At 33.1% G+C, this 57,671-nt stretch carries 49 protein-coding genes, 1 pseudogene and 1 riboswitch; of the genes and pseudogenes, 44 read left to right on the top strand and 6 right to left on the bottom strand.

Going from position 1 to position 57,671, the window contains the following annotated elements:
- The first annotated feature begins 111 nt into the window (after nt 1-111).
- The 19 genes from Q2T46_RS03620 (at nt 112) to Q2T46_RS03530 (ending at nt 19,524) form a co-directional block, all read left to right on the top strand.
- A complete protein-coding gene (locus tag Q2T46_RS03620; protein ID WP_209452635.1) occupies nt 112-945 on the top strand; it encodes a deoxyribonuclease IV in 834 nt (277 codons plus the stop codon).
- Nucleotides 946-974: 29 nt separating this feature from the next.
- Nucleotides 975-1,886: a ribonuclease Z gene (locus Q2T46_RS03615; protein ID WP_303264220.1), complete on the top strand. Its 912-nt coding sequence runs from the start codon at nt 975-977 to the stop codon at nt 1,884-1,886.
- Between the two features lie 144 nt (nt 1,887-2,030).
- On the top strand, nt 2,031-3,329 hold the full coding sequence (gene tig, locus Q2T46_RS03610) for a trigger factor (protein ID WP_303264221.1): 1,299 nt from the start codon (nt 2,031-2,033) through the stop codon (nt 3,327-3,329).
- Nucleotides 3,330-3,333: 4 nt separating this feature from the next.
- A complete protein-coding gene (clpP, locus tag Q2T46_RS03605; RefSeq protein ID WP_013297389.1) occupies nt 3,334-3,918 on the top strand; it encodes an ATP-dependent Clp endopeptidase proteolytic subunit ClpP in 585 nt (194 codons plus the stop codon).
- A gap of 20 nt (nt 3,919-3,938) precedes the next feature.
- On the top strand, nt 3,939-5,213 hold the full coding sequence (clpX, locus tag Q2T46_RS03600) for an ATP-dependent Clp protease ATP-binding subunit ClpX (protein WP_303264222.1): 1,275 nt from the start codon (nt 3,939-3,941) through the stop codon (nt 5,211-5,213).
- A 78-nt stretch (nt 5,214-5,291) separates the two neighbouring features.
- Nucleotides 5,292-6,146: a sigma 54-interacting transcriptional regulator gene (locus Q2T46_RS03595; RefSeq protein ID WP_303264223.1), complete on the top strand. Its 855-nt coding sequence runs from the start codon at nt 5,292-5,294 to the stop codon at nt 6,144-6,146.
- Between the two features lie 75 nt (nt 6,147-6,221).
- Nucleotides 6,222-8,558: an endopeptidase La gene (gene lon, locus Q2T46_RS03590; RefSeq protein WP_303265817.1), complete on the top strand. Its 2,337-nt coding sequence runs from the start codon at nt 6,222-6,224 to the stop codon at nt 8,556-8,558.
- Nucleotides 8,548-9,150, top strand: coding sequence for a ribosome biogenesis GTP-binding protein YihA/YsxC (gene yihA, locus Q2T46_RS03585; RefSeq protein WP_303264224.1), 603 nt, complete (start codon nt 8,548-8,550; stop codon nt 9,148-9,150). The genes lon and yihA overlap by 11 nt, the downstream gene beginning before the upstream one ends.
- Nucleotides 9,151-9,281: 131 nt before the next feature.
- Nucleotides 9,282-9,411: riboswitch (cyclic di-AMP (ydaO/yuaA leader) on the top strand.
- 123 nt (nt 9,412-9,534) lie between these two features.
- Entirely contained in the window at nt 9,535-10,914 is a 1,380-nt protein-coding gene (locus Q2T46_RS03580) for a TrkH family potassium uptake protein (protein WP_303265818.1), read from the top strand.
- Nucleotides 10,915-10,934: 20 nt separating this feature from the next.
- Entirely contained in the window at nt 10,935-11,588 is a 654-nt protein-coding gene (locus tag Q2T46_RS03575) for a TrkA family potassium uptake protein (protein WP_303264225.1), read from the top strand.
- 118 nt (nt 11,589-11,706) lie between these two features.
- Entirely contained in the window at nt 11,707-12,363 is a 657-nt protein-coding gene (locus Q2T46_RS03570) for a F0F1 ATP synthase subunit A (protein ID WP_303264226.1), read from the top strand.
- Between the two features lie 84 nt (nt 12,364-12,447).
- A complete protein-coding gene (atpE, locus tag Q2T46_RS03565) occupies nt 12,448-12,672 on the top strand; it encodes an ATP synthase F0 subunit C (protein ID WP_209452644.1) in 225 nt (74 codons plus the stop codon).
- Nucleotides 12,673-12,694: 22 nt separating this feature from the next.
- The gene (gene atpF, locus Q2T46_RS03560) at nt 12,695-13,183 is read left to right on the top strand and encodes a F0F1 ATP synthase subunit B (RefSeq protein WP_303264227.1); all 489 of its coding nucleotides are present in this window, start codon (nt 12,695-12,697) and stop codon (nt 13,181-13,183) included.
- The gene (gene atpH, locus Q2T46_RS03555; RefSeq protein WP_303264228.1) at nt 13,171-13,704 is read left to right on the top strand and encodes an ATP synthase F1 subunit delta; all 534 of its coding nucleotides are present in this window, start codon (nt 13,171-13,173) and stop codon (nt 13,702-13,704) included. Before atpF ends, atpH begins: the two co-directional genes overlap by 13 nt.
- 33 nt (nt 13,705-13,737) lie before the next feature.
- Nucleotides 13,738-15,258 carry a F0F1 ATP synthase subunit alpha gene (gene atpA, locus Q2T46_RS03550; RefSeq protein WP_303264229.1) on the top strand — a complete coding sequence of 507 codons (1,521 nt, stop codon included), beginning with the start codon at nt 13,738-13,740 and terminating at the stop codon, nt 15,256-15,258.
- Entirely contained in the window at nt 15,258-16,115 is an 858-nt protein-coding gene (atpG, locus tag Q2T46_RS03545) for an ATP synthase F1 subunit gamma (protein ID WP_303264230.1), read from the top strand. Before atpA ends, atpG begins: the two co-directional genes overlap by 1 nt.
- Nucleotides 16,116-16,175: 60 nt before the next feature.
- Nucleotides 16,176-17,561 carry a F0F1 ATP synthase subunit beta gene (atpD, locus tag Q2T46_RS03540; protein WP_303264231.1) on the top strand — a complete coding sequence of 462 codons (1,386 nt, stop codon included), beginning with the start codon at nt 16,176-16,178 and terminating at the stop codon, nt 17,559-17,561.
- Between the two features lie 10 nt (nt 17,562-17,571).
- Nucleotides 17,572-17,982: a F0F1 ATP synthase subunit epsilon gene (locus Q2T46_RS03535; protein WP_303264232.1), complete on the top strand. Its 411-nt coding sequence runs from the start codon at nt 17,572-17,574 to the stop codon at nt 17,980-17,982.
- A gap of 81 nt (nt 17,983-18,063) precedes the next feature.
- On the top strand, nt 18,064-19,524 hold the full coding sequence (locus tag Q2T46_RS03530) for a YcdB/YcdC domain-containing protein (protein ID WP_303264233.1): 1,461 nt from the start codon (nt 18,064-18,066) through the stop codon (nt 19,522-19,524).
- 11 nt (nt 19,525-19,535) lie between these two features.
- On the opposite strand, the gene Q2T46_RS03525 is transcribed toward Q2T46_RS03530, so the two are convergent.
- The 5 genes from Q2T46_RS03525 to Q2T46_RS03505 form a co-directional block, all read right to left on the bottom strand.
- The gene (locus tag Q2T46_RS03525) at nt 19,536-20,402 is read right to left on the bottom strand and encodes a DMT family transporter (protein ID WP_303264234.1); all 867 of its coding nucleotides are present in this window, start codon (nt 20,400-20,402) and stop codon (nt 19,536-19,538) included.
- 23 nt (nt 20,403-20,425) lie between these two features.
- Nucleotides 20,426-22,063, bottom strand: coding sequence for an NAD+ synthase (locus Q2T46_RS03520; RefSeq protein ID WP_303264235.1), 1,638 nt, complete (start codon nt 22,061-22,063; stop codon nt 20,426-20,428).
- A 91-nt stretch (nt 22,064-22,154) separates the two neighbouring features.
- Nucleotides 22,155-22,964, bottom strand: a complete 810-nt coding sequence (locus Q2T46_RS03515) for an ABC transporter permease (RefSeq protein ID WP_303265819.1) — start codon at nt 22,962-22,964, stop codon at nt 22,155-22,157.
- Nucleotides 22,957-23,703 carry an ABC transporter ATP-binding protein gene (locus Q2T46_RS03510; protein ID WP_303264236.1) on the bottom strand — a complete coding sequence of 249 codons (747 nt, stop codon included), beginning with the start codon at nt 23,701-23,703 and terminating at the stop codon, nt 22,957-22,959. The genes Q2T46_RS03515 and Q2T46_RS03510 overlap by 8 nt, the downstream gene beginning before the upstream one ends.
- 68 nt (nt 23,704-23,771) lie before the next feature.
- Complete coding sequence (locus Q2T46_RS03505) at nt 23,772-24,791, bottom strand: ABC transporter substrate-binding protein (RefSeq protein ID WP_303264237.1); 1,020 nt, start codon at nt 24,789-24,791, stop codon at nt 23,772-23,774.
- Between the two features lie 187 nt (nt 24,792-24,978).
- On the opposite strand from Q2T46_RS03505, the gene Q2T46_RS03500 reads away from it, so the two are divergent.
- From Q2T46_RS03500 to Q2T46_RS03380, 25 genes and pseudogenes are all read left to right on the top strand, one after another.
- Complete coding sequence (locus Q2T46_RS03500) at nt 24,979-27,483, top strand: O-antigen ligase family protein (RefSeq protein ID WP_303264238.1); 2,505 nt, start codon at nt 24,979-24,981, stop codon at nt 27,481-27,483.
- A 112-nt stretch (nt 27,484-27,595) separates the two neighbouring features.
- Nucleotides 27,596-28,474: a pyridoxal 5'-phosphate synthase lyase subunit PdxS gene (pdxS, locus tag Q2T46_RS03495; protein WP_013297411.1), complete on the top strand. Its 879-nt coding sequence runs from the start codon at nt 27,596-27,598 to the stop codon at nt 28,472-28,474.
- Between the two features lies 1 nt (nt 28,475).
- Nucleotides 28,476-29,042 carry a pyridoxal 5'-phosphate synthase glutaminase subunit PdxT gene (gene pdxT / locus Q2T46_RS03490; RefSeq protein WP_303264239.1) on the top strand — a complete coding sequence of 189 codons (567 nt, stop codon included), beginning with the start codon at nt 28,476-28,478 and terminating at the stop codon, nt 29,040-29,042.
- Between the two features lie 144 nt (nt 29,043-29,186).
- The gene (locus Q2T46_RS03485) at nt 29,187-29,579 is read left to right on the top strand and encodes a DUF4351 domain-containing protein (protein WP_311062331.1); all 393 of its coding nucleotides are present in this window, start codon (nt 29,187-29,189) and stop codon (nt 29,577-29,579) included.
- A 58-nt stretch (nt 29,580-29,637) separates the two neighbouring features.
- Nucleotides 29,638-30,003: a DUF4351 domain-containing protein gene (locus Q2T46_RS03480; protein WP_303264241.1), complete on the top strand. Its 366-nt coding sequence runs from the start codon at nt 29,638-29,640 to the stop codon at nt 30,001-30,003.
- A gap of 39 nt (nt 30,004-30,042) precedes the next feature.
- On the top strand, nt 30,043-30,183 hold the full coding sequence (locus Q2T46_RS03475; protein ID WP_209452660.1) for a hypothetical protein: 141 nt from the start codon (nt 30,043-30,045) through the stop codon (nt 30,181-30,183).
- Nucleotides 30,184-30,352: 169 nt separating this feature from the next.
- The gene (locus tag Q2T46_RS03470; RefSeq protein ID WP_303264242.1) at nt 30,353-31,315 is read left to right on the top strand and encodes a DUF4351 domain-containing protein; all 963 of its coding nucleotides are present in this window, start codon (nt 30,353-30,355) and stop codon (nt 31,313-31,315) included.
- 25 nt (nt 31,316-31,340) lie between these two features.
- Nucleotides 31,341-32,255 carry a DUF4351 domain-containing protein gene (locus Q2T46_RS03465; RefSeq protein ID WP_303264243.1) on the top strand — a complete coding sequence of 305 codons (915 nt, stop codon included), beginning with the start codon at nt 31,341-31,343 and terminating at the stop codon, nt 32,253-32,255.
- Between the two features lie 125 nt (nt 32,256-32,380).
- Entirely contained in the window at nt 32,381-33,154 is a 774-nt protein-coding gene (locus Q2T46_RS03460) for an ABC transporter permease (protein WP_303264244.1), read from the top strand.
- 2 nt (nt 33,155-33,156) lie between these two features.
- Nucleotides 33,157-34,371, top strand: a complete 1,215-nt coding sequence (locus Q2T46_RS03455) for an ABC transporter ATP-binding protein (RefSeq protein ID WP_311062330.1) — start codon at nt 33,157-33,159, stop codon at nt 34,369-34,371.
- A 12-nt stretch (nt 34,372-34,383) separates the two neighbouring features.
- Nucleotides 34,384-34,857 carry a hypothetical protein gene (locus tag Q2T46_RS03450; RefSeq protein WP_303264246.1) on the top strand — a complete coding sequence of 158 codons (474 nt, stop codon included), beginning with the start codon at nt 34,384-34,386 and terminating at the stop codon, nt 34,855-34,857.
- 11 nt (nt 34,858-34,868) lie between these two features.
- Nucleotides 34,869-37,469 carry a bifunctional 2-polyprenyl-6-hydroxyphenol methylase/3-demethylubiquinol 3-O-methyltransferase UbiG gene (locus Q2T46_RS03445; RefSeq protein ID WP_311062329.1) on the top strand — a complete coding sequence of 867 codons (2,601 nt, stop codon included), beginning with the start codon at nt 34,869-34,871 and terminating at the stop codon, nt 37,467-37,469.
- Complete coding sequence (locus tag Q2T46_RS03440; RefSeq protein WP_303264249.1) at nt 37,466-38,632, top strand: glycosyltransferase; 1,167 nt, start codon at nt 37,466-37,468, stop codon at nt 38,630-38,632. Before Q2T46_RS03445 ends, Q2T46_RS03440 begins: the two co-directional genes overlap by 4 nt.
- A gap of 299 nt (nt 38,633-38,931) precedes the next feature.
- Nucleotides 38,932-41,199 (top strand): glycosyltransferase family 2 protein, encoded by a 2,268-nt coding sequence (locus tag Q2T46_RS03435; protein ID WP_303264250.1) that lies wholly within the window; start codon nt 38,932-38,934, stop codon nt 41,197-41,199.
- A 5-nt stretch (nt 41,200-41,204) separates the two neighbouring features.
- Nucleotides 41,205-42,158 (top strand): glycosyltransferase family 2 protein, encoded by a 954-nt coding sequence (locus Q2T46_RS03430; protein ID WP_303264251.1) that lies wholly within the window; start codon nt 41,205-41,207, stop codon nt 42,156-42,158.
- Nucleotides 42,155-43,075 carry a glycosyltransferase gene (locus Q2T46_RS03425; RefSeq protein WP_303264252.1) on the top strand — a complete coding sequence of 307 codons (921 nt, stop codon included), beginning with the start codon at nt 42,155-42,157 and terminating at the stop codon, nt 43,073-43,075. The genes Q2T46_RS03430 and Q2T46_RS03425 overlap by 4 nt, the downstream gene beginning before the upstream one ends.
- A 2-nt stretch (nt 43,076-43,077) precedes the next feature.
- The gene (locus Q2T46_RS03420) at nt 43,078-43,845 is read left to right on the top strand and encodes a sugar phosphate nucleotidyltransferase (RefSeq protein ID WP_303264253.1); all 768 of its coding nucleotides are present in this window, start codon (nt 43,078-43,080) and stop codon (nt 43,843-43,845) included.
- Between the two features lie 2 nt (nt 43,846-43,847).
- Nucleotides 43,848-44,312 (top strand): dTDP-4-dehydrorhamnose 3,5-epimerase family protein, encoded by a 465-nt coding sequence (locus Q2T46_RS03415; RefSeq protein ID WP_303264254.1) that lies wholly within the window; start codon nt 43,848-43,850, stop codon nt 44,310-44,312.
- Between the two features lie 9 nt (nt 44,313-44,321).
- Nucleotides 44,322-45,329, top strand: coding sequence for a dTDP-glucose 4,6-dehydratase (gene rfbB, locus Q2T46_RS03410; RefSeq protein WP_303264255.1), 1,008 nt, complete (start codon nt 44,322-44,324; stop codon nt 45,327-45,329).
- A gap of 9 nt (nt 45,330-45,338) precedes the next feature.
- Nucleotides 45,339-46,178 carry a dTDP-4-dehydrorhamnose reductase gene (gene rfbD / locus Q2T46_RS03405; protein ID WP_303264256.1) on the top strand — a complete coding sequence of 280 codons (840 nt, stop codon included), beginning with the start codon at nt 45,339-45,341 and terminating at the stop codon, nt 46,176-46,178.
- Nucleotides 46,179-46,197: 19 nt separating this feature from the next.
- Nucleotides 46,198-47,577 (top strand): sugar transferase, encoded by a 1,380-nt coding sequence (locus Q2T46_RS03400; protein WP_303264257.1) that lies wholly within the window; start codon nt 46,198-46,200, stop codon nt 47,575-47,577.
- A gap of 180 nt (nt 47,578-47,757) precedes the next feature.
- Nucleotides 47,758-48,075 (top strand): annotated as a pseudogene (locus Q2T46_RS03395) (mannose-1-phosphate guanylyltransferase); the annotation flags it as partial.
- 81 nt (nt 48,076-48,156) lie between these two features.
- Nucleotides 48,157-51,996 carry a hypothetical protein gene (locus Q2T46_RS03390; protein ID WP_303264259.1) on the top strand — a complete coding sequence of 1,280 codons (3,840 nt, stop codon included), beginning with the start codon at nt 48,157-48,159 and terminating at the stop codon, nt 51,994-51,996.
- Nucleotides 51,997-52,000: 4 nt separating this feature from the next.
- Nucleotides 52,001-56,860: a DEAD/DEAH box helicase gene (locus tag Q2T46_RS03385; protein ID WP_303264260.1), complete on the top strand. Its 4,860-nt coding sequence runs from the start codon at nt 52,001-52,003 to the stop codon at nt 56,858-56,860.
- A 90-nt stretch (nt 56,861-56,950) separates the two neighbouring features.
- Complete coding sequence (locus Q2T46_RS03380) at nt 56,951-57,133, top strand: hypothetical protein (protein WP_311062328.1); 183 nt, start codon at nt 56,951-56,953, stop codon at nt 57,131-57,133.
- Between the two features lie 66 nt (nt 57,134-57,199).
- Here Q2T46_RS03380 and Q2T46_RS03375 read toward each other — a convergent pair whose 3' ends face one another.
- Complete coding sequence (locus Q2T46_RS03375) at nt 57,200-57,367, bottom strand: hypothetical protein (protein WP_311062327.1); 168 nt, start codon at nt 57,365-57,367, stop codon at nt 57,200-57,202.
- Nucleotides 57,368-57,671: the final 304 nt, after the last annotated feature.

Raw genomic sequence — 57,671 nt, 5'->3', positions numbered from 1 at the left:
AGTAGAGAAAGCAGCTCTTTTTGATAGTCTTTTTGTTTGGAGAAATTATAGTCATATATTATAATGTAGAAAAGGATTCAATTTTATGAATGATTTTTAGGAGGACAATTTATGTTATATATAGGATGTCACTTATCAGTTTCAAATGGATATAAAGCCATGGCAGAAGAGGCTTTAAAACTTGATGCCAATACGCTGCAGTTTTTTACAAGAAATCCAAGGGGAAGCAAAGCGAAAGATATAGATAAAAAAGATTGTGAATCTTTTATAGAAATTGCAAATAAAAATAACTTTTCAAAGGTAGTAGCACATGCACCATACACTTTAAATCCATGTTCGCCGGATGAAAGGACGAGGGAATTTGCTATAGAAGTTATGGCAGACGATTTGATGAGGATGGAGTATCTTCCTAATAATCTTTACGACTTTCATCCGGGAAGCCATGTGAGGCAAGGCGTTGATGCTGGGATAGAGTATACGGCAAATATGTTAAATCAAATACTACAACCGGAGCAGTCAACAATCGTGCTTTTAGAGACTATGGCAGGAAAAGGCTCAGAAATAGGAAAGACATTTCAAGAATTGAGGAAGATTTTAGATAGGGTAGAGCTGAAAGAAAAAATTGGGGTATGTTTTGACACGTGTCATGTATATGATGCTGGATATGATATTGTAAATGACTTAGACGGCGTATTAGAAGAATTTGATAGAATCATTGGGCTTGATAAGCTATACGCTGTCCATCTAAATGACAGTAAAAATCCATTTGGAAGCCATAAAGATAGGCATGAAAAAATTGGTGAAGGATATATAGGAATAGATGCGATGGCAAAGATTATAAATCATCCAATGTTAAAACATCTTCCTTTTATCTTAGAGACCCCCAATGACCTTCAAGGGTATGCAGAAGAGATAAAGCTCATTAGAAGTCTTTACAGCGAGTAAAATTTCCTAAACAATTGGAGGATATTTAAATGTTTGACATATGCTTATTAGGCACAGGTGGTATGATGCCTATACCAGGTAGAAATTTATCTTCTTTGATATTGAGGTATGGTGGAGTATCAGTATTGATAGATTGTGGTGAAGGTACACAAGTTCCACTGCAAAAATTGGGATGGGGGTTTTTAAATATTGATGCAATATTTTTTACGCACTATCACGGTGACCATATCATGGGGCTTCCTGGCATAATATATCAGATGATAAATCAAGACAGGGAAAAAGAACTTAAGTTAATTGGACCTAAAGGAATGAGCATTGTAAAAAATCTTTTAAATGTTTTGTTTGGGGATATGCCGTTTCCTATAGAGTACATTGAGATAGAAGATGAAGACAGCATAAAAATAGGGAATATTACAGTAAAAAATATCCTAGTAGATCATACGGTGTTATGCTTTGCATACAGCTTTGAAGTTAAGAGGCTGCCGGTTTTTGATGTAAAAAAGGCAAGGGCCCTCAATATTCCTGTAGAGTATTGGCACATACTTCAACATGGAGAAAACATAGTTAAAGACGGCAATGTGATTTATACGCCTGAAATGGTGTTAGGTAAAAGCAGAAAGGGATTAAAAGTAAGTTATAGTACAGACACTCGTCCAACAGAAAAACTTATAAGATTAGTAGAAGATAGCGATATTTTTATAGGAGAAGGAATGTATGGAGATCCACTGGATACAGAAAAAGCTATAAGAAAACTCCATTCCACTTTTATAGAAACAGCTTTAGTTGCAAAAAAGGCAAATGTGAAAGAGCTTTGGCTTACTCATTTTAGCCCTTCATTAAAAAATCCTTCTGAATACATAAAATATGCGAAGGACGTGTTTGAAAATACCGTAGTTGGGCAAGATCTGATGACAAAAGAATTACACTTTGAAAATTCATAAAAGTTTTATAGTAAATCATATAAAAATAGTTTCCTTTTTGTTAAAAAATGATAAAATAAAGTATAGACATTTGCTTAAAATAATTTTTATGATATAATAAATAGAAGTTATTAACGCAAACATATGAATAGGAGGATTTACTTAATGAGCAGTAATCTTAAAAAAATAGAGAATAGTGTAGCAACGATCGAATTAAATATTCCAAAGGAAAAATTTGAAGAAGGATTAAACTTTTCATACAAAAAAAATGTAGGTAGGTTTAACATACCGGGCTTTAGGCGCGGAAAAGCTCCTAGGATTATTATAGAAAGATATTACGGTGAAGGTGTATTATATGAAGATGCTATTGAACATTTGTTTCCTGATGCATATCAAGAAGCAATTGATTCTTTGAAAATCGAGCCTATAGATAGTCCTACTATAGATATTGTACAGATCGGAAAAGGCAAAGATCTAATAATTGAAGCAGTAGTACCAATATTGCCCGATGTAGAGCTTGGACAATATAAGGGTATAGAAGTCAAAAAAGTAGAGTATAATGTAAAAGATGAGGATGTTGAAAATAGATTAGAGCAGATGAGACAAAGAAATGCCAGGGTAGTACCTGTAGAAGATAGAGCGGCTCAAATGGGTGATATAGTTGATATAAGTTTTGAAGGATTCATAAACGGTCAACCATTTGAAGGTGGCAAAAGCGATAATTACTCATTAGAGCTAGGCTCTAAGACATTTATTCCTGGCTTTGAAGAGCAGATTGTAGGACACAACATAAACGATGAATTTGATGTCAATGTTAAGTTTCCTGAAGATTACAGAGTTGAAGAATTAAAAGGAAAAGATGCAGTATTTAAAGTTAAGTTGCTTTCAATTAAGTACAAAGAGTTACCAGAGCTAAACGACGATTTTGCAAAAGATGTAAGTGAGTTTGATACATTAAATGAATTAAAAGAAGACATAAAGAGGGAATTAAAAGAGCAGTACGATAGAAGCGCAGAAGAAGAAATGAAAGAAAATGCAGTAAAAACTGTAGTTGTAAATTCAAAAGTTGAAATACCTGAAGTTCTGATAGACAGGCAAATAGACATATCTTTAAGAGATCTTGATTACAATCTCAGGTATCAAGGATTAGACCTTGATAAATACTTAGAGATAACAGGAAAGACAAAAGAGGATTTAAGGAAAGAAATGCATGATGATGCTGCATTAAGGGTAAAGACACAGCTTGTGGTAGATAAGATTGGCAAAGTTGAGAATATTACTGCTACAGATGAAGAAGTAGAAAATAGGTTAAATGAAATGGCAAGAAATTACAATATAAATGTAGAAGATTTGAAGAAAGAATTGAATGAGTCACAGATAAACAATATAAAAGACGATATAGTCTACTTTAAGACGATTGACTTTATATTTGAGAATAGTAAAATAGTAGATAAAGAGGAGTGATATTATGAGTTTAGTGCCTATCGTAGTTGAGCAAACAAATAGAGGTGAGCGCTCTTACGACATATTTTCAAGACTTTTGAAAGATAGAATTGTATTCTTAGGTGAAGAGATAAATGACGTTTCAGCCAGCCTTGTAGTAGCACAGCTTTTGTTCCTAGAAGGAGAAGATCCAGATAAGGATATTTGGCTTTATATAAATAGTCCAGGTGGGTCAATAACGTCTGCATTTGCAATATATGATACAATGCAGTATATAAAGCCTGATGTTGTCACTATGTGTGTTGGAATGGCTGCGTCAGCAGGTGCGTTTTTACTTGCTGCAGGCGCAAAGGGCAAGAGATTTTCGCTTCCAAACAGTGAGATAATGATACATCAGCCACTAGGCGGGACACAGGGTCAGGCAACAGACATAAAGATACATGCTGAAAGAATCATAAAGATGAAGCAAAAATTAAACAAAATATTGTCTGAAAGGACTGGACAACCACTAGAAAAAATAGAAAGAGATACAGAAAGGGACTTTTTCATGGACCCAGAAGAAGCAAAAGCTTATGGGCTAATTGATGATATATTAGTTAGAAGAAAATAGGCCCCGGAAGAGGTGAAAAAATGGCTAAGTATGACAATCAAAAACAATTAAAATGCTCTTTTTGCGGGAAGTCACAGGATCAGGTAAAAAGATTAGTTGCTGGTCCCGGCGTGTATATCTGTGACGAGTGTATAGAGCTATGCCAGGAAATCATCGATGAAGAATTTGAAGAAAACATCGATGTGGAAATAGGTGAACTTCCGAAGCCAAAGGAGATAAAAGAATTTTTAGATCAATACGTAATAGGTCAGGATAAAGCGAAAAAAGCTTTAGCAGTGGCTGTTTACAACCATTATAAAAGAATAAACAGTAGAGTTAAGACTGACGATGTGGAGCTACAAAAAAGCAATATCCTCATGTTAGGACCTACTGGTTCTGGTAAGACGCTTCTTGCACAGACATTAGCTAGGATGCTTAATGTTCCATTTGCTATAGCAGATGCGACATCTCTTACAGAGGCAGGATACGTCGGCGAAGATGTAGAAAATATTCTTCTTAAGCTTATACAAGCAGCAGATTACGATATAGAAAAAGCTGAAAGAGGGATTGTCTATATTGATGAAGTGGATAAGATAGCTAGAAAATCAGAAAATCCATCCATTACAAGGGATGTTTCTGGTGAGGGTGTACAGCAAGCACTGCTAAAAATTTTGGAAGGAACAGTTGCGAATGTTCCACCACAGGGAGGGCGAAAGCATCCTCATCAAGAATTTATACAGATTGACACGACAAATATACTTTTCATTGTAGGCGGCGCATTTGACGGAATAGAAAAAATAATAGAGTCTAGGATAGGTAAGAAATCATTAGGATTTGGTTCAGAAGTCCAAAGTAAACAGGAAAAGAAGATAGGTGAAATCCTGAAGAATATAATGCCTGAGGACTTGTTAAAATTCGGCCTTATTCCTGAGTTTATAGGAAGGCTGCCAATTGTCGTTACACTTGATTCACTTGATAAAGATGCATTAGTGCGTATATTGACGGAGCCAAAGAATGCTTTGACGAAGCAATATGAAAAGCTGTTTGATTTAGACGGTGTAAAGCTTGAATTCGATAAGAAGGCGTTAAATGCAATTGCGCAAAAGGCTATAGACAGGAAGACTGGTGCTAGAGGATTGAGATCTATACTTGAAGAACTTATGCTGGATGTAATGTATGAGATTCCTTCAAGTGACAACATAGAAAAATGCATTATAACAGAAGAAACAGTCTTAAACAATGCACCACCTACGATTGTTTATTCTGAGTCTCAAAAGACTAAAAAAAGAGCTAAAAAGTCTGAATCAGTTTCATAACTTGTAATAAGCTTGTAATAAGAAGTATATAAAAACCTCCTTCTATCACATAATATCAAATGTAGAAGGAGGTTTTTTATGATACAAAATATTATGATGCCGTATGAATTAAAACAAAGGCTTATTCAAGAGCATTTGGCAGAACCGCTAAAAGAAAAATGCCGCATACGACAAATAGAAGATATCTTAGGACAAGATGAAGCTGTCTTTAGAATATTAAATAACTTAAGAAAGGATAGGCCGAAAAATATTGTATTACTAGGTCCTGAAGGGACCTGGAAGAAAGACATCTTAAGAGCATGTTTTAAAAAAGTTCAATATGAAGGCAGCAGTTTTTTTAAAAATGGGGAATTTATAGAATATTATCCTGAGAAAAACTACAGTGATGATTTAATATATACTACATTATTTGGACGTTTAGAAGAAATTGATTGTGCTTCAATGAAATTACAGAGGCTAAAAATTGGTCTTGTTACACGAGCAAATAAAGGAATACTTTATATAAATAATATAGAAAATGTAAAGGAATATGTTATTTTTAAGCTAGTAGATGTTTTAAATGAAAAGAAGGTAAAGTTTGGCAAAATACGCATTTCAGAGGCAACTCCAGGATATTTAAAACGTTTTTTAACAGAAGGATTGCCAGCAGATTTTTGCTTAGCAGTAAATGTAATTGATATTAAGTCGATACCTGAAGATATGTTAACCATCTGTGATATTGTATCTTTTAAAAAACAAGATAAACGTGTGTTGAAAGAGTTAATTAAAAAAACGGCTGATAAAGGTTTATTCTATATAGAAGATGATGTGTGTGATGAAATTGCAAGTGTAGCAAAAAGCGGTGAAGATGCGGTTAGAATACTGCAGCACGTTGCACTTAATGCTCTTAAAAATGGGAGAAGCAAAATAATCAAAGAGGACTTAAAAGCTTGATTTTCTAGTTTTTGAGATTGAAATATTTTAATGTATAATATACTTATTAATAGGCAAATAGACAAAAGAGGTGACATTATGGACAAGAAATACATACTGCCGATGGTTCCATTGAGAGGTTTAACTGTATTCCCGTATATGGTTTTGCATTTTGATGTTGGAAGAGGAAAATCGGTTAGAGCTATTGAAGAAGCAATGCTTAGAAATCAGCTTGTCTTTTTGGTTACTCAAAAACATGCTGATATTGACGAACCTACAATAGATGATATATATAGTGTTGGCACGATTACGAAAGTAAAACAGATGCTGAAGCTTCCTGGCGAAGCTGTGAGAGTTCTTGTTGAAGGTATATCAAGGGCTGAATTAAAGAATCTGATAAGTTCTGAAAGTTTTTTTGAAGTAGAAGTTGTAGAAAGAATAGATAATACAGAGATAGAAAAAGACAGCGAATTGGAAGCCTTAATGAGAAGCGTAACGTCAGCTTTTGAGGAGTATATAAGTATTTCATCAAAAATACCATTAGACAGTATTTACAGTGTTGTATCTATAGAAGAGCCGGGAAGGCTTGCTGACGTTATAACAGAACATTTAAGCTTAAATCAAAGCCAAAATCAAGAGCTTTTAGAGTGCTTTGACACGAAGGAAAGACTGGAGAAGCTATTAGGGTTTATATTGAAAGAGCTTGATATACTTGAAATAGAGAAAAAAATAAATATGCGGGTCCACAAGCAGATAGACAAAAGCCAGAGGGAGTATTATTTGAGAGAGCAATTGAAAGCTATTAAAGCCGAACTTGGAGAATCTGATGAAATAGATCAGGAAATAGATGAATATGAAGAAAAAATCGAGTCAAAAGATTTGCCTGATTATGTTAAAGAAAAAGCTAGAGAAGAGTTGAGAAGATTAAGCAGGATGGGACTAGGTTCTGCAGAAGGATCCGTTGTTAGGACGTACATAGATTGGCTTTTGGACCTTCCGTGGAATGAAGAGACTAAAGATGTGCTGGATATAAAAAGAGCAGAAAAAATATTGAATGAAGATCATTACGGATTAAAGAAAGTAAAAGAGAGGATTTTAGAGTTTTTGGCTGTAAGAAGCTATCATGAAAAGATGAAAAGTCCGATTCTATGCCTTGTAGGTCCTCCTGGCGTCGGAAAGACATCCCTTGGAAAATCTATCGCAAGGGCAATGAATAGAAAATTTGTAAGGTTGTCACTAGGTGGAGTTAGAGATGAAGCTGAGATAAGAGGACATAGAAGGACATATGTAGGGGCAATACCAGGTGGCATAATTAATTCATTGAAGATTGCAGGTTCCAAAAATCCAGTTTTTCTTTTAGATGAGATAGACAAGATGAGCTCTGACTTCAGAGGCGATCCAGCATCAGCAATGCTGGAAGTTTTGGATCCAGAGCAAAACTCTACATACAGAGACCATTACATTGATTTGCCATTTGATTTATCAAAGGTGCTTTTTATAACAACTGCTAATACATTAGACACGATACCAGCTCCGCTTCTTGACAGAATGGAAGTCATATATATATCTGGGTATACGGAGGAAGAAAAATTGCAAATAGCAAAAGAACATTTGGTTCCCAAAATATTAAAAGAACATGGTGTAACAAATGATGTTATAAAAATACAAGATTCAGCTATAATCGGCATAATATCAGAGTACACAAGGGAAGCTGGCGTAAGGGCGTTAGAGCAGAATATAGCAAAAGTAGTAAGAAAGTCTATCAAAACTATAGTGGAAGATAAAGCTAATTCAATAAAAGTCGGAAAGCAAAATCTACAAAAATACCTTGGGAAGCCATTATTTAGAGTCGATAAAGCAAATCTGCAAGACAAAGTAGGTATGGTTACTGGCCTTGCATGGACTAGAGTTGGCGGTGATACACTTACGGTTGAAGCAACTACAATGCCTGGAACAGGAAAACTTACGCTTACAGGGCAGTTGGGAGATGTCATGAAAGAATCTGCACAAGCAGGTTTCAGCTATATAAGGGCAAATGCTGATTTGCTTGGAATAGATGAGGATTTTTATAAGGATCTGGACATACACATACATGTGCCAGAAGGTGCAATACCAAAAGACGGACCGTCTGCAGGCATTACAATGGTCACAGCAATGGTTTCAGCTATCAAAAGGGTACCGGTAAGAGGCGATATAGCCATGACAGGTGAAATCACACTGACCGGTAAAGTATTGCCTATTGGAGGCTTAAAGGAAAAAGTTTTAGCTGCCCATAGGGCTGGTATACTAAAGATAATTGCACCAGCAGATAATAAAAGAGATTTAGACGAGATACCGCAAAGTGTTAAAAGAAAGATGGAATTTAAGTTCGTTTCAAATATCGATGAAGTCTTAAAAATATCGTTAGTAGGTGAGAACTCATATGAAGATTAAATCAATAGAGCTTAAGGTTTCTGCGTATAATAAAAGTCAATATCCAGATGACGGGCTAATGCAAATTGCTGTAATAGGCAGGTCGAATGTAGGCAAATCATCTTTTATAAATACCATAGTTAACAGAAAAAATTTCGCAAGAGTTAGCCAGAAGCCGGGAAAGACGCAAGGTATTAATTTTTACCTTGTAAATAATTCATTTTACTTAGTTGATCTTCCTGGCTATGGCTATGCTGAAGTTTCAAAAGAGATGAAAAAACAGTGGTCAATAAATATTGAGACTTACTTAAATGTTTCAGAATATCTCCAAGGTGCAATAATGCTTGTAGACATCAGGCATAGGCCTACAGATGATGATGTCCTAATGGTGAATTATTTAAAACAGAGAAATTTAAATTATGTTGTTGTTGCTACAAAATCGGATAAGCTGAATAGGCAGGAAATTCAAAGGTCCCTGAATGTCATATCCGAGACACTTGAAGTCGACAAAGATAAAATTGTACCTTTTTCATCTTTGAAGAAAACTGGTGTAGATGATGTCTACACCTGTTTAGATTTTATTCTTGAGAACAACAAAAAATTCGAAGATTAACGACGATAATGGAGAATTATTAAATGTATTCGTTAAATATCAGTTAATTTGATTAAAAATGAAAATATATGGTGTTTGATTGACATTTGCTATTGAAAAGTATCAGTTGTATAATGGTTTTATAGTTATCGTAATAAAATAAGCCTAATTCCAATGGAAACGGGGGACCCAATAACTGGGGCGAAATTCGAAAGAATAGGGTTAAGCTTTCTTAGATCCTAGCCCGTCAGCTAACCCCGTAGGCTTTTAAGGAGAAGTTAAAAAACTTGAGGACTTCAGGTTTTTTTATATTTTTGGGGAAATTACGCTGTAAAAAAAGATGAGACATGATTAATATACGTTGTTTCTACTATTATGATGAAATCATAGATATTTATATTTGATATTATTTTTGGAGATGAAGAAATGACTGTAAGGCAAAAAGTGCAGCATATTTTAAACAGTATAACGCCGATACAGGTGCTTGCTTTAGGTTTTGCTACAGTGATATTGATAGGAACATTTATTCTTATGCTTCCAATATCATCGAGTACAAACACTGAGACAGATTTTACGACAGCTTTATTTACTGCAACATCTGCTACATGTGTTACGGGTTTAGTAGTAGTTGACACAGGGACATATTGGTCTAGATTTGGCCAGACAGTTATTATGATTCTAATACAAATTGGCGGACTGGGGTTTATGTCATTTGCAACTCTTTTATTTATGGTAATGGGCAAAAAAATAACTTTTAAAGAAAGACTTGTTATGCAGGAAGCTATGAATGCTCTTACACTGCAGGGGATAGTTAGGCTTATTAGGTATGCACTTATAAGCACATTTGTAATTGAAGGTATTGGAGCAGTATTATTATCATTTAAGTTTATCCCTCAGTTTGGCTTTTGGGAGGGACTTTTTAGAGGAATATTTCATGCAGTATCTGCTTATAATAATGCCGGATTTGATGTCTTTGGCAATTTTAAGAGCTTAATACAGTACACTGAAAGTTTTTCTGTAAATTTTGTGATAATGACATTAATCGTTTTTGGTGGGTTGGGATTTACAGTTCAATATGATATTATCAACAAACGGCAATTTAAAAAATTTTCTCTTCACTCAAAAATTGTAATCATAACAACATCAATTTTAATCGTGGTTGGTGCTTTAATGTTTTTCTTATTAGAACATGACAATCCTGAAACAATGAAATACCTTTCTTTTAAAGGCAAGGTGCTGTCATCATTGTTTGCAGCTATAACGCCTAGGACTGCTGGATTTAACACGCTTGATATTGCAAAGATGACAGATGCTTCAAATTTCTTTACAATCATATTGATGTTTATAGGTGCATCACCTGGATCTACAGGAGGCGGTATTAAAACATCAACATTTGCAGTTATCGTAATGACTCTGTTTTCAGTAGTAAAAGGCAGAGAAGATACCGAAGTATTATCTAAAAGGATTCCAAAAGACGAAGTTTATAGAGCGTTTTCAGTAATTTGTATAGGTATATTTATAATTATTTTTGATGTTTTACTTTTATCTGTATTTGAGAAAGCAGACTTCTTATCAATTTTTTACGAAGTTGTATCAGCATTTGGTACTGTAGGCCTTACGATGGGGTTGACACCCCACTTAGACATAGTTGGAAGAATGGTAATAATATTGACAATGTATGCAGGGAGAGTTGGACCATTGACAGTAATATACGCACTTATGCGAAGACATGCAAATTCAAATGCAGCAATAAAATATCCCGAAGACAATGTATTAATTGGTTAGGAGGTTATATATTATATATCATGAGTGGAAAACAATTTGTAGTAATAGGTTTAGGAAGGTTTGGATCAAGTGTTGCAACGACATTATATTCACTAGGTTGTGATGTGTTGGCGATAGACAGTTCAGAAGAAAGAGTCCAGAGGATATCAGACAGTGTGACTAGAGCAGTGCAGGCTGATGCAACAGATGAAAAAGTACTAAGATCTTTAGGTGTAAGGAATTTTGATGTTGCAATAATAGGTACTGGAACAGATATACAAACAAGCCTTATGGTTACGCTTATGGTAAAAGAACTTGGTGTAAAAACAGTTGTAGCGAAGGCCTTAAATGAACTTCATGCAAAAGTATTGCTGAAAATCGGAGCAGATAGGGTCATATTTCCAGAAAAAGAAGCAGGGATAAAATTGGCTCATAGTCTTACATCGTCAAATATACTTGATTTTATAGAGCTTTCACCTGAGTACAATATTGTTGAAATAATGGCTCTTAGAGATTGGATAGGCAAATCTTTAAATGAATTGAAACTAAGACAAAGGTTTGGATTAAATATTATTGCAATAAAAAGAGAAAATAATATTAAAATTACTCCTTCTGCTGACGATATAATAATGGAAGGCGATAACCTATTTGTTATTGCGTCGATTGATAGTATAAATAAATTGAATAACAGTTAAGATTAATATATGAGAGTCTGACAACTGTTGAATTTTAAGGGTTCTGTGAAAATAGTGTTTGAATTTTACATTGTAAAGTATTATAATTGTATTCAAAAGCAAGAAAGGGGTGATACGAGTGGAGATAGGACAGTCTGTAGTATTTACAATCCCTATTTTAGGTGGCATTCCTGTGACGACAACAGTTGTTGTAACATGGTTAATAATGGCTGTACTTACTATAGCGTCTATTATCGTTACAAGAGGCTGGAAACTTGTTCCTACCGGCGTACAGAATTTCGTTGAAACCATTGTAGATGGCTTAAATTCATTTACAAAAGATGCTCTTGGAGAGTATTGGTCATCATTTGCACCTTATCTTGGAACAATTGCGTTATATTTAATATTAGCAAATACTATCGATCTATTTGGAATAGCACCTCCTACAAAAGATTTAAGTGCCACATCTGCAATGGCTATAATGTCTATTATAGTTGTTATAATAGCATCAATTAAAGCAAAAGGCATAAAAGGATATGCAAAATCATTTTTTGAACCGATGCCCTTCTTTTTCCCAATGAAAATACTTGATATGTTTACGAGACCATTATCACTTGCAGCCAGGTTGTTTGGCAACATCATAGCTGCATTTATAATAATGGGTTTAATAAGTAAAGTGGCACCAATAGTCGTTCCAGCTATATTCAGCATCTACTTCGACTTGTTTGATGGTGCACTTCAGATGGTAGTTTTTGTATTTTTGACAACGCTTTATATTGAAGAAGCTGTTGAATAAGAATAATCCGTCTTTCAAGGTAAAAATTGATATTAAAAAGATTTATGTATAAAATAATATAAAAAAATAAAAGGAGAGATGAAGATGAATTTATTGGCAATAGGAGCAGGAATTGCTGCGATTTCAGGTATTGGTGCAGGAATTGGTATAGGTATAGCTACAGGAAAGGCTGTTGAAGCTGTATCAAGGCAGCCGGAGGCAAGAGGCAGTATAATGCAGTTCTTACTTTTAGGTGGTGCTTTGTCTGAAGCAACTGCTATATATGGATTGCTAGTTGCATTTTTGATAATATTCTTCATGAAACCATAATGATACGAAAGAAGGTAATAATTTGAGCCTTATAAATCCATATACGTTCATTTTTACGATTATAAATCTCGTTGTTTTATATCTGATATTGAGAAAGTTTCTCTTTAAACCAGTGACAAAATTTATGGAAGAAAGATCACAAAAAATTAAAAATTCACTTGAAGAGGCTGATAGGAAAGTTCATGAAGCTAACGAATTAAAAGCACAATACGAAGAGATATTAAAAAAGGCTGACGATGAAGGAAAGGCTATCATTGATAGAGCAGAAAAATATGCAAAAGAAAAAGCAGATAAGATAATAGAACAGGCAAATATCGAAGCAAAGGCTATAATAGAAAGGGCAAAAGAAGAAGCAGAGACAGAGAAAATTAAAGCAATGCATGATTTAAGAGTTAGCTTGTCACACCTCATAATAGAAGCTGCTTCAAAAGCTATCGGCAATATCAATATTGATGATGATAAAATAATCAACGAGGTGGTTAAGGAGGCAGGTGCATCTTGGAACAAGTAATAGCAAAAAAATATGCACGTGCTCTTTTTAACACAGCTAGAGAAAATAACAATATCGAAAAGTATTATGATGAACTTAAAAGCATTTTAAATATGTTAAAAAATAAGCAAATATATAAAATTATTACAAATAGAGGAATGTACATCAGGCAAAAAATGAGCTTTGTTGATGCGATTTTAGATGGGTATGATAAAGAAATAATTAACTTTTTAAAATTGATAATATCGAAGCATAGAGAGACAATTTTTGATGAAATATTCATTGAGTATGAGAAATTGTACATGGATTACAAGGGAATTATAAATGCAACTTTAATTTCGGCCCATCCATTGGACTTAAAGACCCTTGAAGAAATCAAAAATAGACTGGAATCAAATTTTAATAAAAAAGTTTGCATAAATCAAACAGTGGATGAGTCTATACTCGGTGGGCTTAAGATATTAATAGGAAATAAAGTTATCGATGGATCTATAAAAAGGAAACTTGATCTACTCCTTAAAAATCTTGTAACTGCAAGTTAATAAAAAGTACTCTATAAAATAGAAGGTGAATATATGGATATAAAACCTGAAGAAATAACATCAATTCTGGAAGATAAAATAAAAAATTTTGATTTTACCCTTAAGACAGAAGATATAGGTTATGTAATTACTGCTGGTGATGGCATTGTCAAGATATATGGACTTGATGAAGCAATGTATGGAGAAATGGTTGAATTTGAAAATGGCGTCTATGGAATGGTAATGAATCTTGAAGAAGATAATGTTGGTGCCATAATTCTTGGCGATCCTGAAGCAATTAAAGAAGGTACTACTGTAAAGCGTACTGGAAAAGTAGTTGAAGTACCTGTAGGTCCTGGTCTTTTAGGTAGAGTCGTTAATCCACTAGGTCAACCTCTAGACGGTAAAGGACCTATAAAAAACGATGGAACAAGGCCTGTTGAATATCCAGCTCCACCTATTATAAAGAGGAAACCTGTTGATACTCCGCTACAGACCGGAATCTTAGCAATAGATGCTATGATTCCAATTGGTAGAGGGCAGAGAGAGCTTATAATAGGAGATAGGCAGACTGGAAAGACAGCTATCGCAGTTGATACTATAATAAACCAAAAAGACAAAGATGTTTACTGCATATATGTTGCAATAGGTCAGAAAGCTTCGACAATAGCGGGACTTGTGAATACATTGGAAAAATTTGGTGCAATGTCATACACAACGGTTGTAGCATCGACAGCAAGTGATTCTGCAGCACTGCAGTATTTAGCACCATATGCTGGATGTGCTATGGCAGAGTATTTCATGTACAACAAGAAGGATGTCCTTATAGTATATGATGATCTTTCAAAACACGCTGTTGCATACAGAACGATTTCGCTCCTTTTAAGAAGACCGCCAGGAAGAGAAGCATATCCTGGAGATGTATTCTATCTCCATTCAAGGCTTTTAGAGCGTTCTGCTAAGCTTTCTGACGATATGGGCGGCGGTTCAATTACTGCACTGCCAATAATAGAAACACTTGCAGGCGATATATCAGCATACATTCCTACAAATGTTATATCTATAACAGATGGACAGATATATCTGGAATCTGAGCTTTTCTATTCAGGCATAAGACCTGCTATAAACGTGGGTCTATCAGTATCACGTGTCGGTGGTGCTGCGCAGAAAAAAGCCATGAAAAAAGTATCTGGCAGAATGAGATTAGAGCTTTCCCAGTACAGGGAACTGGAGGTATTTGCACAGTTTGGCTCAGATCTTGATAAATCGACACTGGATTTACTAAAGCAAGGCGAGAGGATAGTAGAAATAACGAAGCAACCAAGATATCAGCCGATTTCGATGGAAGATCAGGTCATAATGATATACACGGTTATGAACAAATACTTGGTAGATGTTGAGCTTCAAGATGTAAAAAAATTTGTAAAAGATCTGCTTGAGTTTATTGATATAAACTACCCGGATATTAAGAAAACCATAAGAGAGACAGGCAAGTTAGAGGATGATATAATTGAAAAATTAAAGGCGGCTATCGAGGAGTATAAGAGCAAATACGCATCGAAAGGTGATGCATAATGGGGAAAAGGGATATTCAATTAAGGATAAAAAGCATCAAAGAGACGCGGAAAATAACGAGAGCTATGAATCTCATATCGGCAGCAAAATTCAGAAAAGCAAAGGCGATGCTGGATAATGTGAGACCGTATTATGAAAAAATACAGTCTACAATGGAAGATATATTGATTCATAGCGGTGAGGCTACATCCCATTATTTTGAAAGACAGCATGAAGCCAAAGGAGCAAGAAAAAAAGCCGTCATAGTTGTTACAGGCGATAAAGGTTTGTGTGGTGGATATAATCATAACGTCATAAAACAAGCAGAAGAAGTTATTGATGGCGATACACAAAACCTCATGGTGATAGGTGAAGTAGGACGCACCTATTTCTTGAATAAAGGTTACAACGTAGACGTAGAATTCCTATACACTGCACAAAATCCTACCACATCTGCAGCTGGTGAGATATCTGATTTATTGGTAGATATATATGATAGAGGCATTATAGATGATATTTATGCAGTATATACTGAAATGGCCGGTTTAAAGCAGATAGTAAAGACGATTAAAATATTGCCGCTGGACATAAAAAATTTTGACAGCAATAAGGATGTAAAAATTTTAAGCGATATGATATACGATCCATCCCCTACTAAAGTATTTAATTTACTTGTGCCTGAGTATATTAAAGGCATAGTGTACAGCTTCTTGGTAAATGCTTTTGCATCAGAGCATTTTTCACGTATGGTTGCTATGGATGGTGCAACTTCAAATGCAGACAAGATGATAGCTAAATACACTTTGGAATATAACAGGCTGAGGCAAGCTTCTATAACGCAAGAGCTTTCTGAAATAATAGGAGGTTCATCTGTTTAGCTGGAACTGAAAGTATTTAAATTATAAAAATAAAATTTTAGATAGTGAATGGAGGCTAATATGAAAAAGGGTTATATAACACAGGTAATAGGTCCGGTTGTTGATATACGTTTTGACGAAGATTTGCCACCCATCAACAATGCGATTAAGATACCATTTAAGGATGATGAAATAGTCGTCGAAGTATCTCAACATACAGGTGACAATACAGTAAGATGTGTTGCTATGTCGTCAACCGATGGATTAAAGAGAGGGATGGAATGTTTTGATACAGGTGGGTCAATTTCGGTACCGGTCGGCGAAGGTACACTTGGCAGAATGTTTAATGTGCTGGGGAAAGCTGTCGATGGACTTGGTGAAGTGAAAGCAGATAAGTATATGTCTATACACAGAGATGCACCAAGCTTTGAAGAACAAAGCCCTGTCACTGAGGTATTGGAGACAGGTATAAAAGTCATAGATCTTTTAACACCATATGCAAAAGGTGGCAAGATTGGACTATTTGGTGGTGCAGGTGTTGGAAAGACAGTTTTAATAGAAGAGTTAATCAGAAATATAGCGACAGAGCATGGCGGATACTCAATCTTTACTGGTGTTGGAGAGAGAACTCGTGAAGGCAACGATTTGTGGCATGAGATGAAAGAGTCTGGTGTTTTAGACAAGACAGCATTTGTCTTCGGTCAGATGAATGAGCCACCAGGAGCTAGAATGAGAGTTGGACTCACCGGTCTTACAATGGCAGAGTATTTTAGGGATGAAAAGCATCAGGACGTTTTGCTATTTATTGATAATATATTCAGATTTATACAAGCAGGCTCGGAAGTATCTGCTCTCTTAGGCAGGATGCCATCTGCCGTAGGTTATCAGCCGACACTTGCTACAGAGCTTGGTGCATTGCAGGAGAGAATAACTTCTACAAAGAGCGGGTCAATTACATCTGTTCAAGCGGTATATGTACCTGCAGATGACTTGACAGATCCGGCGCCTGCAACGACATTTACACACCTTGATGCGACGACAGTTTTATCTAGAAGCATTGTTGAAATGGGTATTTATCCTGCGGTTGATCCACTTGATTCTACATCAAGAATATTAGAGCCTAACATTGTAGGTGAGGAACACTACAATGTAGCAAGGCGTGTACAGGAGATACTGCAAAAGTATAAAGAACTACAGGACATAATAGCTATTCTAGGTATGGATGAATTATCAGATGAAGATAAGCTTACGGTCTACAGAGCAAGGAAGATACAGAGATTTTTATCACAGCCTTTCTTCGTTGCTGAGACATTTACTGGAATACCAGGCAAATATGTCCCGCTAAAAGAGACGATAGAAGGATTTAAAAAGATAGTAGATGGTGAGATGGACGATATACCAGAAGCAGCATTTTTCATGGTAGGAAATATTGATGAAGTGTATAAAAAAGCTGAAGAAATGAAGTGAGGTGTATAATATGAGTAAGTACCACCTCGAAGTTTTGACACCACATCGCAAATTTTACGATGGAGATGTTGAGGAAATCATTGTTACAACAAGTGCTGGAGAAATCGGTGTACAAAAAGGACATATTCCTATGACAGTGGCTCTTGGCATTGGCACTTTAAAGATAAAAAATGACAATGAGTGGAAAGAAGCCAGCATATCAAACGGATTTATGGAAGTCAAGCAGGATAATGTAGTAATACTGGCAGATGCTGCCGAATGGCCTGAAGAGATAGATATTATGAGGGCAGAAGCAGCAAAACAGAGAGCAGAAGAAAGGTTAAGACAGAAGAAAAGCCAGCATGAGTATCTGCTTGCAAAAGCCGCTTTGCGGCGTGCCCTCGTCAGAATGAATATTGCAAAAAAATACAAAAAGATGTAAGAAATACCTCCACGATTGTGTATAAAAACATCCTATTTAGACTAAAATCTAAATAGGAGAAAATAGTGGAGGTGTTTTTATATGAAAAAGGTAACAGTTATAATATTGATGTTCATAATATTGGCAGGGACATTTAATGTTTATGCTGCTCCAAGTGACAATATTATTACAAAAGAAAAAGCTATCTCAATTGTAAAAGACAGGCTGGGAGATATAAAATACGATAATTTAAACGTCCAATACAGAGAGTTTACAAATAAAGATTCAGTGTGGATATTAAGTTATACTAAAAATGATATTTTTGAAAATACTTCAATAACTCTAAATGCGAAAAGTGGAGATATTATAAGGTATAATTATATATCTGATTATAATGGAAGCAAAAATTTAAACAGAGATGACGCAAAGAAAATAGCTGATGAATTTTTGAACAAGGTAAGGCCAACAAATCTTAGCAAATATAAATTTGACAGCACGTATGAAAATGACAGTTATAGGGAATACAATTTTAAATGGAGAAGAGAAGAGAATGGTGTGAAAGTTTTATACGACACAATAAATGTATCTGTCGATAAAAAAACGGGATATGTTACACATTACACGTACGATTGGACAGACGGAGACCTGCCTACGCTTAAAAATGTGATAGATATAAATGAGGCCACGAAACTTTTTAAAGAATATTTAAGACCAAGATTAGTGTACACAGTAATATATAACAAAAATAAAGGTGATGTGAAACTGGTATATTTTTCACCATCACCTCAGTACATGATAAATGCATATACAGGTGATATAATTGATATAAATGGAACTAAAGTTGAATTAAAAAAGACAGGTGAAGAAAAAATTACATTAGACAAATTTTACAATAAATCTAGTAAGCCTGTTACAAAAGATGAAGCATATAAAATAGCATCGAAGTATGCATCTAAAGACTACGAATTAAAAAACACAGCATACATCGAAAAATACGCATGTCTTGATTTAAATGTTTGGACGTTTGCATGGAATAAAGTTAATGGAATAGGATATCTACATGTGGCAGTTAATGCAAATACAGGTAATGTCGTAGATGTGCTGAAAAGCACCAAAAGTGATTTAAGTATATCAATTTCCCGGGTAAATGCATTAAAAAAAGCGGAATCATTTATAAAGGATAATTTCAAAGACGTAGTACCTTATCTCGATTTTAACAGCAATTTAGATACCAATACACGTGAAGCAATCTACGGATACCACTTTGTATTTCCGCTTAAACAGTACAATATTCCATTTATAAATAATGGTATAACTATTGATGTAGATGGAAAAGGAAATATATCAGCGTATACTTATAAAAATTACGACGTACCGATTCCGATGCCGTCAAACATCATGACGCAGGATAAAGTAACAGATAAATACTTAACGAGTGGAAACTTCTCATTGAAATATTATAAACCAGAAGGCAAAGATATAATACCAGTTTACACTGTAGATGATCCTATTTATTCAAACTTGATAGATGCCATTTCAGGTGAAATAATAAAACCATATTAAAAAGGGCTTTTTTAAGCCCTTAATTTATCTTTAGACGGTATTTCAGATAAAATCATGCTTAAAAGCATTAAAAAACCGCCGATTATAGATTTCAATGTCATAACCTCACCAGCCACTAGAAATGCTGTGATGGCGGAAAAGACAGGTTCCAGCGAAAAGATAATAGCTGCATGTGTAGCAGATGTGTTTGCTTGCATAGTATTTTGAACGGTTAATGCAAAAGCTGTTGCAAAAATACCCGTCAATATAAGTGCAAACCATACAGTTTTGTTTGCCGGTATAGTTGGTTTTTCATATATAAATGATAAAATCCCACTTAGAATCGCAACAACCAGGATTTGTATCATTGCAAATGAAATAGTATCCACAGATGGTGCATATTTTGCAATTAAGACGATCTGAAATGCAAATGATACTGCACACAAAAAAGTAAGGAAATCCCCAAAGTTTATCTTTAAATCAACATTTGTTGTTATAAGCAATAACCCTACCATTGCTAATATGACGCTTATCCACGATGTTTTCGACAGTTTTGCTTTTAAGAAAAATGCTTCTAATATAGGTACAAGCACTACATTGAATCCACTTATAAAACCAGACTTTGATGCTGTAGTGTATTTTAGACCCAATGTTTGAAATGCATAGCCTAAAAATAACATTGTACCAACAAGGACTGAAACAATAAATGTTCTTTTATCTATATTTATTAGCCTTTTGCCGTACAGGATTGCCAGTACTATGAACGCAAGCATAAATCTTAAAAACAGAAAATTGTACACAGGTATTACGCTTGTTGCATTTTTTACTATTATAAAAGTGGATCCCCAGATGACTGTGACTAAGATTAACATGATGTCGCTTTTTAATTTTTTTGTCAATCCTTAAGCCTCCCTATTTGAAATTATGGCCTAAATTTCTGTGCAATTGGCATGCGCCTTCCGACGCCGAATGCTTTTGTTGTAACTTTAAGACCCGGTGCTGCCTGTTTTCTCTTGTATTCTGCATTGTTGACCTTTCTGATTACATCTCTTACAATGTCTTCATCATAGCCTTCTGATACGATCTCGCTTATTGATTTATCATCTTCTATATATAACTTAAGTATATCATCTAGTATTTCATATGGTGGCAGTGAATCAGTATCCTTCTGATTTGGCCTTAACTCTGCAGATGGAGCCTTTTCAATGGTTGACAGCGGTATTATGATTTTGTCTCTATTTATATACTTTGCAAGTTCGTATACCATCGTCTTTGGCACATCGGATATTACAGCAAGTCCACCACTCATATCCCCATACAGTGTGCAGTATCCAACAGCAATTTCTGACTTGTTTCCGGTTGTTAAGACCATGTAGCCTTCTCTGTTTGATATGAACATTAGATAGTTGCCTCTTATCCTGGCCTGCAGATTTTCTTCTGCTAGATCTCCCAAAACGTCGCCATCTTTGTTAAAAATAGAGATATAACTTTTAAAAACATCTTCAATAGGTATTACTCTGTACTGTATGCCTAGATTTTGTGCTAGATCCCTTGCATCATCTTTGCTGCCTTCTGAAGAATAGCGAGATGGCATAGATACGCCCAGTACATTTTCACGCCCTAGAGCTTTTACTGCAAGTGCACATGTGACAGCAGAATCAATACCGCCGCTTAAGCCTACCACTGCTTTTTTAAAGCCTGTCTTTCTGAAATAATCTTTAAGTCCTAAAATTAGTGCATCATGAACCCATGAAATATCTTCTTTGATTTCTTGAAGCGGTTTTAGTTCATCAAGATTTTCAGTATCTACAAAAGCAATATCCTCAGAAAATGACCTTAAGTTTACGACTCTGTCGCCATTGGAATTTATTGCGAAACTGTTACCATCAAAAATCAGCTCGTCATTTCCACCGACTTGATTTACATATATTAGAGGCAGTTTATATTTCTTTGATATTTGCTTTACCATCTTTGTCCTTAATTCTTGCTTTCCAAGGTTATACGGCGATGCGGAAATATTTATAAAAATGTCTGGATTTAGCTTGTACTGCTCTTCCAAAACATCTATATCGTACCTTGGTCTTTCCCAGAAGTCCTTGTCGTTCCATATGTCTTCGCAAATATTTACTGCAAGGCGCATTCCTTTAAAATCAAAGCAAGTCCTACTTTTTGCTGGCTCAAAATACCTTTGCTCATCAAATACATCGTAATTTGGCAAAAGGGTTTTGTCAGCTTGTCCGATTATTTTACCGTTGTATAGAAGTAGTGCTGAGTTATGAAGCATATAGTCTTTTTCTTTATCTTTTGTGGCTATACCTACTATGACGCCAATACCATTTGTTTCAGGTAATATAAGCTCATTTAAAGCACTATATGATGTTTCCAAAAAATCAGGGTTATAAAGTAAATCCTTAGGAGGATATCCAATGATGGAAAGCTCTGGAAATACTATAAGATCCATGTTAGCTTTTTTTGCTTCTTTTATATACTTAATTATTTTTTCACAATTATTTTTAATGTCGCCCACAGTTGGATTCAGCTGTGCTAATGCTATCTTCATAAATCTCACCTCGAAATATTTTCATAAAGATATTTTAGCACATAATGAAAAAAAATACACCAGCATAATGCGGTGCAGTATATTACATAAACTACTGCCATTTGATTATTTTCTTTTCAATGTATACTAAAAGTACGTACATCAATGCAGCCAGCACAGATAAAATTAGGACACTGGACATGACTATGTCAAGCTTGAATATCTGTCCGCCATACACGATGAGATATCCTAGACCAGCTTTAGATACTAAGAATTCGCCTGTTATTACGCCAACCCAAGATAGCCCCATGTTGATTTTTATGGCAGACATGATAGTTGGGATACTGGCTGGCAAAATGCACTTTGTAAGTATTTGATACTTTGTAGCGCCAAATGTCTTTAAAAGTTTTATCTTATCCTCATCTACTTGCATAAAGCCTGTCTCTAAACTTATTATTGTGACGATTAAAGATATAGCCAGTCCCATCGTTATTATAGGTGCTTCGCCATTTCCCATCCATACGATGAATATAGGACCTAATGCGATCTTTGGCAGGCTGTTTAATACTATTAGATATGGTTCAGCTACTTTTGATGCAAATGAAGACCACCAAAGCATGATTGCAATTGCTATGCCTATAAATGTACCAAGTGCAAATCCTATCAATGTCTCACTTAGTGTAACCCATATGTGTGTAAACAGTGAGCCGTCTTCACTTAAATTTATGATTGTTTTAAGCATGCGAGATGGCTGGCTAAATAAGAACGGGTCTATCAATTTAAGCCTTCCGGCTATTTCCCAAACAGCAAAAAATGCAATCAATATTATAACCTGAGTAATTCTTACAGCTATTTCTTTTCTTTTGACTTTTTTTAAGAATTCTCTGTGCTCTTTTGACATTTTTAACGTTGCATCATACATGAACATCAAGCTCCTTCCATATCTCATTGAAATAATCTCTGAATTCTGGGGCTTTTCGGCATCCAATGGGTGAGGGTGTATCGCATGTGAGATGTATCTCATGTATGCTTTTTACAATTGCCGGCCTATTAGACAAAACCACGATCCTGTCGCACATCGCTATTGCTTCAGATATATCGTGGGTAACTATAATAGCTGTCTTTTTTACATTTTTCAATATGTTCCACACCTCATCAGATATTGCAAGCCTTGTCTGGTAATCAAGGGCTGAAAAAGCCTCATCCAATAGCATAATGTCAGGATTTAAAGCTAGAGTCCTGATTAATGCTGCTCTTTGCCTCATTCCTCCTGATATCTGATTAGGATAATGGTATTTAAACTCTGCCAGACCGTATCTATCTAATAGTCCCTCTACATGCCTTATGGATACATCATTGACAGCATTTTGTATCTCAAGGCCCAGAAGAACATTCTGCATGATGTTTCTCCACTCAAAAAGGTGATCTTTTTGTAGCATGTATCCAACTTTGCCGTTTACTTTTACGTTTCCGCCTGATGGCTTCAAAAGGCCTGCTATAATAGATAAAAGTGTGGATTTGCCACATCCAGAAGGACCTATGACTCCTACGAATTCCCCTTCATATACATCAAAAGAGACATTTTTTATTGCTTCTGTTTCGCCCTTTACAGTATGATAGTTTAAAGAGACATTTTTAAGTTCTACCATGACTTTATCCACAAGGCGCACCTCCTGCACAATATTTAAGTATATTTACAGGGGACAATCTTTACATTGTCCCCGCAACATTATTTCTTTATTGATTCCACTGCTTTATTGGAAAAAGTATTGTCTATAAGTACGTTGGAGTCAACTTTGCTGTCTATTTCACCGGCGTTTAACAACACATTTTGAAGTGCGTCAAAATCAGCCGACTTCATTTGCGGTGTTGTACCCCATGCATCTATGCTTTTATACCTGTCGATAACCTTTGCTATGATATCAATATCTGTATCAGGGAAGAATGACTTGATATCTTCAGCAACCTGCTTTGATGAATGGGATTGAACGTAAAGCATGCCTTTGTAAACTGCATTCGTAAAATGCTGTATAATATCAGGATGTTCTTTTATATAGTTTTTTCTAGCGTTAAATGTCGTATACGGCACATCATGTCCGGCAGCACCGACAGATGCTACGATATATCCGCCTTTTTCACTCTCTACCTGTGATGCCGTCGGTTCAAATAGCGCGACGTAGTCTGCATCGGATCTCATGAATGCACCGGCAGTTGCTGTAAATTGCAGATTTGTCACAAGATTTACATCTTTTTTAGGATCTATGCCGTGCTCTTTCAGTACATATTCAAGAGTCATTTCAGGCATTCCACCAGGCCTTCCGCCTATTATCTTTTTCCCTTTCAGGTTTTCCCACTTGAAATTCGGTTCCGGCTTTTTGCCTACTAAGAATGAGCCGTCTTTTTTTGTAAGCTGTGCAAAATTTACAAGGTAATCTTCTTTCCCTTCTTTATACACGTAGACAGTAGTCTCTGGACCTTGCAGTCCTATGTCGGCTTGACCTGATACAACTGCTGTTGCGGCTTTGTCAGAACCTTGTGCGGTTGTTATCTCCAATTGAAGTCCTTCTTCTTTAAAAAATCCCTTATTTACTGCTGCGTAGTATGGTGCATAAAAAATCGAGTGAACTGTCTCAATAAAATTTATCTTTGTAAGCTGTTTATCTTTTGCTTTACATCCTGTAAACAAAACAGATGTAAGTATCAATGTAAGTATAAGCGTAAAAATAAGTAATTTCCTAGGCTTTCTCATGAATATACCTCCCATTTATTTAGATTTCAGTTTATTATATTCTATCAATTGTAAATGGTGATTGAATGTAAAATGCAGTTTTTAAATTAAATGATTTGTTAAATGATTACAGAAGAAGGAAATTAAATATTTTTGTCGAATTAAATTATTTGTGTATTTTTTATAACATGTACAAAGGAGAATAAATATGGCACAAAAAGCAGAAAAAAAAGGAAAAGTCAATGTGAAGGAAAAAAGAAGTATAAACACTATTTTTACAATCGATATCGTATTTTACATATCATTGCTTTTATTAGTGGCATTACCACCGTATTTTAGAGGCATGTACTTCGACAATGAACTTCTGCCTACTATCGGGATTACATCCATTGTGGTGGTGATTTGGTCACTTATAAAGATATTTAAAAAAGAACCCATAATTACTGAGAGACTTGACTATGCTGTATTATCCCTTGTTGGTGCATATCTCATATCGACATTTTTTGCTGTAAATATAAGATCTGCGATAGGGGAGACATTGAAGTATATTGATTATGTTTTTATATACTTAATGGCAAGCAGGCTTTTAAGCGACAAGAAAAAGATATGGATCCTTTTAAATGTACTTGTTTTAAGTTCATTTGGAGTGGCCGCAGTAGGGCTTTTATCTGCTGCAGGATACATAAACTACAACGGGTCATGGGTAGGAGGAAGGATTAATTCCACATTTCAATATGCCAATACTGCTGCATCGTTTTTGATGGCATTTTTGTTTGTGAACTTTGCCCTTATATCATATACAGAAAATAAATATCTAAAAGCACTATATGGGATAGAAGTATTTGTACAGCTTTATGCCTACATATTTACATTGTCCCGTGGTGCATGGGTAATGTTTCCGTTTTTGTTTCTGTTCCTTATCATAATGATGCCAAAAGGTAAAAAGGTGGAGCCTTTCATCTACTTAATAGGTATAGTCGTAGCATCGTCACTGCCTATAGCGAAATTTAATTCTATCGTGAATGGCCCTAAACCACACAATTTGCTTATGTGGATATTTGTAGGAGCTTTGCTATCAGCCATTTTCACATATCTGATAAGTTTCATAGTTGATACTGTAAATAAGATAAGCTTAAAAGTAGGTATATCGATAATTGTTATTGTGGGCATTCTTTCATCAATAGGTGGATACATGGTATTGACATCGCAAATGCCGCTTACATTAAGTCATGGTCAAAATGAGGCCGACAGCTTAAAAAGCGTGACGAGATTTGTCAATGTTGATGCTGACAGGATTTATGTTCTTAAATATGTGGTTAAATCGCAAAATAGCGAAAACAGGGATTGGGCGTATGGAATCACGATAGACAGCAGAAATGATTTAGATCAGCCTACAAAAATTAAAGATGTGTACGACAAAGAAAGTTTCAGCGGAGAAAAAACTATTGAATTTTCTACGTTAAAGGACACCAAGAGGTTGGCTATAACTTTTATAAACAATTTTAAAGGTACGTCTGTAACATTTGAAAAAGCGTATATATATCCAAAAAACAACCCAAAAGACGTACAAAACATTATGCTGAAATACAAGTATCTGCCTGAAAATGTGGCGTCTAGAATACAGGATATTAGCCTAAGTAGCCACAGCAGTTCAGAGCGCATGCAGTTTTACAAAGATGGATTTAAGATTTTTAAAGATTATCCGCTGTTTGGAGCAGGTGGAGGGGCATGGGCATCCCTTTACTTCAAGTATCAGTCTTACCTCTATTGGACTACGCAGACACATAATTACTTCATGCAGGTTTTGCTTGATACAGGTGTAGTTGGAGCAGCAGCAATCATATTCTTCTTAATTGCTCTCATATTATCAATATTTAAGCTCTATAAAGCAGAAATGGATAGATATGAGCGCATACTGCTGGCATCTGCTGCAACAGGCATATTAAGCCTTTATGCCCATGCTGCAATGGATTTTGACCTTTCTTTATCTGCTGTAACGATAGCGCTGTACGCCCTTATTGGCATAATAAACAGCATGAGTATAAGCAGGAAAGAGTCAACAACACCAATTATAAAAGGCAAAAAATTGTACAATGGATATTACAACTATGGAGTTTTAATAGTTGGAATAGTCGTCATGTTTATATCATTCTCTCTTTCGGCTGCGTTGAGATACGCTGAAAAAGGTGACAGTTTGGTGAAGACAAACAATATTGGTCAAGCTATGCAATACTACAAAAGTGCTGTATCATATGATCCGTGGAATGCAAAGTACAGGATGTCTTACGGGCAGACATTGGCTAGCATAGCAGATCAGACAAAGGACGCAGCGACGCTTCAGGAGGCAATGAATGAAGAGCAGAAAGCAGTAGATCTAGAACCCTTTAATTCTCAATTATCGGCGCAGCTTGGAGCTTTTTACCTTGCTCATGGACAGATAGATAAAGGAATACAGTATGTCAAAAAAGCTGTTGAAGTCCAGCCTTTAAGGCCAGAGAACTATCAACAGCTGGCAGATGCGTATAACAAAGTTGGCATGTTTTACCTGCAAAACAACGATAAAGTGAAAGCGAAAGAGTATCTTGAAAAAGCTGTCGATGTGGAGAATTTGTTTAATGAAGCCAATTCTAAATCAGAAGAACCGAAACCTATGACAGATACAATGAAGAAAATAGTAGAAAATTCTAAAGAAGCGTTAAAAGGGATACAGTGATGTATCCTTTTTTTTGTACCCATATTGTACTGATTGACATGTTCGCATTAAATAGATACAATTGATTTAAAATAATAAAATTGTTATACAATAAATAGGGGGAATAAGTACAATGAATGAAAGATATGAGTTAAATAAAAACCTGGCTCAGATGCTAAAAGGTGGAGTCATAATGGATGTTACAACACCTGAACAGGCTGTTATTGCAGAAAAAGCAGGTGCAGTTGCGGTAATGGCACTTGAAAGGGTACCTGCCGATATAAGAGCGCATGGCGGCGTTGCAAGGATGTCAGATCCAAAGATAATAAAAGCGATAAAAGAAGCTGTGTCAATACCTGTCATGGCAAAAGTCAGGATAGGACATTTTGTGGAAGCACAGGTTTTAGAAGCTTTGAAGATAGATTATATTGATGAGAGTGAAGTGCTGACACCTGCAGATGAATCATACCACATAAACAAGTGGCAGTTTAAAGTTCCATTTGTTTGCGGTGCGCGAAACTTAGGGGAAGCATTAAGGAGAATTGGCGAAGGTGCCTCAATGATAAGGACTAAAGGTGAAGCAGGTACAGGAAATGTAGTTGAAGCAGTAAGACATATGAGAACTATAACAGCAGAGATAAAAAGACTTACAACTTTAAGCGATGAAGAACTTATGACAGCAGCAAAGGAATTGCAGGCTCCTTATGAATTAGTAAAATATGTCGCAGAAAACGGGAGACTGCCAGTTGTAAATTTTGCAGCGGGAGGTATTGCAACACCGGCAGATGCTGCACTGATGATGCAGCTTGGAGCAGATGGAGTCTTTGTAGGTTCAGGCATATTTAAATCAGAAAACCCCGAAAAGCGTGCTCAAGCAATTGTAAAAGCTACGACATATTATGACAAACCAGAGATAATAGCAGAAGTATCAGAAGGATTGGGCGAAGCAATGAATAGCATCGATATAAGGGATCTTTCAGAAAAAGATTTATATGCCAATAGGGGCTGGTAAAATGCGTGTTGGTGTTCTTGCGATACAAGGTTCTGTAGAAGAACATATAGATAAACTAAAAAGATTAGATGGTATAACACCTGTAGAAGCAAAAGATAAAGAGACTTTAAAAAGCATAGATGCACTTATATTACCTGGCGGGGAAAGCACTGCCATAGGAAAAATGCTTAATGATTTTGACTTAAAAGATGTAATTATAGATCTTTACAGATCTGGTGCGCCTATATGGGGAACGTGTGCAGGTATGATATTGATGGCTAAACATATCGTGAATGATGATAAAGTTCATCTGGGCATAATGGACATAAAGGTGCGGAGAAATGCGTATGGCAGTCAGCTTGATAGCTTTACAACAAAGCTTAGTATGCCTGACGTATCAAAAGAGGAAGTAGATGCAGTGTTTATAAGAGCGCCTTATATTGAGGATGTAGGAGAAAATGTAAAGGTGCTATCTAGATACAATGGTAAAATAGTGGCAGCGAGGGAAGGCAACCTTTTTGCGACTTCGTTTCATCCAGAACTGACCAACGACTTAAGCTTTTACAAATATTTTTTAGGGCTGCAGTAAATGCAGCCTTAGTTTATATTTTGCATACTTTAAGATTTTATTAAAAATTTTGATAGTAAAAGAAGGATTTTTAAATTTTATGTCGAATAGTAACATGTATTTCAAAAATACACAAAAAATGTATTAGAAAGGTTATTTGCTAATATGGATGAAATGAAAGAGTATGATAATAAAACTATATTAATCGGGGCAGCTTTTAGAGTAGATCCAATTAAAGCCTCGGAGGTGACTAAGATGTATGCAGACAAATTAAATGAAGAACAGAAGAAATATGTAATAAACAATTTAAAAGAAGCGAACTTTAAGATATATACTGAAGAAGAATTAAAAAAGAGTATGGAAGAGGGCATGGAAAAAGGTATAGAAAAAGGTATGGAAAATCTCGTTATAAGATTGTTGAAGAAGAAATTCAGTGATATACCTGAAAAATATATCAAGTTAATCGAAGATGCAGATGAGAAAACTTTGCTTAGGATAGCAGACAACATATTTGAAATTAACGAGATTGAAGATATAGAGAAATACATTGTTAGTTAAATTGTTCTTTACCCCTTTTATTTTTACCACTTATGGGAAATAAAAAAGCAGTGATGAGATGGCAATAGATGCAGTAGAACTGGCGAAAAAGATAGAAAATGAAGATGAAAAAACATATATAATTGGTACATTGATAGGAATAAGTGATAAATTTCTGACCGAAGAATATAAAAATAAATTAAAAGGAGCGATAAGAATGACTAAGATAGCCGAAATGTTGATACAAGAAGGAAAAGCCGAAGGAAAGGCTGAAGGTAAAGCTGAATTAATAATAAAACAATTGAAAAAAAGATTTAACAAAATACCAGAATTGTATGTAAAAAGAATGTACGAATTAAATGTAGATAAATTAGAAAAGATAGGTGAGAATATATTTGATATAAAAAAGATAGAGGATCTAGATAAATACTTTAATGATAATTAGATCGATAAAAAGGTAATTAAACCCTTTATTTTTTTATGCATGAATACTCATGGCAAGATGATGGGTTTAGAAAAAACTTTGACGATACTAAGTGGAACGGATCATGTCTTGTCGCAAATGTTAAAAAATTTGATAGTAAAAGAAGGATTTTTAAATTTTATGTCGAATACATTAAAGTAGTAATATTATCCAGAAATATTCATGAGGCTGTTTCGGCGCCCGTGAATGTTAATGGTGGTAATATTTCCTTGTATAAGCGGAGGCGGTGAATTTATTCACTGGTGTCCGTATGGCGAAGCTATACCTATTTTGAGGGAAATGTGATATAATTTAAGGAGAAAGAAATAAAATGAATGATTGGCACAGCGATTTTGTAACAGCCATAAAAGAAGAGCTAAAAGATGAAAAAGTTGAAATAAAACAAGAAGAATATCTATCAAAAGAGCCTTTAAGAATAGATGTCATAATAATAAAAAAAGAAAAAGATGTAAAAATAAATAAGAGAGTAGGACAAATATTTAAAAGATACAATATAATAGAGTACAAATCTCCAGATGATTATATATCAATAGATGATTATTTCAAAGGTTTAGGTTATGTATATCTATATAAATCAATAATGAATGCTTACGATAAATCACGAAAAGAAGTTGATGACATAAAGATAGATGAATTAACATTGACATTTGTATGTAGCAATCTTCCGAAAAAACTCATATCATTTTTAGTAGAACATAAGATTAAGTTAGACAATTCTGATAATGGCATTTATTATATAGATAATGAATGGATACCGGTGCAGATAATAGTATTGTCTGAGTTAGATAATGTAGAGGAAAATTATCCATTGATGGTTTTATCAAATAACATGTACTTTAGAAATGCAATAGAAAAAGTATTCTCCAGTATAAATGAAGCAAAAGAATACGACAATAAAATAAGGTTAATTGAAGCGGCATTTAGAATAGATCCAGGTATAGTTTCGGAGGTGATTAAGATGTATGCAGACAGATTAAATGAAGAACAGATGAAATATGTAATAAACAACTTAAAGGAAGCAAACTTTAAAATTTATACTGAGGAAGAATTAAAAAAGAGTATGGAAAAAGGTATGGAAAAAGGTATGGAAAAAGGTATGGAAAAAGGTATGGAAAATCTCGTTATAAGATTGTTGAAGAAGAAATTCAGTGATATACCTGAAAAATATATAAAGTTAATTGAAGATGCGGATGAAAAAACATTACTTCAAATAGCAGATAGTATATTTGAAATTAATAAGATAGAAGATTTGGAGAAATATATTGTAAATTAACATTATTAATAAGAGGAGAAAAAGAGTGAAGGATAATAATTTAGACATATCTTATCAGAATAACGATATAATATTAAAATCAATGGCACAAGAGTTTAAAGATAAATCACTTAAGTTTTATGGGATAAATGTACCTAAAATAGTAACAGTTATACCAGCGAACTTGCCGTCAATTGAAGTTAAGGAAGATAGGCTGGATTTTATATTTCTTTTGGAAGATGACTCATTGTTGCATATGGAATTTCAAACGACAAATAAAAAAGCCGATATAAAAAGATTTTTGCAGTATGACACGAGACTTTATAGTAAATATGAGAGAACAATAAGAACTGTTGTAATATATTCTGGCAAAATAGAAGAAGCGATTAGTAGATTAGACATTGGATCAATAATATATAATGTAGAACAAGTATTTTTAGTGAAATATGATGGTGACAAAATATATGAAGAATTGAACGAAAAAATTGATAGGAAATTACAACTAACAGATATAGATAAATTGAACTTGATATTTTTACCACTTATGGGAAGCAAAAAAGGCAGTGATGAGATGGCAATAGATGCAGTAGAACTTGCGAAAAAGATAGAAGATGAAGATGAAAAGACATATATAATTGGTGCATTGATAGGAATAAGTGATAAATTTCTGACCGAGGAATATAAAAATAAATTGAAAGGGGTGATAAGAATGACTAAGATAGCCGAAATGTTGATACAAGAAGGTAAAGCTGAAGGTAAGGCTGAAGGTAAAGCTGAAGGTAAAGTTGAAGGTAAGGCTGAATTGATTATTAAACTTTTAAATAAAAAATTTAACAAAATACCGGAGTTGTATGTAAAAAGAATGTACGAATTAAATATAGATAAATTAGAAAAGATAGGTGAGAATATATTTGATATAAAAAAGATAGAAGACTTAGATAAATACTTTAATGATAATTAGATCGATAAAGGTAATTAAGCCTTTTATTTTTTTATAAAAATTTTAAAAGAGAATTATACGAAATCATAATTTCGGATAATAGGAGTTCATTCTCAACTTAAATTTGATAAAGTGAGGTTTCAGATATGACAACATTGAGAGAACTGTATGAATATAGAGAAATGCTTTTTAGTATGGTAAAGAAAGATCTAAGGACGAGATATAGAGGCTCTTTTTTAGGCTTTTTGTGGACGTTTATTAATCCTTTGCTGCAACTTGTTGTTTATTCAATAGTTTTTTCGACTATTATGAGGATGAATATATATAATTTTGCTATGTTTTTGTTTGTAGCGCTTTTACCATGGATATTTTTTTCTACTTCAATTACACAAAGCACTACTATTGTTATGGCAAATAGCAATCTTGTCAAAAAGATATATTTTCCAAGAATAATATTGCCTATATCTGTTGCACTTACTGGATTTATAAATATGTTATTTGGCTTTATAATCGTGTTTATTGCACTTTTTATTTTTAAAATTCATCTTTCATATTCTATAGTATTATTGCCAATTGTGATGATAAACGAATTAGTGTTTGTAATAGGATTAAGTGTTATTTTTTCTGCCTTAAATGTTTTTTTCAGAGATCTTGAACACATATTGGGAATTGTGACAATGGCATGGTTTTATTTAACGCCTATTGTTTTTCCTATCAATTTAGTACCTGAAAGATATTTTAAATTATTCTTTTTAAATCCAATGACATCAATTATTTTACCGTATAGAGATATTCTCTATTATGGACTTTGGCCAAGTAAAAAATCATTGCTTTTAATATTTTTGATGTCTATATGTTTTGATGTATTTGCATTTATTTTGTTTGATAGACTACAGAGAAGATTTGCGGAGGAAATATGACTATGTATGCTATAGAAGTAAATGACGTAACAAAAATTTATAAAATTCATAGGGGAAAGCCAACCACGTTAAAAGACAGGCTTATTTTAAGAAATAGAAACTTAGTAGATGAATTTATACCTTTAAACAATGTCTCTTTAAAAGTAGAAAAAGGAGAATCGATTGGCATAATTGGAGAAAATGGTTCAGGCAAAAGTACACTTCTTAAGCTGATTTCTAAGATTATATATCCTGATAAAGGTGAAATCATAACAAAAGGTAAAGTGTCAAGTCTTATTGAATTGGGGGCAGGTTTTCATCCTGATTTTACAGGGAGAGAAAATATATATGTTAATGCATCTATTTTTGGTTTTACAAAGAAAGAAATTGATAAAAAAATCGATGATATTATATCATTTTCTGAATTAGAGGAATTTATTGATACCCCTGTAAGAACATACTCATCTGGTATGTATATGAGGCTTGCATTCTCAGTTGCTATAAACATCGATCCGGATATACTATTGATTGATGAAATATTGGCTGTTGGAGATGAACATTTCCAAAAAAAATGCTTTAATAAGTTAAGTGAATTTAAAAAAAAAGGTATTACCATTGTCATTGTATCACATGATATTGGAGCAATTGAAAGATTATGTGATAAAGCTGTTTGGATAGATAAAGGTATTGTAAAAGAAGAAGGAACACCCCGAGATGTTATAAGGTCATATCTTGACTTTCTTGCAGAGAGGGATAACAAAAAAGCTTTGAATGATAAAGAAAAAAGCAGTAAAGCCGATATAAAACAAGAACATGCAATTGGAACAGGAGAAATTAGAATTACAGATGTCAAACTTTTGGATGCAACCGGAGAAGAAAAAAATACATTTGTAACAGGTGATGAAGCTATAATTAAAATATCTTACAAACGTAATTCGGACGTAGGGAATGATGTGGTATTTGGGATGGCAGTATACAATAATAATGGATTAAACTGTTTTGGCACAAATACGCACCTTGATAATATAAATATTGAAGAATTGAAAAGTGAAGGTGAAGTATTATTTCGGATAAAAGAATTAAATCTTCTCGATGGTGAATATTTTCTTGATATTTCATGTCATAGAATTAATGGAGAACTTTATGACTACAAAAAATCAGTATTGACCTTCAATATGTATTCACTTATAAAAGAAGTTGGGATATTCAGATTAGACCATGAATGGCAAATATTATAGTAGGTGATGAATTTGGCTGAAAATAAAAAAAACTTTATATTAGTATTTTTTCTTATGTTATCGATATTATTTTTACTTGCTAATGCACATATATCAAGCGGATTTTATACGAGATTTACAGATGAAGTCCCTGTAAAGTATAAGGTAAATATTGTAAATAAAGTGAATAATTTAAAATTTTCACCGGGGCAAAACGCAATCTTAAAGTTAAGACTTGTAAATGAAGGTTCGTATGTATGGAATAGTTCTGAACCTCAACCTGTATTGTTATCTTATAATATTCTGGACAGTAATTTAAAAGCTGTAAAATCAGATTTGGGAAATATAGTCATTCCAGGTGAAATTTATTATAAATATTTTGTAGATGTATATGTACCAATAACTGCTCCAAATGTGAAGGGGGCTTATTATATAGAGTTAAATCTGAAGAAGGGCAATAAAGTTGTGTATGTGCCAGATGAAAAAATAAAAATTGAAGTCAGATAGGAGGAAGTAACTTGAATCTCGGAAATGCAGAAGAAAACAGACTATTTACGATAAATAATGAGAAAAGATATTTTATAACTGCAGATGATATAAATCCGAAAGTTGAAAACAATTCACTTTCATATATTATCAAAGCTATAACTGATAACTCTACAGTACTTGATGTTGGCTGTTCATATGGTTATTTAGGAGAATGGTTGGTTAAGAATAAAAACTGTCAAGTATGGGGGATAGATATAGATAAAGAAGCTGTTGAATATGTAAAGGAAAGAGGATACTATAAGGATGTATTCAATCTTGACCTTGACTATCCTGAAAAAACAAAAGATGATGAATTTGACAGATTTGCAGATTTAGAAGATATATTTGATTTTGTAATTTGTGCTGATGTCTTGGAGCATTTAAAACAGCCTACAGAAGCTTTGGAGTTTATTGTTTCAAAGTTGAAGTTAGGGGGACAAGTTTTAATTAGCATTCCAAATATTGCGCATATGGATATAATCTTAAATTTATTGGAAGGTAAATTTAACTATTCAGAGCTTGGTATTTTAGACAATACGCATTTGAGGTTTTTTACAAAAAAATCTTTTATTGAATGGATAAGATCAGCTAATGAATTGTATAAAATTAAAGGATTTAAATTTGATGTTAGATATTTAGGGAGCACAAAATATATTTCAGAATTCTTAGATAATATTAAAAACGAATATTCAGAATTATATAAGATGATTTTGAACAATAATCAGGATCTTGAAATTCTTCAAAATATATTTGCATTAACAAAGGTTAATAATTTCGCTAATACTTATGGGTTAGAAGATTTGATAACCAGCATAAATTATCCTGATATTTTTCAAATTATTTCTGGAGAAATAGACAGTAAAAAGAAAGAAATAGAAGATTTAAATTTAGAGATGGTAACTCTTAAAGAGAAGTATGATAAAGAAATTAAGAGTAGAGAACAGGCAATAGAAAATTTAAATTTAGAGATGGTAACTTTTAAAGAGAATTATGATAAAGAAATTAAAAATAGAGAGCAGGTAATTGAGAATTTAACAAAAGAAAAAGATGCTGAAATTGAAAATTTACAGTTAGCTTTAAACAACAAAGAATCATATATAAAAGATATTGAAAGTAGATACAATGAGATTAACAATCAGTTAGCACATATTTATAATTCGCACGGATGGAAGATGTTGTTGAGATATTATAAAATTAGGGATGCTATTTTACCAGGAAATAGTAGAAGAAGAAGACTTTTTAAAGTTGTATTAAAATTACCGCGATTATTTAATAAAAGTAATATAAGAAAAGGTATTTCTTATATTAGAATGTATGGGTTAAAAGCTTTTTTAAGAAAAATTAAATCAAAATTAAGTGGTAACACAAATATACAAAACTCCAAAGTGCAGCTGAATGAAAGTGCTAATATTAATGAGGGCCTTGAAGTTAATGTGAGAGCTATAATTAGTTCTCGCTTTGGGGTGTGTACTCCACTTAGGATTTACTCAATTCCTAACGAAAAGCTTCCACGAGTCAGCATCATTACTGATAGTATCAACAGTGGAAGCCTTTATGGAGGTGTTGGAACGGCAATAATCATGGGTGCCTTGCTTGCAGAGGCTAAAAAAGCGCGGTTAAGAGTTGTTACAAGGACTGAGCGTGCCTATACAAGAAATCTGGATCATATCCTTTCTATACATGGTATTCATCTTTCGAATGATGTAGAATTCGCGTTTGCACCATTTAATGATTCTTCGTACGAAATTGACGTTTTCAGTAATGAATTGTTCATAACAACATCATGGTGGACAACGGCTGCAACAATGGCAAGCGTGAAGCACGAATCAATTATTTACCTTTTGCAGGAGGATGAAAGAATGTTCTATCCGTATGGAGATGACCATCTTCGTTGTACAGAGGTTTTGAGCAGCGAAAATATTCATTTTGTTGTCAATACTCGTTTACTTTTTGATCATTTTTTAATTGCTGGTTTTGATAATATTGCACGTAGAGGTATTTGGTTCGAGCCGGCTTTTTCCAAGGATGTATTTTATCCACGAGCAAGAAAGAATCCTAATAAGCGAATATTGGTTTTCTATGCACGGCCTAACAATTTACGAAACCTATTCTATTTCGGTATTAGATTAATCGATGAGGCTATCATAAGGGGTATTATTGATCTAACGCAGTGGGACATCTTGTTGATCGGCAAGGACATACCGCAGGTAGCTTTTTTTAATGGATATACACCGAAAAAGTATGAAAACCTCAGTTGGATGGAATATGCCGAGCTAATTGGGAAAGTTGATCTTGGCCTCTGCCTAATGTATACGCCACATCCTAGCTATCCACCTTTTGATATAGTAGCAAGTGGCGCAGTCGTTGTAACCAATCGATTTGGGAATAAACGTGATCTGAGCAATTATTCGAAAAATATTGTATGTGGTAATCTTGATTTGGAATCTATGATTAAGGCTTTATCGGAAGGTGTTCGCTTGGCTATGAATACTGCGGAACGATCTGAAAATTATCATTCAAACATGCTTGGGTCAGACTGGAAATTAGCTTTTTCAGATGTTATCGAGCATTTTATGGAGGTTTGCTTATGATTATGCTTAGTGCAGTACCCGAAGTTAAGTATGTAGATCCTTGGAGTAAAAGCCTGCCTGAAAGATTACGTATGCTTGCGACCGGCAGGAGGCGTGTGGCCTATTTTTATGAGAAGGCTGACAATAGCACATTTCGATACCGCATTTATAACATGGTACAAGTACTTAATGCAAATGGCAAAGATGTGTCAGCTTCATATTTTTTTCTGGATGATTTGGATTGGATGAACGAGATTGCAGATATTGCTGATATTCTTGTGATTTGCCGAACTAGATATGACAATCGGATTAATCGACTTATTGGTACATTTCGACAGCGTCGCAAGCGAGTGCTGTTCGATATTGATGATTTTGTCTTCAATACAGATTATGCACATATGATTTTGTCTACATTAGATATGAATCCTTCGGATCCTCACGTATGGGATTATTGGTTTTCATATATAAGTCGACTTGGTGCCACGCTGAAACTATGTGATGGCGCTATAACAACAAATGATTTTCTTGCCAGGCAAATTCGTGAGTTTGCAGATATACCTGTGTCAGTCATTCCTAACTTTTTGAACCGTGAGCAACTGGATATTTCGGAGCGTATTTTTTCAGCAAAGCGATTGCTAAAACCGGGAGAGGATGGTTTGATTCACTTTGGATATTTTAGCGGTTCACCTTCCCACAACAGAGATTTTGCTATTGTTTCCCAAGCATTAGAGGCGTTACTTGAAGAGGATCATCGTCTTGGTGTCGTAGTAGTGGGGTATATCGAAGTAAGCCCTGCACTAGAGCGATTTGGCTCTCGTGTAAAACGTATTTCATTCCATGATTTTATAAATCTGCAACGACTTATAGGTTCGGTCGAGTTCAACCTAATGCCTTTACAATTTAATGTGTTTACGAACTGTAAATCAGAGCTCAAATACTTCGAAGCTGCTATCGTTGGCACCATTAGCATTGCCTCGCCTACATATACGTACGCTAATGCTATTCGACATGGAGACAATGGGTATTTATCCCAGGTACATGAATGGGAAAATATTATGAGATTGGCAGTAAAGAACATTAGCGAGTATAAAGAAATGGCTGAACGTAGTTATGAGGATGCACGTGCTAAATATGCTTGGTTCAATCAAAGGGAACGTATCCTATCCGCTTTGGGGTTTGTGTAAATAGGTTATTCATGGAAAAATACATGGTTTTGTGTTATGGATGTAGTTTTTACTTGCAAAAGATAGTAAACTTTGACTAAGGTAAATTAGTAGAAGTTCATTAATGATGTAAGCAGAACAGAAAAAGTTAGAAAATAGGGAAGATTATTAACAGCATAATTGCTTCTAAAGAAAAATATTAAAGATTATGTAATTATATTATAAAACAAGAACCATATAATTATTTTGGTATTAATGAATCTATATATAATGGGAGATTAAAAATATTTTTTTAATAGTTAAGGAGACTGTATTGAATAATGACTATTAGAATAGGAAGAGCTTTTAAAGCTATATTAAAACTAACACAATTTATAAATAAAATTAATATAATAAAAAGTATATATTATATTAAAAATAATGGTTTAAAAGCTTTTTTATTTAAAGTCAAAAGAGAATTAGCTGAAAATTATATATTATTAAGCAATGTGCCGGTTATAGAAACAAATATGTTAGCTTACAGAACACAACGGCCTTTTAGACTTGATAAGTCAGTTAAGGGAATATTTAAATTTCCAATAAACGGATTAAATAGGATAGAAATTTTAACTGTAAATTGCAAAACAAGAACATCTGGCATAAAATTGATTCTTGTTGATACAGATGAGCGAAGAATAGTTAGAAAAGTAATGCTATCTGGGGCTAAAATAAAAGATAACAATTATTCAGTATTTGAGTTTCAGCCAATTAATGATTCAAAAAATAAAAAGTATGAATTTATACTAGAGGGTCTGGGTGAACCTTATCCTGCAATTTGGCATAATTCTGATGAATCTTTTGATGAAATAAAATTGAACATAGGAGGAAGTATTAATTGCAAAATTTATTCATCAGAGATGAATGAAAGTTTGTATAGTATTTGGATAAAAAATAATGAACCTAATAATGAAGAATTAGAAAGACAAAAATTGTTTATCTTTAATTATAAACCTAAAATAAGTATTATTGTACCTGTTTGGAATACACCAAAAAGGTTTTTGACGGATATGATAGAATCTGTTTTAAACCAAACGTATTCATATTGGGAGCTATGTATTGCAGATGGTGCAAGCAATGAAGAACATGTAAGAGAATGTATAGAAGCGTATGTAACTAAAGATAAAAGAATAAAAGTAAAGTATCTTAATGAAAATAAAGGAATTGTTGGAAATTCAAATGAGGCTTTAGGATTAGCAACAGGTGATTATATCGTACTTTTAGACCATGATGATACATTAGCTCCTTTTGCTCTGTTTGAAATTGTAAAAGCAATAAATGAAAATCCTGATGCGGATTTTATATATTCTGACGAAGACAAAATATCTGAAGATGGCGGTAAAAGATTTGATCCGCATTTTAAACCGGATTGGAGTCCTGATACATTAAAAAGTTATAATTATATTACACATTTATCAGTTATAAAAAAAGAACTTTTAGATGAAGTTGGATGGTTTAAAGAAGGTTATGAAGGAAGTCAAGATTATGATTTAATATTAAGGTGTACAGAAAAAGCACTAAATGTTGTACATATTCCTAAAATACTTTATCACTGGAGATTTCATGAAAATTCAACTGCTGGAAATCCTGCTGCAAAGTTATATGCTTACGATGCTGCAAAAAAAGCATTAGCTGATCATATTAATAGAATAGGATTTAAAGGAAAGGTATCAGACGGTCTTTTTCTAAGTTCATATAAAATAGATTATGATATTGTTGAATTGCCAAAAGTATCAATTATTATACCTAATAAAGATCATAAAAATGATCTTGAAAGGTGCATTAATTCTATTATAAATAAATCAACGTATAAAAATTACGAAATTATTATTGTTGAAAATGGTAGTACAGAACAATTAGTTTTTGACTATTATAACGATGTTATGAAACGATATAATTTTATTGAAATTTTATCATGGAATGATGTATTTAATTATTCTGCTGTTAATAATTTTGCAGCATATCACGCTAATGGTGAGATACTTCTTTTTTTAAATAATGATGTGGAAGTTATAAATAAAAATTGGTTAGAAGAAATGATTATGCATGTTCAAAGAAAAGATGTAGGAGCTGTAGGGGCAAAATTATATTATCCAAATGATACAATTCAACATGCAGGTGTTATACTTGGTATATTAGGTATAGCAGGTCATTCTCATAAAAATTATCCAGCAATGTCTAATGGTTATTTTGGAAGATTGAAGATTGTACAAAACTTGTCTGCAGTAACAGGTGCATGTTTAATGATACGAAAAGAGGTTTTCAATGAAATTGGAGGATTTGACAAGGGATTCCCATTAGTATTTAATGATGTTGATGTTTGTTTAAAAATAAGAAAAAATGGATATTTAGTAGTATGGACTCCTTATGCAGAACTTTATCATTATGAGTCAGAAACTCGTGGATACGAGGATACTCCAGAGAAGCAAGAAAGGTTTAACAAGGAAATTGAATTATTTAAGAAGAAGTGGGGAGATATTCTTGAAAGTGGTGATCCATATTATAATCAAAATCTAACTTTAAAAAGAGAGGATTTTTCAATAAGGATATGACTTTTATGATATGTATACTTCTTTCAACATATAATGGGGAAAGACATATAAAGGATCAAATAAATTCAATTTTAAAACAAAGCTATACTGATTGGAAGCTATTTATTAGAGATGATTGTTCATCTGATAAAACTACAAAAATTATTAAAGAATATGTAAACAAATTTCCTGAAAAAATAGTTTTGTTAGAGATTGGTGAAAATAACCTCGGTCCTTGCCGAAGCTATTTAGAACTTGTAAAAAATGTTACAGGCGACTATATTATGTTTTGTGATCAGGATGATGTATGGCTTCCTGATAAAATTGAATTAACATATAAAAAAATGAAAAGTATGGAGGAGATATATAAAAATAAACCAATTTTAGTTCATACTGATTTAAAAATTGTTGATAAAGATTTGAATTTAATCTCACATTCATTTTGGAAATATCAAAAGTTAAATTCTGAAATTAAGGATATAAATAAAACGTTAGTACAAAACAATGTTACAGGTTGTACTATAATGATTAATCAAAAGCTTAAGGAACTGTTAAATATAGTACCAAGTAATGCAATAATGCACGATTGGTGGATTAATCTTATTGCATCAACATTTGGAACAGTAGATTATATATATAAATCAACAGTATTATATAGACAGCATGGGGAAAACAATGTAGGAGCTAAAAAATATTCTTTAAATTTTATTTTATCTTTAGCATTTAAATTAAAGAAATTGTTAAAATCAAATAATAAACTTATTAACCAAGGCAAAGAGTTTTATTCAATATATGGAAATATGCTTGAAAAAGAACAAAAAGATATTGTTTATAATTTTATTACACTTTTTGAAGTAGGTAGGCTTAAAAGGATTTATCGTATATTTAAGTATAAATTTTTCAAATATGGCTTTTTGCGAAATCTCGGGTTTATGATTGTCATGCTTATACCGAGTAAGAGAAAAGGTGATTGCAAATGAAAGTTTCGGTGATAATTCCAACTCTAAATTGTGAAAAAACGATTGAAAATATTTTAAAAAGGTTAAAGAATCAGACGCAAAAAGCCGATGAAGTAATAGTAGTGGATTCTGAATCTAATGACAATACTGTAGAGATTGCAGAAAAAGAAGGAGCTAAAGTTTTAAAAATAAAACGACGGGATTTTGACCATGGTGGCACGAGAAATTTTGCTGTAGAAAATTCTATAGGGGATATTATTATTTTTTTAACACAGGATGCACTTCCATATGATGAGCATTTTATTGAAAACATCATTACACCATTAAAAAATAGTGATGTTGCTGCAGTATATGGAAGGCAAATAGCAGATGAAAAAGCTATACCAACTGAGAAGTTTGCGAGACTTTTTAACTATCCGGAAAAAGGATTTATAAAAAGCAAAGAAAATATTAATGAATTAAAGATTAAAGCATTTTTTTTCTCAAATGTGTGTTCTGCAATAAGGAGAAAAGAATTTGAGCAGGTTGGGAGATTTCCGGATAGGACTATTATGAATGAAGATATGATTATTGCATCGAAGCTTATATTAAATGGATATAAGATAGTATATGCTCCAAACGCAAAAGTCATTCATTATCATAATTATAGTCCAATAAAACAATTTAGAAGAAATTTTGATATCGGTGTGTTTTTTTCACAAAATAGTTGGATTTTAAAATATGGTAAAGCAGATGGTGAAGGAATTAAATTTTTGAAAGATGAGATTAAGTTTTTATGGCATAGTGATAAAAAATGGATAGTTTATGCAATGGTTGATGCTATATTCAGATATTCTGGGTATCAGTGCGGTTTAAGGCATAGATTTATTCCATTGTTTATAAAAAAAAGAATAAGTATAAATCAAAATTATTGGTTGAATGAAGAAAGGGGATCTTGATTTTGAAAGGTGTAATATTAGCTGGTGGAACAGGTTCAAGGTTGTTTCCATTGACAAAAGTGACCAACAAGCATTTGCTACCTGTAGGTAAGTATCCAATGATTTATTATCCTATTTATAGGTTAATTGAAGCAGGAATTACAGAAATACTTATTGTGACTGGGAAAGAGCATATGGGCAGTGTTGTAAATCTTCTTGGCAGCGGTTATGAGCTCGGTGTAGAATTTACATATAAAATTCAGGATCAGCCTGGTGGTATAGCGCAAGCTTTGGGATTAGCCGAGCATTTTGTAAATGGTGATAAATGTGTTGTAATACTTGGTGATAACATATTTGAAGATAATATCAATTCATTTGTGTCAAGCTTTAAAAAACAAGAAAAAGGCGCGAAAGTTTTATTAAAAGAAGTTCCAGATCCAGAAAGATTTGGTGTTGCAGAGTTAAAGGGAGATAAAATAATATCAATTGAAGAAAAGCCTAAAAATCCGAAAAGCAATTACTGTGTAACAGGGATATACATGTATGACAGCAGAGTTTTTGATATAATCAAAACACTAAAGCCGTCTGGAAGAGGAGAACTTGAAATAACAGACGTAAATAATGCATACATAAAAGATGGTACGTTAACGTATGACATACTTGAGGGTTCATGGACAGATGCAGGTACGTTTGAATCATTAAAAAGAGCGAATGAATTATCGTATAATATAGAGCTTAATTTTAATGACGCTTTAGAATATGCAGCAGCTACAAAAGAAATGGGGGATTAGCAATGGAAGAATTAATACAAGGGGTAGAAGTAAAAAAACTCATAAAACATGTTGATGATAGAGGTTTTTTCATGGAGATATTAAGAGATGATGATAACCTCTTAAAAAAATTTGGACAGGCTTCTATGTCTTTAACGTATCCTGGTGTAATAAAGGCATTTCACTACCACAAATTACAGGATGATTTGTGGTTTTTCCCAAAAGGCAATGCACAGGTTGTACTGCATGATATGAGAGATGATTCGCCTACAAAAGGTATGACAAATGTATTTTATATGGGTGAGCATAATCCAATTTTATTATTAATACCTGCAGGTGTTGCACATGGATATAGAGTTTTGGGAAATGAACCTGTAATAATAACTTATTTTACTACAATGTCATATAATCCTAAAAATCCTGATGAATATAGGATACCATGGGATGATCCGACAATAGGGTTTGATTGGACTACAAAAAACAGGTGAGGTGTTAAGATGAAGGTATTGGTAACAGGTGGAGCAGGGTTCATAGGAAGTAATTTTATAAAATACATGCTTAAAGAACATAAAGATTATAAAGTAATAAATCTTGATAAACTTACATATGCAGGAAATCTTGAAAACTTAAAAGATGTAGAAAATAACTCTAATTATGTATTTATTAAAGGCGATATAACAGACAGAGATATAGTTGAAAAAATATTTTCGGATGGCATAGATTATGTTGTAAACTTTGCTGCAGAGTCTCATGTTGACAGAAGTATAGAAGATCCAGGTATATTTTTAAAAACTAATGTTTTAGGTACACAGGTTTTATTGGATGCAGCAAAAAAGTATGGCGTTAAGAAGTATTTACAGGTATCTACTGATGAGGTATACGGTTCACTTGGAGAAACAGGGTATTTTACCGAACAAACATCATTATCACCGAACAGCCCTTATTCTGCAAGTAAAGCATCGGCAGATTTGCTTGTTCGAGCTTATCATCATACGTTTGGAATACCTGTAAATATAACAAGATGCTCAAATAATTATGGACCATATCAATTTCCTGAAAAATTAATACCTCTTATGATAATAAATGCATTGCATGGCAAAGAGCTGCCGGTATATGGTGATGGATTAAATGTAAGAGATTGGTTATATGTGGAAGATCATTGTAGAGCAATTGATTTGGTACTGCACAAAGGAAAAATTGGTGAAGTATATAATATAGGTGGAAACAATGAGAAAGCAAATATAGAGATTGTGAGACTTATATTAAAAGAACTTGATAAGCCTGAATCATTAATTAAATATGTGAAAGATAGGCCAGGACATGATAGGCGCTATGCTATAGATTCATCAAAAATACAAAATGAACTTGGTTGGAAACCTACATATAATTTTGACGAAGGTATGAAAAAAACGATAAGATGGTATTTAGATAATGAAGAATGGTGGGAAAAGATAATATCTGGAGAATATAAGGACTACTATGAAAAGATGTATAAAAACAGGTAGGTGACGCAATTGAAAATATTAGTAACGGGTAAAACAGGTCAGCTTGGATATGATTTATATGAGCTTTTAAAAGGCAGTGAAGATATTATATTAGCAGGAAGAGATGAATTTGATATAACCAATATAGATGCTACGCATAAATTTGTAAAAGAATATCTACCTGATATAGTGATACATTGTGCAGCATATACAAAAGTAGATGATTGTGAAAGAAATATTGATTTGGCTTATAATGTAAATGCTTTAGGTGCAGGTAATATTGCCTCTATATGCAGTGACATAAATGCTAAAATGGTGTATATATCGACAGATTATGTTTTTGATGGGAGTAAAAACATACCATATACAGAATTTGATACACCAAATCCTTTAAATGTTTATGGCAAGAGTAAACTGGCAGGAGAAAACTTGGTAAAAGAAATATTGGACAAACATTATGTTGTAAGGACGTCATGGTTATATGGCATAAATGGCAATAACTTTGTAAAAACAATGTTAAGATTATCTAAAGATAGAAATATGTTAAAAGTAGTCAATGATCAGCATGGGGTACCTACTTTTACAAAAGATCTTGCAGAAGGATTATATTTCCTTGTAAAAACAGATGCATACGGAACATATCACATGACAAACAGCGGAGAAACGACTTGGTATGAATTTGCTAAAAAGATATTTGAAATAGCCAATGTGAATATTAATGTGGAACCTATAACGACAGAAGAATATAATGCACCGGCATTAAGACCGAAATATTCTGTTCTTAATAATTATGTTTTAAAATTGAGATTTAACTATGAGTTAAGAAATTGGGAAGATGGATTAAGGAGTTATCTTGAATTATTAGCTTAAAGTGAAGGTGTATAATATTATGAGATATAAATCTTTTAATATAGTAATAGATGCGTTTGCTCTATTACTTTCCTTTGTTTTTTCTTTATTTTTACGCTTTAGTTTTATTTTTAAAAATATTGATATTGAATGGTATATATATTCTTTCTTAATTATTATGGTTACAGATTTGTTAGTGCTATATTTTAAAGGATTGTATGAAAAAAATTTTAGTAATGTATTTGAACAAGTAAGTATTATATTTGAAGGGTTAATATATTCTACATCTTTATATATTATAATGTCATATTCCATTAAGAATACTATATTTTCAAGATTAACTTTAGGGTATTTTATCATATTATCGTTTGTATTTCAAGTTATTGGTAAATATTTTATCTTATATCTTATAAAGAAAGAATATAGCAAAGGAAAAGGATTAGTCAACACAATTGTAATTGGCGAGATTCAACCTTTTAGTGAAAATTTAATAAAAGAAATAGATACAAAACATGTATTTGGACTTAAAATATTAGGCGTTTTATCTAAACATGTCGAGAATAGCAGTTTTTTGAATTGTGTTGGAGATATTAGAGATTTTAAAAAAATTATTAATGAATATAATGTTAAATCGATAATTATTACTTCCAAAGTTGATAATGTTGAAGAAATTATTGATTATTGTCTTTTAAAATATATAAGTATTTACACTTTAGGAAATGCGGTTGATTTGATGAACTATCCAGTGGAAATTGTATTTATAGAAGATACTCCTATATTAAAAATAAAAGATGTTTTAATCAGTGGGACAACTGCAAGGTTGAAGAGACTAATTGATTTTATGCTTTCATTGTTTTTAATAATAATTTTATCACCATTATTAGTTTTGATTTCTATTTTGATAAAAATAACTTCGCCTGGGCCTATACTTTTTAAGCATAAGAGGCTTGGATTGAACGGAAAATTAATTGATGTTTATAAATTTAGAACTATGGTAGTAAATGCACAGGAAGTATTAGAAAAAATTTTATCTGAGCATCCCGATTTAAAAAAGGAATATGAAGAGACATTTAAACTAAAAGATGATCCAAGAATGACGAAAATAGGGAAGATTCTTAGGAAAACGAGTCTTGATGAATTGCCACAGCTTTTTAATGTCATAAAAGGTGATATGAGCTTAGTTGGACCAAGACCAATTGTTTTAGAGGAAATAAATATGTATAAAGAACATGGAAAGTATCTTTTGCGTGTACTGCCTGGTGTAACAGGATTGTGGCAGGTTAGCGGCAGGAATAACGTGGATTATGAAGAAAGAATAAAAATGGATATGCAGTATATTATGAATTGGAATTTATGGCTTGACTTAAATATTCTCTTTAAGACTATACCTGCTGTACTTAAAAAAGATGGAGCATATTGATAATTTTAATTGTGATAATAATTAGAGTCCATAGTAATATACTTAGTATTATTCCGTTTATAAGACCAACGTAAAATTTATGTTTAAGCATATAATCATTCCTTATTTTTTTATTATATTTTGCATTATTATTAGATTTTATTCTTGTTTTAATAAAAGTTATAACCTATTTGTGGAATTTACGGCATAATGGAAAAAGCCAAGAATGTGTATGTAGTGCCAGGAGATTTCAGCTGGGATGATGTAAGAAGCTGGACATCGATAGAGAGATTGTACGAAAAAGACGAGTATGGCAATGTCATAAAAGGTAATGTCGTAAGCATAGACACAAAGAAATGCATCATAACAGGAAGCGATAAACTCATCGCAACACTTGGCATAGAAGATGTAATAATCGTAGACACAGAAGACGCACTTTTAATATGCTCAAAAAATAAAGCGCAAAATGTGAAAGAAGTATTGAAGGAGCTAAAGGAGAAAAAGAGCGAGTATTTGTGATATATTTTTTAACGAAATATGTCGGAATATTGTCAATAATAAAATTTATTAATCTATAACTTTTTAATTATGGGAGGTGTGATGTATGGGGTGATTGACTGTGCTTCTCTTGAAGAAAGCGATAGATATTTTGAAAATTTGCTTAATCAGTCTTCAGTAAAAGGCATTTTAGGATATATTGAGCTTAATAATGATGAGATAAGTCATATAGCTGATTTAATATCAAAAGAAGTAATCAAGTCTTCCTTTGAGAATTCAGAGTCATTAACTGTATCAATTTTTCTAGTTTGGATGGGGATTTTATACTATAAAGATGGCGATTTTTGGTCACATGTTTATGATATTTTAAATATATCATCAGATAAAATCCAGTTACAGAAATGTCTAGGTGAGATTTTTCTAAAGACTGTCAAAAAATATAAGTTGATAGCTTTTAAGGATAAACTTCGCTATATTATGCCAATACTGGCTCATGGCTTTATTCCAAATTATTATCTTAACGACTATTTTTCAAATATCGTACTTCGGATATACAGAGAAAGAAAAGAAGCAGGTTTAAATATTAATTTTGATGAAATTAGGCACATTGTTTCAAATTGGAGAAAAGAATATACGTTGTATGTAGAAAAAGAAGATATGATCCGCAGCCTTGATGAAAAGGAAGAAGAATTGCTGATTGCAAAGGATGTGTTTTTAAATTTTAAAAAGCTTTATGATCTCATTAAATTAAGAAGATTGATAAAAAAATCACAGGATATAAAGGATCTGTTGCAAATTCCCGATGGATGGCTTGATGAAAAAGAAGCTGAAAGAAAAAGATTAACAATGAAATTGGATGAACTCCGTAGCATATATAAAAAACGCATTGATTTGGAAAATAAATGTAAAGAATTAGATAATCAAATAAATATTATAGAAAATGAATTATTTGATTATTTTGATGATAAATCTACAAATGCTGTTTTAAATATTTCTTTTGATGATGTAAGAAATCTTGTTAGAAGCATTAAAAATAATGAAAAGAAATTTTTGGGCTTTATAGGACTTATTTTTAGAATTTTTATGCATAAAGAGTATATGATGATGAATGACAATAAAAGAAGATTAGCTAATATGTTTAAAAACCTTTCAATAAAGGATGATTTTTTTAAAACCTTAGATGAGAGATATATCGATAGATTAGTTTATCTTCAAGATCTTTTAAAAAAGAAAAAAATTTTTGAGGCTACTTTTAAAGAAATAGTTGAGACGGAAAGAGAAGCTGCAGCATCAATAAGTGATGTCTCTACAGATAATGTTGTAACAGAGTTAGAAAAAAAATTAGAAGAAGTGAACAATGAGATTGCAACGTATAAGAAGAATTTGGTCATTTTAGGGAAGGGTAGATTAGAGGATGGAAAAGAGGAATTAGATAAGCAGAGAAATTTAAGGAATAAGATAAAGTCAATTAAATCTGAAATTGTCTCTTATTACGATGTAAAAATGCTATTAAAAAATTTGCCACTTAAATTGAAGTATCTCAATGTAGACGAAGTAGAAAAAGAGCTAGAAAAAGTTCGTGAGAAGAAGAAAAAAATTGAAGATAAATCTAAAAATTATACAAATCCTTTATATTTTATAAATGAATCTTCACGTGTCTTTATTTGTCAAGGAGGAGATGTAGCAGATCAGTTTATATTTGAGTCTCTTTTACTGATTCAAAATTTGGAAAACGGAAAAGAAGATACCATTGATATCTTGTTACCAACTAGAATAAAGAAATCTATGATTGATTGGTGGCATGAAAGTGGCAAGGCTTTACTTACAGATGAAAGGAAAAGAAAAGAAAGAGAAGTTACTAGAGTACCGATACATAAACCGTTAGTAGAATTAGATACCATTAATAGAGGGATTACAGTTTGTGTACCGCAACAATCAATTGAAAATCATGAAAATGCTATTTTTACTTTATGTGAAGAAAATGATAAAAGAATAGAAGTGAAGTTGGATATAAGAAAGATTAATGACAAGCAGTATTGTACTTTGCCAGCTCGTTTTAACGTTGGACCTTTTAAATATTATAATTTTGAATTGTCAATTGACGACAAAATCTTTGAGTGGAAAGTAAATGGTGTAGATGATGATAAGTTTATGTTTTTTACAAATGAAAAGTATCTTATAGAAAATCTTTTGTATCTACCTGATGACGGATTATTTGTTGTTGCTCCAAAAGAATGCAAGTTCATTCCGAATGAGATTGTAAAAGAAAGGGAAAGAATGAGCGGTGATTGGTCATCGTATGAATTTGTCTATATTGATTTAGAAGAAAACGATGCGTTTGTCATTGAAAGTAAAGGAAGGCAGTATATTTATAAGAAAAAAATTAATATAAATCCGCATCTTTTGAATGGAAATGTGATAGATGGTGTATATTCTGAAGGGATTATGGTGTGTAATGGTGAATTGCCTGATTTAGTTTTTTCTGCAATTGATGATATATCTTATTACGGCTTACGATTTGATTATCAAGGTAATACCACTTTTAAGTCACTTGAAGGTTTAGATATTACAGGGAATGGGAGTGCTGTTTTAATTAATTTAAGTGCTATTTGCCATGATGTTTACGGCAAGTGTAAAGTGTCGCTGATTTATAAGGAAAATGTTATTTGGACTGATGATATTGTCGTTTTACCTGATTTAAACATATTGTTTGATAAAAAATTGTATCCTCCTTATGAAAGCGGAAAAAGACAATTAGGCATCTTATACTTAAGTTCAAAATACCCATTGAAAGTTCTTAATTATGCGGATATCAGTTTTAAAAGCGAAGGCGAGAAAATTGACGTAGAATTTGATACATCAAATGAAAAAATAGATTTGTTATTGCAATATTTTTTAGATACAAAAATCGATATTTATTTATCTATTGATATTCCAAAGGTTTATTGGAGAACTAACAGTGGCGAAAAGTGGCAAAGTAGTATTGGAGAAATATGGTTTGAAGATATCGGAGATTTGTATATAAAGATACCTCAATCAATTTTTCCGAAAGCTAAATTAATATTAGATGACAATGTTCAAACAATTGCACCAAATGTGAGAAAAGGTGAAATAATATTTGATTTGCGTAAGTTAAGTGACAGCATAAGAAGTTTAAATAAAATACTTCAGGATTTGGTAATTTCATTTGAAGACAAAGATATTTCTCCAATTTTGATTTGTCGTATTCGTCTGTATTGGCAGGTAAAAGATGTTACATTCAATGCCATGATATACAATGGTAGAAGGATAATTAAGATAAAGTGGAGTGACCTCGGAAGAGAATCCAACAGAGTTATTCGATTATGGCCTTTAAGTGAGGAAGATAGAGGCATGATTCAGTATAATATTGCAAATGGTACATCACAAATAGAAATATCTGATGATATAAAAAATCTTCCGGCTGGTTTATATAGATTACAATTTGATGTTGATGATCCTTGGAGCGATGATAATGAGGTTTTATTGCCAAATAAAGACCATGAGAATTGCTTAGATGTGATATTAGGTGACAAAGATGAGATATTGCAAAATGTTATAAAAAATGGGTTAGATATAATCGCATTTGATGTTGGTGGAGAGAAGATCATATCTGAAAGAAAATATTGGATTGATGACATTAAGATGTATTCTGAATTTGAAGGTGAGGAAAGGCTTACGGGAAATATATATACATTTGATGATAATGGTAACATTATTTCTGTTGAGTACAATCCAGCAAGTTTTTATTTTATATTGGATCCAAAATATTTTACAAAACTTCCTTTTTTGATAGATAAAGATAAAGATGGATATACGTATTGTAAAAGGTGTAAAGTATTGTTTTCGGAGATAGCCCATCTTGAATGCAAAGACAATGTGATACTACCAGATGGTATTTTTGTAAATATAAGGAGGGTATGATAAGGTGGCAAGACTAGACCCGCTTTCTGCAACTGAAAGAATTGTAAATAGATATTTGAGTTATCTTGGGACTACATTTTCATTTAATGATGCAAATTTACAAAAACAATTGAAGGAAGAGCTAAGAAAAATAGATAAATTTTCGAAAGGACCAATATTAGAAGCGACACCACCTTTTGAAAGTGGCAGCTCTATAGAAGATTTAATTAAAGAAGATGTTTTAACAAGTGAATTTAGGAAACTTTGTACTGATGAGCTTCCATTAGATCGCAATTTGTATTTACATCAGAAAAATGCAATTTATAAATTAGTTAACGACAAAAGAAATCTAATCGTTGCAACGGGTACAGGAAGTGGTAAAACTGAGACTTTTTTAATACCTATTCTAAATCATTTATTTAGAGAAAAAGAAAATGGAGAGTTAGGGCCAGGAGTTAGAGCTTTACTATTATATCCCATGAACGCCCTTGCAAATGATCAATTAAAGAGGCTGCGCAGACTTCTCAAAAATTACCCCGACATTACATTTGGAAGTTATACAGGTGAAACTGAAATAGAAGAAAAACGTGCTGTAGAACAATTTAAAAAGTTGTATTCAGAAGAAGAATTGTTGCCAAATGAAATATTGTCAAGGGAAAGGATGCAGAATACACCGCCAAATATTTTACTTACTAACTATGCTATGCTGGAGTATTTGCTCCTTAGGCCTAACGATAATGTGTTTTTTGATGGGGAATATGCAAATAGGTGGAAATTTATTGTTATCGATGAAATACATATATATTCTGGAGCAAAAGGTATTGAGCTGGCTATGCTCTTAAGACGACTTAAAGATAGGGTAGTAAAGAGCCAACATGGTGTGCTAAAGTGTATAGGCACAAGTGCAACACTTGTTGGTGAGAGTGAAAATGACTATAAGGGTGTTACAGAATTTGCAGAAAGACTATTTGGAGAGGAGTTTCAGTGGATTAAAGGTGATCCAAAACGTCAAGATGTTGTGATAGGAACTAAAAAGAGACTTGTTATTTCTAAAGAAAGTCGATATAAACCTGATTCTAATATTTACAATATATGGTCTGAAATAGTTGAAGGAAATGATGCAAATAAAATTGAAAGATTAATTGAAGAAGGGATGAAGGCAGGTATACCTGTTGATGTTTTAGATGAGGCTAAGGAAAAATCAGATGGAGATTGGAGAAAGTTCATTTATATTGCATTAAGTTCCGATAGTCGATTGATTACACTGCAAACTAAGTTAGAAGAAAAGCCTCAGTATTTATCGAAAATTGCTGATATCTTGTTTGAAGATGAAAGCAATAGGCAGCAACTTTTAGTTTCGTTAGTCCACTTGGCAAATAACGCAAAAATGGGTATAAATGAACAGCCTTTACTTCCTGCAAGGTATCATTTTTTTGTGCGCGCCCTTGAAGGAGGCTTTATTTCTCTTTTTCCTGAAAGACATTTATATTTAGAAAGGCGTGAATGGATAGAAGATGAAAAAGGACATGAATACAGAGTTTTTGAAATTGCAACTTGTTCTCAGTGTAATTCTATATATTTAATAGGCGAAATTGATAGAAAAGACAACATGAAATTTTTAAAACAATCTGGATATCATTATTTAGAAGATAATAGCAATCTAGAATATTTTTTACTGGTTGAAAACAAAGAACTTGTACCGGAAAACGAAGATGAGATAGTTTCATCTGGTGAAGATGTAGATTTTTCAGAAAAAGAATATGTGCTTTGCGGTAAATGTGGAGCTATAAGAGAGATAAATGAAACAGGTGATTTTTGTCATTGTGGTAAAGAATATGAAGTTCGTGTTGTAAAAAGCGATGGCAAAAAAGGTTTGTTGCATAAATGCCCAGCTTGTGGAATGATGAATACGATAGGCTCGGTAGCAAGAAGATTTGTCATTGGAAGTGAAGCTGCTACAAGTGTTTTATCAACGGCTCTTTACCAAGAGATTCCGGATGAAGATGTTGATAAAAAAGATAGCGATAAAAATGAAGATTCATTGTGGGATGATGATATATCAGAAAGTGATGTAACTGAGAGCAATCGTAGAATGCTTATATTCTCTGATAGTAGACAGGATGCAGCGTTTTTTTCTACGTATTTACAAACGTCTTATAATCAAATTTTACAAAGACGCCTTATCATTATGACATTGGAAAAATATAAGGACAAAGTTATTAATAATGAATGGAGGATAGAGGATTTAGCTCTATATTTAAAAAGATTTTTAAGTGATTTAAAGATTTTTGATTTAAGTCAACAACAATTGGAAGAAGAAGCTTGGAAATGGGTGCTTTACGAGTTTATGGGAAGGGGCGGTTCAACCAGTTTGGAGCCCCTTGGACTTTTAGGGTTTACCCCTGACGTACCACCCGATATACATTTTGCAAGAGGATATAAAACTGATCCATGGAACCTAACGGATGATGAGATGTCTGGTTTGATGATGGTTCTTTTAGATAGCATAAGGAAAAACGGCGCTATTTGCTTTCCTGACAGTGTAAGCCCCAAAGACCAATTTTTTGCACCATTAAATAGAGAATTTTATTTTAAAAATAATTATGCGGTACCTGGTTATATATATAGCTGGATACCTTATTCTAAAGGAAAAAACAATGCTATAAGGAATAATACGCGCCTTGATTTTCTGATGCGCTTTTTTAAAGCAAAGGGGAAGGATATTAACCGCGATGAAATAGAAGAATTTTTGAAAATACTTTGGGAGAAATTATTGGCAAATAATAAATCGCTTTGGAGTAAATATCTATCAAGTCATTTTGAGCGTAATGGTGTTGGACAAGTATATAGGTTAAATTTAGATTATTGGAAAATCGCACCTTCTATAATAGATGAGTCAATAAAATGGTACAGATGTACTAAATGCAATAGGCTTACGTTACACAATGTTTTAGGAGTTTGTCCCACCTATCGGTGTGATGGTCATTTAATTGAGTGCGATCCAAAGAATATATTTAAGGATAATCACTATAGGAAGCTTTATACAGATATACTTCCGTTGAGACTAAAGACAAGTGAGCATACTGCACAGCTTACCACCGAGACAGCAGCAGAAATTCAAAGAAAATTTGAAAAAGGTGAGATCAATGTTTTAAGTAGTTCTACTACATTTGAATTAGGCGTTGATGTAGGAGATTTAGAGACGGTGTTTATGAGAAATGTACCTCCGACGCCTGCTAATTATGTGCAGAGAGCAGGACGTGCAGGCAGGAGGACTAGTGCGACAGCATTTGTACTTACGTTTGCACAAAGGCGATCGCATGATTTCACCTATTATTTAGATCCGTTAAATATTGTCAATGGGAAGGTTCAAACGCCTCACATTGAGATTAAAAATGAAAAGATTATAAAAAGACACATTTATGCCGTGGCATTGGCAATGTTTTGGAAATCAAATCGAAATTTTTTTGGGGAAGTTAATAAATTTTTTGTAGAAGATGGAACGCCTATTACGACGATAATAAGTAATTTTTTGGCGAAAAAACCAATAGAATTGAAAGAAAGCCTTTTGAGAATTGTGCCGGCTGATTTACATGATGTACTTGGCATAAATGATTGGAAATGGGTTTATGGTTTGCTTGATGATAAAGAAGGCGTATTGAAAAAAGCAGAGGCAAATTTATTAAATGATCTTAATGAATTGAGAAATATTGAAAAGGAATGCGTAAATGCTAAAGATTATTCAAAGGCATCGGAAATTAACAGAATGATAAATACTTTAGAACGAAGATATATTCTCAATTATTTATCGCAAAATAATGTTATTCCTAAGTATGGATTTCCTGTGGATGTTGTGGAACTGAAAGTCGATCATCATGGTGATGAAGCAAAAGGATTGGAACTTACTAGGGATTTAAAAATAGCTCTGTCGGAGTATGCTCCAGAAAGTCAGATTGTCGCTGGAGGAAAATTGTGGACTAGTAGATACATTAAAAAATTGCCAGATAGAGAACCAGTCAAATATAATTATGCTATTTGTGATTATTGTGGAAATTATTATAGCAATATTGCAGATAATCAAAATGATCTTGATACTTGCAAAGTTTGTGGGCATAAGATTGGAAATAACCGTGGAATATTTATCACACCAGAGTTTGGTTTTATAGCAGGAAAACCTCAAAAGCCAACATTGGTAAAACCTGAAAGGACATACAGTACAAGGAAGTACTTTGCAGATGAAGGTGAAAAAATAGAGGAAAATTATGATTATGAGATAGGTGGTTTTCATATTAATGTAAAAGCTGGTGATGGGAAGCTAGCAGTGATAAACAGCGCAGGTAAGAGAGGTTTTAAGGTATGCGAAAGTTGCGGCTATGCAGAAATTAATACTGGCAGTCCTATAAAGTCACATAAAACTCCAATGGGCAAAAATTGCAAAGGCAAATTATCGCGTTATTCTCTTGGATATGAATTTAAAACGGATATATTAATGCTAAAGATCATAGGTTATTCTAATTCACAAGAAGGATTTTGGGAGTCATTATTGTATGGTTTGATTGAAGGAGCTTGTCGAGAACTGGAGATTGAGCGCCAAGATATTGATGGTACTTTATATGCATATTCTAAAGATCCTTTTAGTCCTGCTATTGTGTTATTTGATGATGTCCCAGGCGGAGCCGGACAAGTAAAAAGGATTGCCAATAGAGAAAGCTTTATAAGAGTCTTAAATAGGACATTAGATCTTGTTTTAAATTGCGAATGTGGTGGAGAAAGAGCTGATACAAGCTGCTATGGATGCTTACGCAACTATACGAATCAGTATTGCCATGACAAATTAAAGAGGATCTATGTAATAGACTTTATCAAAGAACTTTTAAATAAATAAGATAAAAGCACAAGTAGACTGTTCTGTTGCGTTATTGAAGTAGTATTTGCTATGTCATGGAATAAATCAGCAATTTCTTGTAATTATTAATTGCTAAAGAAATGGAGGATAAAGTTATATATCTATGATGGATTTTTTACAGAAAAGTTATCAAAATATTCTATCATGGTTGTTGTTTCGTTTGACCACATTATAAAAGATGAAGAAACATATTTGGAAGTATTAAAGGCAGCAATAAACTCATCGCAATGCTTGTCACAGAATATGTTATAACAGTAGACACAGAAGACGCACTTATAAATATGTTCAAAGGATAGGGCACAGAATGTGAAAGAGGTACTACAGGAGCTTAAAAAGAAGAAGGCGGAGTATTTGTATATATTTTTTAACGAAATATGTTGCCAATAATATAACCTGATATTCTTTAGTAGCTATTTCTTCATTATCTGGTAGCAGTAAAGGAGAAAACTGTTTTATCCACTTATATATTGTTACTGCTTTAGCCATACTCACGACTGACTCAAGTTAAGTACCGGCTGACCTAAGCGATATAACTCAATAACCTGCTGCTTAAATTCTTTCGAAAATCGAATACCATTTTTGGATACTGTTTAACACTCACATTTCTTTAAATTATTTCTATTGTGTTAAACTTTTTGTGCCCACACTTATATACTAACACTATCTAAAACAATAGAGAGTGTAACAATAAAACAACTCACAATTATATTAGGAATAAGCAAATATCAGATTGAAAATGTATAACGGGCAGGTTCATGTTTTCTTTCCTTTCTATAACATAGAGATCAAT

Source organism: Thermoanaerobacterium sp. CMT5567-10, assembly GCF_030534315.2.
Lineage (GTDB): Bacteria > Bacillota > Thermoanaerobacteria > Thermoanaerobacterales > Thermoanaerobacteraceae > Thermoanaerobacterium.
Note: the sequence above shows the minus strand (reverse complement) of the source record. Positions and strands in the feature narration are given on the sequence as shown.

Excerpts from the sequence above, each read along its gene's own strand:
- Q2T46_RS03620 (WP_209452635.1), top strand. The coding sequence starts at position 112 with ATGTTATATATAGGATGTCACTTATCAGTTTCAAATGGATATAAAGCC.
- Q2T46_RS03615 (WP_303264220.1), top strand. The coding sequence starts at position 975 with ATGTTTGACATATGCTTATTAGGCACAGGTGGTATGATGCCTATACCA.
- tig (WP_303264221.1), top strand. The coding sequence starts at position 2,031 with ATGAGCAGTAATCTTAAAAAAATAGAGAATAGTGTAGCAACGATCGAA.
- clpP (WP_013297389.1), top strand. The coding sequence starts at position 3,334 with ATGAGTTTAGTGCCTATCGTAGTTGAGCAAACAAATAGAGGTGAGCGC.
- clpX (WP_303264222.1), top strand. The coding sequence starts at position 3,939 with ATGGCTAAGTATGACAATCAAAAACAATTAAAATGCTCTTTTTGCGGG.
- Q2T46_RS03595 (WP_303264223.1), top strand. The coding sequence starts at position 5,292 with ATGATACAAAATATTATGATGCCGTATGAATTAAAACAAAGGCTTATT.
- yihA (WP_303264224.1), top strand. The coding sequence starts at position 8,548 with ATGAAGATTAAATCAATAGAGCTTAAGGTTTCTGCGTATAATAAAAGT.
- Q2T46_RS03575 (WP_303264225.1), top strand. The coding sequence starts at position 10,935 with ATGAGTGGAAAACAATTTGTAGTAATAGGTTTAGGAAGGTTTGGATCA.
- atpE (WP_209452644.1), top strand. The coding sequence starts at position 12,448 with ATGAATTTATTGGCAATAGGAGCAGGAATTGCTGCGATTTCAGGTATT.
- atpA (WP_303264229.1), top strand. The coding sequence starts at position 13,738 with ATGGATATAAAACCTGAAGAAATAACATCAATTCTGGAAGATAAAATA.
- atpG (WP_303264230.1), top strand. The coding sequence starts at position 15,258 with ATGGGGAAAAGGGATATTCAATTAAGGATAAAAAGCATCAAAGAGACG.
- atpD (WP_303264231.1), top strand. The coding sequence starts at position 16,176 with ATGAAAAAGGGTTATATAACACAGGTAATAGGTCCGGTTGTTGATATA.
- Q2T46_RS03535 (WP_303264232.1), top strand. The coding sequence starts at position 17,572 with ATGAGTAAGTACCACCTCGAAGTTTTGACACCACATCGCAAATTTTAC.
- Q2T46_RS03530 (WP_303264233.1), top strand. The coding sequence starts at position 18,064 with ATGAAAAAGGTAACAGTTATAATATTGATGTTCATAATATTGGCAGGG.
- Q2T46_RS03520 (WP_303264235.1), bottom strand. The coding sequence starts at position 22,063 with ATGAAGATAGCATTAGCACAGCTGAATCCAACTGTGGGCGACATTAAA.
- Q2T46_RS03515 (WP_303265819.1), bottom strand. The coding sequence starts at position 22,964 with ATGTATGATGCAACGTTAAAAATGTCAAAAGAGCACAGAGAATTCTTA.
- Q2T46_RS03505 (WP_303264237.1), bottom strand. The coding sequence starts at position 24,791 with ATGAGAAAGCCTAGGAAATTACTTATTTTTACGCTTATACTTACATTG.
- Q2T46_RS03500 (WP_303264238.1), top strand. The coding sequence starts at position 24,979 with ATGGCACAAAAAGCAGAAAAAAAAGGAAAAGTCAATGTGAAGGAAAAA.
- pdxS (WP_013297411.1), top strand. The coding sequence starts at position 27,596 with ATGAATGAAAGATATGAGTTAAATAAAAACCTGGCTCAGATGCTAAAA.
- pdxT (WP_303264239.1), top strand. The coding sequence starts at position 28,476 with ATGCGTGTTGGTGTTCTTGCGATACAAGGTTCTGTAGAAGAACATATA.
- Q2T46_RS03485 (WP_311062331.1), top strand. The coding sequence starts at position 29,187 with ATGGATGAAATGAAAGAGTATGATAATAAAACTATATTAATCGGGGCA.
- Q2T46_RS03480 (WP_303264241.1), top strand. The coding sequence starts at position 29,638 with ATGGCAATAGATGCAGTAGAACTGGCGAAAAAGATAGAAAATGAAGAT.
- Q2T46_RS03475 (WP_209452660.1), top strand. The coding sequence starts at position 30,043 with ATGAATACTCATGGCAAGATGATGGGTTTAGAAAAAACTTTGACGATA.
- Q2T46_RS03470 (WP_303264242.1), top strand. The coding sequence starts at position 30,353 with ATGAATGATTGGCACAGCGATTTTGTAACAGCCATAAAAGAAGAGCTA.
- Q2T46_RS03460 (WP_303264244.1), top strand. The coding sequence starts at position 32,381 with ATGACAACATTGAGAGAACTGTATGAATATAGAGAAATGCTTTTTAGT.
- Q2T46_RS03455 (WP_311062330.1), top strand. The coding sequence starts at position 33,157 with ATGTATGCTATAGAAGTAAATGACGTAACAAAAATTTATAAAATTCAT.
- Q2T46_RS03440 (WP_303264249.1), top strand. The coding sequence starts at position 37,466 with ATGATTATGCTTAGTGCAGTACCCGAAGTTAAGTATGTAGATCCTTGG.
- Q2T46_RS03435 (WP_303264250.1), top strand. The coding sequence starts at position 38,932 with ATGACTATTAGAATAGGAAGAGCTTTTAAAGCTATATTAAAACTAACA.
- Q2T46_RS03430 (WP_303264251.1), top strand. The coding sequence starts at position 41,205 with ATGATATGTATACTTCTTTCAACATATAATGGGGAAAGACATATAAAG.
- Q2T46_RS03425 (WP_303264252.1), top strand. The coding sequence starts at position 42,155 with ATGAAAGTTTCGGTGATAATTCCAACTCTAAATTGTGAAAAAACGATT.
- Q2T46_RS03415 (WP_303264254.1), top strand. The coding sequence starts at position 43,848 with ATGGAAGAATTAATACAAGGGGTAGAAGTAAAAAAACTCATAAAACAT.
- rfbB (WP_303264255.1), top strand. The coding sequence starts at position 44,322 with ATGAAGGTATTGGTAACAGGTGGAGCAGGGTTCATAGGAAGTAATTTT.
- Q2T46_RS03400 (WP_303264257.1), top strand. The coding sequence starts at position 46,198 with ATGAGATATAAATCTTTTAATATAGTAATAGATGCGTTTGCTCTATTA.
- Q2T46_RS03390 (WP_303264259.1), top strand. The coding sequence starts at position 48,157 with ATGTATGGGGTGATTGACTGTGCTTCTCTTGAAGAAAGCGATAGATAT.
- Q2T46_RS03375 (WP_311062327.1), bottom strand. The coding sequence starts at position 57,367 with ATGGCTAAAGCAGTAACAATATATAAGTGGATAAAACAGTTTTCTCCT.